Origin of the sequence: Citrobacter sp. CK199 (genome assembly GCF_030333285.1) — a bacterium.
Taxonomy (GTDB): Bacteria; Pseudomonadota; Gammaproteobacteria; order Enterobacterales; family Enterobacteriaceae; genus Citrobacter_B; species Citrobacter_B koseri.
In genome coordinates this window covers 1-57,671 of record NZ_JAOWGF010000025.1, presented here as the reverse complement: position 1 = coordinate 57,671, position 57,671 = coordinate 1, and the positions used below count along the sequence as shown (strand labels likewise).

The 57,671-nt window shown below is 53.1% G+C and carries 44 protein-coding genes (1 of these 44 running past the window's edge); 16 read left to right on the top strand and 28 right to left on the bottom strand.

What is annotated here, in order from left to right:
- Both OGX75_RS09090 and rlmKL read right to left on the bottom strand, forming a co-directional pair.
- Positions 1–1,069: the 5' portion of an ABC transporter ATP-binding protein gene (locus OGX75_RS09090; protein ID WP_130029225.1), read on the bottom strand. 839 nt of this gene lie to the left of the window's left edge; 1,069 of the gene's 1,908 nt are visible here — the first part of the coding sequence; its start codon is at positions 1,067–1,069; its stop codon lies off the left edge, out of view.
- A gap of 12 nt (positions 1,070–1,081) precedes the next feature.
- Positions 1,082–3,190, bottom strand: a complete 2,109-nt coding sequence (gene rlmKL / locus OGX75_RS09085; protein ID WP_047457726.1) for a bifunctional 23S rRNA (guanine(2069)-N(7))-methyltransferase RlmK/23S rRNA (guanine(2445)-N(2))-methyltransferase RlmL — start codon at positions 3,188–3,190, stop codon at positions 1,082–1,084.
- A gap of 153 nt (positions 3,191–3,343) precedes the next feature.
- On the opposite strand from rlmKL, the gene OGX75_RS09080 reads away from it, so the two are divergent.
- Positions 3,344–4,453 carry a YcbX family protein gene (locus tag OGX75_RS09080; RefSeq protein WP_130029227.1) on the top strand — a complete coding sequence of 370 codons (1,110 nt, stop codon included), beginning with the start codon at positions 3,344–3,346 and terminating at the stop codon, positions 4,451–4,453.
- Here OGX75_RS09080 and zapC read toward each other — a convergent pair.
- Positions 4,450–4,992, bottom strand: coding sequence for a cell division protein ZapC (gene zapC / locus OGX75_RS09075; protein ID WP_024130474.1), 543 nt, complete (start codon positions 4,990–4,992; stop codon positions 4,450–4,452). The genes OGX75_RS09080 and zapC overlap by 4 nt on opposite strands.
- 170 nt (positions 4,993–5,162) lie before the next feature.
- Positions 5,163–6,173: a quinone-dependent dihydroorotate dehydrogenase gene (gene pyrD / locus OGX75_RS09070; protein ID WP_049009865.1), complete on the bottom strand. Its 1,011-nt coding sequence runs from the start codon at positions 6,171–6,173 to the stop codon at positions 5,163–5,165.
- Between the two features lie 243 nt (positions 6,174–6,416).
- On the opposite strand from pyrD, the gene ssuE reads away from it, so the two are divergent.
- The 5 genes from ssuE to ssuB are packed head-to-tail and all read left to right on the top strand — an operon-like array spanning position 6,417 to position 10,668.
- Complete coding sequence (gene ssuE, locus OGX75_RS09065; RefSeq protein WP_012132980.1) at positions 6,417–6,992, top strand: NADPH-dependent FMN reductase; 576 nt, start codon at positions 6,417–6,419, stop codon at positions 6,990–6,992.
- Positions 6,985–7,959 carry a sulfonate ABC transporter substrate-binding protein gene (locus OGX75_RS09060; RefSeq protein ID WP_012132981.1) on the top strand — a complete coding sequence of 325 codons (975 nt, stop codon included), beginning with the start codon at positions 6,985–6,987 and terminating at the stop codon, positions 7,957–7,959. The genes ssuE and OGX75_RS09060 overlap by 8 nt, the downstream gene beginning before the upstream one ends.
- Positions 7,956–9,101: an FMNH2-dependent alkanesulfonate monooxygenase gene (gene ssuD / locus OGX75_RS09055; protein ID WP_012132982.1), complete on the top strand. Its 1,146-nt coding sequence runs from the start codon at positions 7,956–7,958 to the stop codon at positions 9,099–9,101. Before OGX75_RS09060 ends, ssuD begins: the two co-directional genes overlap by 4 nt.
- A gap of 11 nt (positions 9,102–9,112) precedes the next feature.
- Positions 9,113–9,904, top strand: coding sequence for an aliphatic sulfonate ABC transporter permease SsuC (ssuC, locus tag OGX75_RS09050; protein ID WP_012132983.1), 792 nt, complete (start codon positions 9,113–9,115; stop codon positions 9,902–9,904).
- Complete coding sequence (gene ssuB, locus OGX75_RS09045) at positions 9,901–10,668, top strand: aliphatic sulfonates ABC transporter ATP-binding protein (RefSeq protein WP_012132984.1); 768 nt, start codon at positions 9,901–9,903, stop codon at positions 10,666–10,668. Before ssuC ends, ssuB begins: the two co-directional genes overlap by 4 nt.
- Positions 10,669–10,740: 72 nt before the next feature.
- Here the strand turns inward: ssuB and pepN are convergent, their stop codons facing one another.
- Both pepN and OGX75_RS09035 read right to left on the bottom strand, forming a co-directional pair.
- Complete coding sequence (pepN, locus tag OGX75_RS09040; protein WP_058668969.1) at positions 10,741–13,353, bottom strand: aminopeptidase N; 2,613 nt, start codon at positions 13,351–13,353, stop codon at positions 10,741–10,743.
- 214 nt (positions 13,354–13,567) lie between these two features.
- A complete protein-coding gene (locus OGX75_RS09035) occupies positions 13,568–14,575 on the bottom strand; it encodes a stealth family protein (RefSeq protein WP_012132987.1) in 1,008 nt (335 codons plus the stop codon).
- Between the two features lie 685 nt (positions 14,576–15,260).
- On the opposite strand from OGX75_RS09035, the gene pncB reads away from it, so the two are divergent.
- The 4 genes from pncB to aspC all read left to right on the top strand — a co-directional run bounded on the left by pncB (position 15,261) and on the right by aspC (position 21,168).
- Positions 15,261–16,463: a nicotinate phosphoribosyltransferase gene (gene pncB / locus OGX75_RS09030; RefSeq protein WP_047457743.1), complete on the top strand. Its 1,203-nt coding sequence runs from the start codon at positions 15,261–15,263 to the stop codon at positions 16,461–16,463.
- Between the two features lie 215 nt (positions 16,464–16,678).
- On the top strand, positions 16,679–18,079 hold the full coding sequence (gene asnS / locus OGX75_RS09025) for an asparagine--tRNA ligase (protein ID WP_114848414.1): 1,401 nt from the start codon (positions 16,679–16,681) through the stop codon (positions 18,077–18,079).
- A gap of 595 nt (positions 18,080–18,674) precedes the next feature.
- Positions 18,675–19,793 carry a porin OmpF gene (ompF, locus tag OGX75_RS09020; RefSeq protein WP_286451643.1) on the top strand — a complete coding sequence of 373 codons (1,119 nt, stop codon included), beginning with the start codon at positions 18,675–18,677 and terminating at the stop codon, positions 19,791–19,793.
- A gap of 184 nt (positions 19,794–19,977) precedes the next feature.
- Positions 19,978–21,168, top strand: coding sequence for an aspartate transaminase (gene aspC / locus OGX75_RS09015; protein WP_049009177.1), 1,191 nt, complete (start codon positions 19,978–19,980; stop codon positions 21,166–21,168).
- Positions 21,169–21,241: 73 nt separating this feature from the next.
- Here the strand turns inward: aspC and OGX75_RS09010 are convergent, their stop codons facing one another.
- The 7 genes from OGX75_RS09010 to cmoM form a co-directional block, all read right to left on the bottom strand.
- Complete coding sequence (locus OGX75_RS09010) at positions 21,242–21,889, bottom strand: MBL fold metallo-hydrolase (protein ID WP_012132997.1); 648 nt, start codon at positions 21,887–21,889, stop codon at positions 21,242–21,244.
- A gap of 28 nt (positions 21,890–21,917) precedes the next feature.
- Complete coding sequence (gene mepK, locus OGX75_RS09005; RefSeq protein WP_012132998.1) at positions 21,918–22,466, bottom strand: peptidoglycan L,D-endopeptidase MepK; 549 nt, start codon at positions 22,464–22,466, stop codon at positions 21,918–21,920.
- Positions 22,467–22,646: 180 nt separating this feature from the next.
- A complete protein-coding gene (ldtD, locus tag OGX75_RS09000; RefSeq protein ID WP_047457756.1) occupies positions 22,647–24,509 on the bottom strand; it encodes a L,D-transpeptidase in 1,863 nt (620 codons plus the stop codon).
- A gap of 272 nt (positions 24,510–24,781) precedes the next feature.
- Positions 24,782–29,251, bottom strand: coding sequence for a chromosome partition protein MukB (mukB, locus tag OGX75_RS08995; protein WP_058668968.1), 4,470 nt, complete (start codon positions 29,249–29,251; stop codon positions 24,782–24,784).
- A complete protein-coding gene (mukE, locus tag OGX75_RS08990) occupies positions 29,251–29,955 on the bottom strand; it encodes a chromosome partition protein MukE (RefSeq protein WP_024130476.1) in 705 nt (234 codons plus the stop codon). The genes mukB and mukE overlap by 1 nt, the downstream gene beginning before the upstream one ends.
- Positions 29,936–31,258 (bottom strand): chromosome partition protein MukF, encoded by a 1,323-nt coding sequence (mukF, locus tag OGX75_RS08985; protein ID WP_058668967.1) that lies wholly within the window; start codon positions 31,256–31,258, stop codon positions 29,936–29,938. The genes mukE and mukF overlap by 20 nt, the downstream gene beginning before the upstream one ends.
- Before the next feature lie 3 nt (positions 31,259–31,261).
- Entirely contained in the window at positions 31,262–32,041 is a 780-nt protein-coding gene (gene cmoM, locus OGX75_RS08980) for a tRNA uridine 5-oxyacetic acid(34) methyltransferase CmoM (protein WP_200024348.1), read from the bottom strand.
- A gap of 135 nt (positions 32,042–32,176) precedes the next feature.
- Between cmoM and elyC the strand changes: the two genes are divergently transcribed.
- A complete protein-coding gene (elyC, locus tag OGX75_RS08975) occupies positions 32,177–32,956 on the top strand; it encodes an envelope biogenesis factor ElyC (RefSeq protein WP_200024349.1) in 780 nt (259 codons plus the stop codon).
- On the opposite strand, the gene OGX75_RS08970 is transcribed toward elyC, so the two are convergent.
- The 12 genes from OGX75_RS08970 to serC all read right to left on the bottom strand — a co-directional run bounded on the left by OGX75_RS08970 (position 32,933) and on the right by serC (position 47,188).
- Positions 32,933–33,826 carry a YcbJ family phosphotransferase gene (locus OGX75_RS08970; RefSeq protein WP_012133006.1) on the bottom strand — a complete coding sequence of 298 codons (894 nt, stop codon included), beginning with the start codon at positions 33,824–33,826 and terminating at the stop codon, positions 32,933–32,935. The two genes, elyC and OGX75_RS08970, sit on opposite strands and share 24 nt — an antisense overlap.
- Before the next feature lie 154 nt (positions 33,827–33,980).
- Entirely contained in the window at positions 33,981–34,727 is a 747-nt protein-coding gene (kdsB, locus tag OGX75_RS08965) for a 3-deoxy-manno-octulosonate cytidylyltransferase (RefSeq protein ID WP_012133008.1), read from the bottom strand.
- Positions 34,724–34,906 carry a protein YcaR gene (gene ycaR / locus OGX75_RS08960; RefSeq protein WP_012133009.1) on the bottom strand — a complete coding sequence of 61 codons (183 nt, stop codon included), beginning with the start codon at positions 34,904–34,906 and terminating at the stop codon, positions 34,724–34,726. Before ycaR ends, kdsB begins: the two co-directional genes overlap by 4 nt.
- Before the next feature lie 51 nt (positions 34,907–34,957).
- Positions 34,958–36,190: a winged helix-turn-helix domain-containing protein gene (locus tag OGX75_RS08955; protein WP_115626553.1), complete on the bottom strand. Its 1,233-nt coding sequence runs from the start codon at positions 36,188–36,190 to the stop codon at positions 34,958–34,960.
- Between the two features lie 43 nt (positions 36,191–36,233).
- Positions 36,234–37,211, bottom strand: coding sequence for a tetraacyldisaccharide 4'-kinase (lpxK, locus tag OGX75_RS08950; protein ID WP_012133011.1), 978 nt, complete (start codon positions 37,209–37,211; stop codon positions 36,234–36,236).
- Complete coding sequence (msbA, locus tag OGX75_RS08945) at positions 37,208–38,956, bottom strand: lipid A ABC transporter ATP-binding protein/permease MsbA (protein ID WP_012133012.1); 1,749 nt, start codon at positions 38,954–38,956, stop codon at positions 37,208–37,210. Before msbA ends, lpxK begins: the two co-directional genes overlap by 4 nt.
- Before the next feature lie 36 nt (positions 38,957–38,992).
- A complete protein-coding gene (locus OGX75_RS08940) occupies positions 38,993–41,257 on the bottom strand; it encodes a ComEC family protein (protein ID WP_286451646.1) in 2,265 nt (754 codons plus the stop codon).
- Between the two features lie 394 nt (positions 41,258–41,651).
- Positions 41,652–41,936, bottom strand: coding sequence for an integration host factor subunit beta (ihfB, locus tag OGX75_RS08935; RefSeq protein WP_000167332.1), 285 nt, complete (start codon positions 41,934–41,936; stop codon positions 41,652–41,654).
- A gap of 157 nt (positions 41,937–42,093) precedes the next feature.
- On the bottom strand, positions 42,094–43,767 hold the full coding sequence (gene rpsA, locus OGX75_RS08930; RefSeq protein WP_012133016.1) for a 30S ribosomal protein S1: 1,674 nt from the start codon (positions 43,765–43,767) through the stop codon (positions 42,094–42,096).
- A gap of 113 nt (positions 43,768–43,880) precedes the next feature.
- Positions 43,881–44,564 carry a (d)CMP kinase gene (gene cmk, locus OGX75_RS08925; protein ID WP_012133018.1) on the bottom strand — a complete coding sequence of 228 codons (684 nt, stop codon included), beginning with the start codon at positions 44,562–44,564 and terminating at the stop codon, positions 43,881–43,883.
- Between the two features lie 181 nt (positions 44,565–44,745).
- Positions 44,746–46,029, bottom strand: coding sequence for a 3-phosphoshikimate 1-carboxyvinyltransferase (aroA, locus tag OGX75_RS08920; protein ID WP_199971425.1), 1,284 nt, complete (start codon positions 46,027–46,029; stop codon positions 44,746–44,748).
- A 70-nt stretch (positions 46,030–46,099) separates the two neighbouring features.
- Entirely contained in the window at positions 46,100–47,188 is a 1,089-nt protein-coding gene (gene serC, locus OGX75_RS08915) for a 3-phosphoserine/phosphohydroxythreonine transaminase (RefSeq protein ID WP_012133020.1), read from the bottom strand.
- A gap of 409 nt (positions 47,189–47,597) precedes the next feature.
- Between serC and ycaO the strand changes: the two genes are divergently transcribed.
- From ycaO to pflA, 4 genes are all read left to right on the top strand, one after another.
- Positions 47,598–49,358, top strand: a complete 1,761-nt coding sequence (gene ycaO / locus OGX75_RS08910; RefSeq protein ID WP_024130477.1) for a 30S ribosomal protein S12 methylthiotransferase accessory factor YcaO — start codon at positions 47,598–47,600, stop codon at positions 49,356–49,358.
- Positions 49,359–49,763: 405 nt separating this feature from the next.
- Positions 49,764–50,624, top strand: coding sequence for a formate transporter FocA (gene focA / locus OGX75_RS08905; protein ID WP_024130478.1), 861 nt, complete (start codon positions 49,764–49,766; stop codon positions 50,622–50,624).
- 51 nt (positions 50,625–50,675) lie between these two features.
- A complete protein-coding gene (gene pflB, locus OGX75_RS08900; RefSeq protein WP_012133023.1) occupies positions 50,676–52,958 on the top strand; it encodes a formate C-acetyltransferase in 2,283 nt (760 codons plus the stop codon).
- Positions 52,959–53,149: 191 nt separating this feature from the next.
- Complete coding sequence (pflA, locus tag OGX75_RS08895) at positions 53,150–53,890, top strand: pyruvate formate lyase 1-activating protein (RefSeq protein ID WP_024130479.1); 741 nt, start codon at positions 53,150–53,152, stop codon at positions 53,888–53,890.
- Positions 53,891–53,968: 78 nt separating this feature from the next.
- Here pflA and OGX75_RS08890 read toward each other — a convergent pair whose 3' ends face one another.
- Positions 53,969–55,117 (bottom strand): MFS transporter, encoded by a 1,149-nt coding sequence (locus OGX75_RS08890; RefSeq protein ID WP_012133025.1) that lies wholly within the window; start codon positions 55,115–55,117, stop codon positions 53,969–53,971.
- Positions 55,118–55,430: 313 nt separating this feature from the next.
- Between OGX75_RS08890 and ycaC the strand changes: the two genes are divergently transcribed.
- A complete protein-coding gene (ycaC, locus tag OGX75_RS08885; protein WP_012133028.1) occupies positions 55,431–56,057 on the top strand; it encodes an isochorismate family cysteine hydrolase YcaC in 627 nt (208 codons plus the stop codon).
- Positions 56,058–56,154: 97 nt separating this feature from the next.
- Here the strand turns inward: ycaC and OGX75_RS08880 are convergent, their stop codons facing one another.
- Both OGX75_RS08880 and dmsB read right to left on the bottom strand, forming a co-directional pair.
- A complete protein-coding gene (locus OGX75_RS08880) occupies positions 56,155–57,018 on the bottom strand; it encodes a dimethyl sulfoxide reductase anchor subunit family protein (RefSeq protein WP_286451647.1) in 864 nt (287 codons plus the stop codon).
- 1 nt (position 57,019) lies between these two features.
- Positions 57,020–57,637: a dimethylsulfoxide reductase iron-sulfur subunit DmsB gene (gene dmsB, locus OGX75_RS08875; RefSeq protein WP_012132456.1), complete on the bottom strand. Its 618-nt coding sequence runs from the start codon at positions 57,635–57,637 to the stop codon at positions 57,020–57,022.
- Positions 57,638–57,671: the final 34 nt, after the last annotated feature.

Genomic DNA, 57,671 nt, shown 5'->3' with positions numbered 1-57,671 from the left:
CACAGCCGTTAGGGCCAATTAAAGCAATCTTGTCGGCACGCTGCACCTGCGCGGAGAAATCGTTTACCAGCTGCTTGCCATCAACCTGATAGCTGACATTTTCCATTTCGAAAACAATCTTGCCGGAGCGGGCCGCTTCTTCGACCTGCATCTTCGCCGTCCCCATCACTTCACGGCGTTCGCTACGCTCGCGGCGCATCGCTTTCAGAGCACGTACGCGACCTTCATTGCGGGTACGGCGCGCTTTAATACCCTGGCGGATCCAGACTTCTTCCTGCGCCAGTTTGCGATCGAACTCGGCATTCTGTAACTCTTCCACACGCAGGGCTTCTTCTTTCTCCAGCAGATACTGATCGTAATCTCCCGGATAAGAAACCAGTTTGCCGCGATCGAGATCGACAATGCGGGTAGCCATATTGCGAATAAATGAACGGTCGTGAGAAATGAAAATAATCGTCCCGTTGAAAGATTTCAGGAACGTTTCCAGCCAGTCGATCGTTTCAATATCCAGGTGGTTGGTCGGCTCATCCAGCAGCAATACGCGAGGGTTGCTGACCAACGCCCTGCCCAGCGCAGCTTTACGCAGCCAGCCGCCGGAAAGCGAAGAGAGCGCCGCGTTAGGATCGAGCCCAAGCTGCGCCAGCACTTCATTAATACGGTTTTCCAGTTGCCACAGGTTGTGGTGGTCGAGCTGTTCCTGCACTCGCGCCATCTCATTGAGATTTTTATCGCTGGGGTCGGTCATCACCAGGCGGGAAATATCGTGGTAACGTTTCAGGTATTCAGCCTGCTCCTCGATCCCTTCCGCAACGAAATCATAAACGCTGCCTTCGACATTACGCGGCGGATCCTGTTGCAGACGCGCGACGATCAGATCCTGCTCGTAAATGATGCGTCCGTCATCCAGTCCCTGTTCGCGGTTGAGGATCTTCATCAGCGTTGACTTCCCGGCGCCATTACGGCCCACCAGGCACACGCATTCGTTATCCTCGATATGCAGCTCTGCGTTATCGAGAAGCGGCGCGTCGCTAAACGACAGCCATGCGCCATGCATACTGATTAATGACATTTACTTTTCCTTTCAGGCTGCGGTAATCAGCCAGCAGTTGTGGATCTGACGATTACGGGCAAAGTCCTGAGAAAGCGTTTTTTGCGTAATTTCTTGTGCTTTCAGTCCCAGCGCCGCCAGGCCATCCAGATCCATACGGAATCCGCGTTTGTTGTTGGAGAACATGATCGTGCCGCCTTTGCGCAGCAGACGTTTCAGATCTTTCATTAACACCAGGTGATCGCGCTGCACATCAAACGACTCGTCCATCCGTTTTGAGTTGGAGAACGTCGGCGGATCGATAAAAATCAGATCGAACTGTTCATTCGCCTCACGCAGCCAGCCCAGGCAATCGGCCTGAATCAGGCGGTGCGCACGGCCGCTCAGCCCGTTCAGACGCAGGTTGCGTTCAGCCCACTCCAGATAGGTACGCGACATGTCCACCGTAGTGGTGCTGCGTGCGCCGCCCAGCCCCGCATGTACGCTGGCGCTGCCGGTATAGGAGAACAGGTTAAGGAAATCTTTGCCTTTGCTCATCTGACCCAGCATCCGGCGCGCAATACGGTGATCGAGGAACAGACCGGTATCAAGATAGTCGGTCAGGTTAACCCATAAACGCGCGTTATATTCGCTGACTTCAATGAACTCACCTTTCTCGTTCATCTTTTGATACTGGCTTTTGCCTTTCTGGCGCTCACGGGTTTTTAACACCAGTTTATTCGGCGCAATCTCCAGTACCAACAGCGTGGCGGCGATGATGTCGAACAGACGCTGACGCGCTTTCTGCGCATCAACCGTTTTCGGCGGCGCATATTCCTGAATCACCACCCACTCGCCGTAGCGATCGACCGCCACATTGTATTCCGGCAGATCGGCATCATACAGGCGATAGCATTCGATCCCTTCCTGGCGCGCCCATTTCTCCAGCTTCTTAATATTTTTGCGCAGGCGGTTGGCGTAATCTTCCGCCACCGTCGCAGGCTTGCTGTCTGGCGTTTTTTCCGCCAGATGATAGTTTTTCTGCACGCAGTCCAGCGGGCCGTTTTTGGCTTTGAATTGCTTATCCGCGCGCAGTTGCAGGCAGTTCAGCAGATCCGGCGAGGCGCTGAACAGCGACAGGCTCCAGCCGCCGAACTGATTTTTCATGGTGCGCCCCAGCAGGCTGTGCAGCGCAATCAGCGCCGGTTCGCTGTCCAGACGCTCACCATACGGCGGGTTGCTGATTACCGTACCGTACGGCCCTTTCGGCAGCGGGTTGCTCAGTTGGGCGACATCTCTTACCTCGAAGGTAATCAACTCACCGATGCCTGCGCGACGGGCGTTGCTGCGCGCACGTTCAATCACGCGGGCATCGCTGTCAGAACCATAAAAATGCGAGCTATATTCCGCAAGCCCTTTACGGGCGCGGGTTTGCGCTTCTGCTTTGACTTCCTGCCAGATAGCCTCATCATGCTGCGCCCAGCCGCTAAAGCCCCAGTGACCACGATGCAGACCCGGCGCGCGATCGGTCGCCCACATTGCGGCCTCGATCAGCAGCGTACCGGAACCACACATCGGGTCGAGCAGCGGCGTTCCCGGCTGCCAGCCGGAACGCATCACGATGGCCGCCGCCAGCGTCTCTTTAATGGGCGCCAGACCGGTACGATCGCGATAGCCGCGCAGGTGCAGGCCATCGCCGCTCAGATCGAGGGCAATGCTGGCAGTGTCTTTGTTCAGCCAGACGTTAACGCGAATATCTGGAGATTCACGATCGACATTAGGACGCGGCAGGTTTTTACGCGTGAACGCATCAACAATCGCATCCTTTACTTTCATTGCACCATACTGGCTGTTGCGAATGGTGTCGTTCAGCCCACTAAAATGCACGGCAAAGGTGGCGTCTGGATTAAAAATCTCTGTCCAGTTGATTGCCTGCACGCCGAGGTACAGGTCTAAATCGCTGTAGACCTTGCACTCTCCCATCGGCAGCATAATGCGCGAGGCCAGGCGGCTCCACATTAAACTCTGGTACACAAGCCGCGTGTCGCCCTGAAAATGGACACCACCCTGAACCACCTGGCAATCCGCAGCGCCCAGGTTTTCAAGTTCAGTTTTTAACAGCTCTTCCAGCCCGCGGGCCGTACTGGCAAACAGAGAATTCATATTGTCACTTTTACTCTAAGAAAATTGCTGCGCATTATACACAAAATCTTTCGCGTTGCCTCGCAGCGACAAGCGTGAAGGATGGGGCTTATATAGCTAATCTGGCGCTCATGTCATAAGATTGAAAGCTTATTTTCGTTCGAGGGCTGTACAGTGGTGACGTTAACCCGGCTTTTTATTCATCCGGTCAAATCGATGCGCGGCATCGGCCTGACGCATGCGCTGGCAGACATCAGTGGCCTGGCTTTCGATCGTATCTTTATGGTTACTGAACCTGATGGCACCTTTATTACCGCCCGCCAGTTTCCGCAAATGGTGCGCTTTACGCCTTCTCCGCTACACGACGGATTACATCTTAGCGCCCCGGATGGCAGCAGCGTGGTGGTGCGCTTTGCTGATTTCGCCGCGCAGGATGCGCCAACCGAAGTCTGGGGAAACCATTTTACTGCCCGTATCGCCCCGGACGCGATAAATCAGTGGTTAAGCGGATTCTTTTCCCGTGACGTGCAATTACGCTGGGTCGGCCCCCAACTTACGCGTAGAGTCAAACGCCGCGACGACGTGCCGTTGTCATTTGCCGATGGTTATCCCTTTCTGCTGGCCAACGAAGCCTCACTGCGCGACTTACAGCAGCGTTGCCCGGCTGGCGTGAAAATAGAACAGTTTCGTCCCAATCTGGTCGTTTCCGGCGCGGCGCCCTGGGAGGAAGACACCTGGAAGGTCATTCGTATCGGCGACGTCGTCTTTGATGTCGCAAAACCGTGCAGCCGTTGTATTTTCACCACCGTCAGCCCTGAGAAAGGGCAAAAGCACCCAACGGGTGAGCCGCTGGCAACCTTGCAAACCTTTCGCACGGCGCAGGACAACGGCGATGTTGATTTCGGGCAGAACCTGATTGCGCGTAACAGCGGCGTCATTCGCGTAGGCGATGAGGTTGACATTCTCGCAACCGCCCCCGCCAAACCTTATGGCGCCGCAAATTCTGATGATGCGGTGGCGCCGGAAAAACAGCCTGATACGACAGTCACTATCGACTGGCAGGGGCAAACCTTTCGTGGGAATAACCAACAGGTGCTGCTTGAACAACTGGAGAATCAGGGTATCCGCATCCCTTATTCATGTCGGGCCGGAATCTGCGGCAGTTGCCGGATAACGCTGCTGGAAGGCGAAGTGAGTCCGTTGAAAAAATCAGCGATTAACGATGACGGAACGATTCTTAGCTGTAGCTGCGTGCCAAAAACCGCGCTCAGGCTGGGAAATTAAACCGCTTGTTCAAGGCTGAAGCTGGCGAGTCGCTGTTGCGGCTTCAGTCTGTCGTTCATGATCTTAATCGCATCGCCAAGCTGCATAGTGCGTCCAGCCACGACGACACCGGGCTGGGCCAGCAGGCACAGCGCCGCGTTTTCACCCGGCTCAACCACCAGTAAATTCACCTGCTCTTCGGTATCGCTAAGCCACACGCAGGCGGCATCACCCACCGTTGGCGTCCAGATCTCGCCGTGTGCGACAAAATGCCAGCTTTTTGGCATCTGTGGTTTCAGATAACGGATCGCCACCAGCGCATTGAGCACCAGTTCCGCTTTTTGTTCTTTCGATAATTCGAGATCGCGACATTTTTCTTCAAAAGAGAAATAGAGCGCGGCGTCATCGACACAAAAACCAGACGGCGAAAATGCATCCGGCGTGAGCATTTTGCGAGCAAAGCGCGAGCGAAATAACATGCCATTGGCTAAATCGAGCATCATTCGGTCATGCTCTTCATCATAATACCAGCGCCAGTTATCGTCAGGTTTAATTCGCATTGTACTCTCTCCCGTTTCCATCACCCTGTTGCAAAAATGTCCTTTTTCACCGCTTCGTTTATTACCTTAATAAGCAAAGCCTAAAATGTTTAAATAAGCAACAATGAAGGAATATAAAACAACCAGGGCCGGAAATAAAGCCCTGGTTGTCTGATAATGAGAGAAAAGAATCAAATATGGGTAACGATTTCTTTAATCAGTTGCGGGCCTTTAAAAATAAAGCCGGAATAAATTTGTACCAGCGTAGCGCCAGCAGCCATCTTCTCACGCGCCGCGATGACAGAATCTATCCCGCCGACGCCAATAATCGGTAACTGTCCTTTCAATTCCTGGGACAGTCGGCGAATAATTTCTGTACTTTTTAACTGTAATGGTCGACCGCTTAAACCACCCGTTTCATCGCAATTTTTCATTCCCTGAACCAGAGAACGATCGAGTGTCGTATTTGTCGCAATCACACCATCAATATTATGGCGAACTAAACTGTCCGCCACCTGGATCAATTCGTCCTCAGAAAGATCCGGGGCGATCTTTACCGCGATCGGAACATATTTATGGTGGATCGTCTGGAGATCATTTTGCTTATTTTTAATTGCCGTCAGCAAATCATCCAGCGCCTCGCCATATTGTAGCGTACGTAACCCTGGGGTATTTGGCGAAGAGATATTAATGGCGATATAACCGGCATATGCATAGATTTTTTCCATACAAATCAGATAGTCATCTTTGCCATTCTCTACCGGCGTATCTTTATTTTTGCCGATATTAATTCCGAGGATACCGTCGAAATGCGCTTTTTTGACATTCTCTACCAGGTTATCAACGCCCAAATTATTAAAGCCCATCCGGTTGATCAACCCTTCGGCATCAACCAGGCGGAAAAGGCGCGGCTTATCGTTACCAGGCTGAGGGCGCGGCGTCACGGTTCCGATCTCAATCGATCCGAATCCCATTGCGCCCAGAGCGTCGATGCACTCTCCGTCCTTATCCAGACCCGCAGCAAGGCCGAGCGGATTCTTAAATGTCAGCCCCATGCAGCTTACTGGCTTCGCAGGGACTTTCTGTCGGACAAGCGCTTCCAGCGGCGTGCCTGTTACACGGCGTAATTGCTGAAACGTAAATTCATGAGCGCGCTCTGGATCGAGCTGAAAAAGGGCTTTACGAACGAAGGGGTAGTACATGAACTCTCCTGGATTCCCGGTGTGCAGACCGGGGGCGTATTATGTGCGATATCCAGCGAAAAGGGAATTGACTTGCGGCAATAAATAGCAATCGTTTTCCTTGTTGTCCTCTTTTTATTCAATTTCCAACTTTTCTATCCCGCATAAATCATTTCGGTAAACAAAATCTCTCTGTCAGACTGCACAAATTGTTATCAATGTTAATGAAAATCGAATAATTAGTTATAAGGGGAGATTGAGATTATGCGCGTCATCACTCTGGCGGGAAGCCCACGCTTTCCCTCTCGTTCCAGTGCGTTACTGGAATATTCACGGGAAAAACTGAACAGTCTGGACGTCGAAGTCAGCCACTGGAATTTGCATAACTTTGACCCCGAAGACTTGCTATATGCGCGTTTCGACAGCCCGGCGTTAAAAACATTTATTGAACAATTACAGGATGCAGACGGACTGATCGTCGCAACGCCGGTTTATAAAGCCGCCTATTCCGGGGCGTTAAAAACGTTGCTCGACCTGCTTCCTGAACGAGCGCTGGAAGGCAAAGCCGTATTGCCGCTGGCAACCGGCGGTACTGTCGCCCATTTACTGGCCGTTGACTACGCGCTCAAGCCGGTGCTGAGCGCGCTGAAAGCACAAGAGATCCTGCACGGCGTATTTGCCGACGATTCCCAGGTAATTGATTACCAGCATAAACCGCAGTTCACCCCTAATTTACAACATCGCCTTGACAGCGCGCTTGAAACATTCTGGCAAGCGTTGCACCGCCGCGATGTGCCGGTTCCCGTCATTCATTCACCACGAGGCGTTGCCCATGTTTAAATTTTTCAGACATCGTCCTCAATGGCTGGCGCTGGCCGGATTGCTCTCGCTTTCGGCCTGGTCACACGCGGCAGAGTCAGCGCCTGACGCACTGCGCATCGGCTATCAGAAAGGCAGCATCAGTATGGTGCTGGCGAAAAGCCACCAACTGCTGGAGAAGCGTTACCCGCAAACCAAAATCTCCTGGGTTGAGTTCCCGGCAGGCCCGCAAATGCTGGAGGCATTGAATGTCGGCAGTATCGATCTCGGCAGTACCGGCGATATCCCCCCTATTTTTGCGCAGGCTGCCGGGGCGGACCTGGTTTATGTTGGCGTTGAGCCTCCCAAACCAAAAGCCGAGGTCATTCTCGTCCCTGAAAACAGTCCGATAAAAACCGTCGCGGATCTGAAAGGACACAAAGTCGCCTTCCAGAAAGGTTCCAGTTCGCACAATCTGCTGTTGCGCGCACTGCAACAGGCCGGACTTAAATTTACCGATATCCAGGCCACATACCTGACGCCAGCAGACGCCCGCGCCGCGTTCCAGCAGGGGAATGTCGATGCGTGGGCAATCTGGGACCCTTACTATTCCGCTGCGCTGTTGCAGGGTGGCGTTCGCGTCCTGAAAGACGGGACCGACCTGAAACAAACCGGTTCGTTCTATCTGGCGGCGCGCCCTTATGCCGAAAAGAACGGCAGCTTCATTCAGGGCGTTCTGGACACCTTCAGTCAGGCCGATGCGTTAACGATAAGCCAGCGTGAACAAAGTATCACCCTGCTGGCAAAAACGATGGGATTGCCTGAACCGGTGATTGCCACCTATCTGGATCATCGCCCGCCAACCACCATTACGCCGGTGAGCGCCTCTGTCGCTACCTTGCAGCAGCAAACCGCCGATCTGTTTTACGACAACCGTCTGGTGCCGAAAAAAATTGATATTCGCCAGCGTATCTGGCAGCCCACTCAACAAGAAGGAGCAAAATTATGAGCCTGAATATGTTCTGGTTTTTACCTACCCACGGTGACGGGCATTATCTGGGAACCGAAGCAGGCTCGCGCCCGGTCGATCACGGTTACCTGCAACAAATCGCGCAAACGGCGGACCGCCTGGGCTTTACGGGCGTATTGATCCCAACCGGGCGTTCCTGCGAAGACGCCTGGCTGGTTGCCGCCTCAATGATTCCGGTCACACAGCGACTGAAATTCCTGGTCGCCCTGCGCCCAAGCGTCACGTCGCCAACGGTTGCCGCCCGTCAGGCTGCAACGCTGGACAGACTCTCCAATGGCCGCGCGCTGTTTAATCTGGTTACCGGTAGCGATCCGCAGGAGCTGGCCGGTGACGGCGTCTTCCTTGACCACACCGAACGCTATGAAGCCTCATCCGAGTTTACGCAGGTATGGCGACGCCTGCTGCAAGGCGAGACGGTGGACTTCAACGGTAAACATATTCATGTTCGTGGCGCAAAATTGTTCTTCCCTGCCATTCAGCAACCGTATCCACCGCTCTATTTTGGCGGTTCATCGGATGTCGCACAGGATCTCGCCGCTGAGCAGGTCGATCTCTATCTCACCTGGGGCGAACCGCCTGCGCAGGTAAAAGAGAAAATTGAACAGGTACGCGCCAAAGCAGCGGCTCGCGGGCGTAAAATCCGTTTCGGCATCCGCCTGCACGTTATTGTGCGTGAAACCAATGAAGAGGCCTGGCGTGCGGCCGATCGCCTGATTGCTCACCTGGATGACGATACGATCGCCAAAGCACAAGCCGCATTCGCCAGAACGGATTCTGTCGGTCAGCACCGGATGGCCGCGCTGCATAACGGTAAGCGTGATCAACTGGAGATCAGCCCTAACTTGTGGGCAGGCGTCGGGCTGGTGCGCGGCGGCGCGGGAACCGCTCTGGTGGGTGATGGCCCGACCGTCGCCGCACGTATTAATGAGTACGCGGCGCTGGGTATCGACAGTTTTGTGCTCTCCGGTTATCCGCATCTGGAAGAGGCCTACAACGTGGGCGAACTGCTGTTCCCGCATCTGGACGTCGCCATCCCGGAAATTCCGCAACCGCAGCCTCTGCATCAGCAAGGCGAAGCTGTTGCCAATGAATTTATCCCCCGTAAAGCCGCGCAGAGTTAAGGAGTACGCCAATGGCAACGCCCACAAACAAATGGTTATTGCGCGTTGCCCCCTGGTTTTTACCGGTGGGCATCGTGGCGGTCTGGCAAATAGCCTCTTCGATGGGCTGGTTGTCAACCCGCATACTACCCTCTCCTGAAGGGGTGATCGCGGCATTCTGGACACTCTCCGCCAGCGGCGAACTCTGGCAGCATCTGGCCATTAGTTCGTGGCGCGCTTTCATCGGCTTTTCAATTGGCGGTTCTATCGGTCTGACGCTGGGGCTGATCAGCGGTTTGTCGCGGTGGGGAGAACGTCTGCTGGATACTTCAGTACAAATGCTGCGTAACGTACCGCACCTGGCGCTGATCCCGCTGGTGATTTTATGGTTCGGGATTGATGAAAGCGCGAAGATTTTTCTCGTGGCGCTGGGAACGCTGTTTCCGATTTATATCAATACCTGGCATGGGATTCGTAATATCGATCGGGGTCTGGTGGAGATGGCTCGCAGCTATGGCTTATCCGGCTTCCCGCTGTTTGTGCATGTGATCCTCCCCGGCGCCCTGCCCTCTATTATGGTTGGCGTCCGTTTTGCGCTCGGGTTGATGTGGCTGACGCTGATTGTGGCGGAAACCATTTCGGCGAACGCCGGGATCGGCTATCTGGCGATGAACGCCAGGGAATTCCTGCAAACGGACATCGTCGTGGTCGCGATTATTTTGTATGCCCTGCTCGGTAAACTCGCCGACGTCAGCGCGCAGCTGTTAGAGCGCGTCTGGCTGCGCTGGAATCCTGCTTATTACACGAAAGAGGCAACCGTATGAATACCGCTCGTCTTAATCAGGGAACGCCGCTACTGCTCAATGCGGTAACCAAACAATATGCTGACAACACGGTGCTGAACCAGTTGGATCTGCATATTCCCGCCGGGCAATTTGTGGCGGTGGTTGGACGCAGCGGTGGCGGGAAAAGTACGCTGCTGCGTCTGCTGGCCGGTCTGGAATCCCCTACGGCTGGCGAATTGCTTGCCGGAACAACGCCGCTGGCCGAGATCCAGGACGACACGCGTATGATGTTCCAGGATGCGCGCCTGCTGCCGTGGAAGTCGGTGATCGATAATGTTGGATTGGGTCTGAAAGGCGGCTGGCGGGATGCGGCGCGTCAGGCGCTGGCGGCGGTCGGTCTCGAAAACCGGGCGACGGAGTGGCCTGCGGCGCTGTCCGGCGGGCAGAAACAGCGTGTCGCGCTGGCCCGCGCGCTGATCCACCGGCCGGGATTATTGCTGCTGGATGAACCTCTCGGCGCGCTGGATGCCCTGACCCGGTTGGAAATGCAGGATTTGATCGTCTCGTTATGGCAAGAACACGGTTTTACAGTGCTGCTGGTCACGCATGACGTCAGCGAGGCCGTGGCAATGGCCGATCGGGTTCTGTTGATCGAGGACGGGAAAATTGGTCTGGACTTGACGGTGGATATCGCGAGGCCGCGCCGTCTGGGGACGGTACGTTTAGCGGAACTGGAAGCGGAAGTGTTGGGTCGGGTGATGCAACGTGGCGAAAATGAGGCTCCGCTACGCAAGCACGGTTAAAAAATGCCGGATGGCGCTGTTGCTTATCCGGCCTACACGTAAATGGTAGGCCGGACGCATCCGGCAATATTATCAGGCTAACGCTTTGGTAATCTTCTCGAACAGATCGCCAGAGAGGTTTTCCAGCCCTTTCAGTTGCTCCAGCGCGGCGCGCATTTTTTCCTGGCGCTTCGCATCGTAACGTTTCAGACGAATCAGCGGTTCAATCAGGCGTGATGCCACCTGTGGGTTACGGCTGTTGAGGTCCGTCAGCATTTCGACCAGGAACTGATAGCCGCTGCCGTCTTCAGCATGAAACGCCGCCGGATTGCTCCCGGCAAATGCGCCAATCAACGAACGAATACGGTTCGGGTTGCTCATACTGAAAGAACGATGCTTCAGGAGGCCACGCACCGTTTCCAGCACGTTATCCGCCGGGCTGGTGGATTGCAGGATAAACCATTTATCCATGACCAGTCCGTCCTGATGCCACTTATCATCATACTCCTGCATCAACGCGTCACGGCACGGCAATTGCGCCGCGACCGCCGCCGACAGCGCCGCCAGCGCATCGGTCATATTATTGGCTTCATGGTACTGCTTGCTCACCAGCGTATCCGCCAGGTGGGTTTCACCAAAGGCCAGGAAGCGCAGACAGGCATTGCGTAGCGTACGCTTGCCAATGTCGGCGTGTTCAACGCGGTACTCATCAAGATGATTCGCGTTATAGATTGCCAGGAATTCGTCTGCCAGTTCCGCCGCCAGCGTGCGGGTCAACGCTTCGCGGACTTCGGCAATCGCCAGCGGATCGATGATCTCGAACAGTTCCGCGATCTCATTCACCGAAGGCAACGTCAGAATTTCCGCCGCCAGCGCCGGATCGATTTTCTCATCCAGCAGAACCGCCCGGAAGGCATCCGCCACATGTACCGGCAGCGACAGCGGCTGCCCCTGCTGGTGGCGCGCAACGTTCAGCTTAATATACGTCGCCAACAGGCTTTGCGCCGCGTCCCAACGTGAGAAGTCATTGCGCGAATGACGCATCAGGAACGTCAGTTGTTGATCGCTCCATTTGTACTCCAGTTTCACCGGCGCGGAGAATTCGCACAGCAGTGCTGGCACCGGCTGGAAATACACATTGTCAAAGACAAAGGTTTGCTCCGCCTGGGTTACATTCAACACGGAATTGACCGGATGACCGCCCTTCTGCAACGGAATAACGTTGCCTTCGTTGTCGTACAGCTCAATCGCGAACGGAATATGCAGCGCTTGCTTTTCTGCCTGATCCGCCGTCGCAGGCGTACGCTGACTAATGGTCAACGTGTACTGTTCCGTTTCCGGGTTATAGTCGTCCCGTACGCTGACAACCGGCGTGCCGGACTGGCTGTACCAGCGGCGGAAGTGAGACAAATCGACATTCGACGCATCCTCCATTGCTTGCACAAAGTCATCACAGGTAGCGGCGCTGCCGTCATGACGCTCAAAATAAAGCTGCATCCCTTTCTGGAAATTCGTTTCGCCCAGCAGCGTGTGGATCATACGAATCACTTCCGCGCCCTTCTCGTAGACGGTCAGGGTGTAGAAGTTGTTCATCTCAATGACCTTATCCGGGCGGATAGGATGCGCCATTGGGCTCGCGTCCTCAGCAAATTGCAGACCACGCATGGTGCGCACGTTGCTGATGCGGTTCACCGCGCGGGAGCCGAGATCGGAACTGAATTCCTGGTCGCGGAAAACGGTCAGGCCTTCTTTCAGACTCAACTGGAACCAGTCGCGACAGGTAACGCGGTTACCCGTCCAGTTGTGGAAATATTCGTGACCAATAACGCGCTCAATGTCGAGATAATCTTTGTCGGTCGCCGTATCGGTGCGGGCCAGCACATATTTGGAGTTAAAGACGTTCAAACCTTTATTCTCCATCGCGCCCATATTGAAGAAGTCCACCGCCACGATCATGTAGATGTCGAGGTCATACTCCAGGCCGAAACGCTCTTCATCCCATTTCATGGAATTTTTCAGCGAGGTCATCGCCCACGGCGCACGGTCCAGATTGCCGCGATCAACGTACAGTTCCAGCGCCACCTCCCGGCCAGAACGCGTGATGAAGGTATCGCGCAGTACATCGAAATCGCCCGCCACCAGCGCAAACAGGTAGCAGGGTTTCGGGAACGGGTCCTGCCACTGCACCCAGTGACGGCCATTATCCAGTTCACCCTGCGCAATACGGTTGCCGTTGGAAAGCAGGAACGGATATCTGGATTTATCGGCAATGATTTTGGTGGTAAACCGCGCCAGCACATCCGGGCGGTCAAGATACCAGGTTATATGGCGGAAACCTTCCGCTTCACACTGCGTACACAGCGCGTCGCCTGACTGGTACAGGCCTTCCAGCGCCGTGTTCGCCGCCGGGCTGATCTCATTCACAATGCGCAGAGTAAAGCGCTCGGGCAGACTGCCGATCACCAGCTCGCCCTCTTCTTCTTTGTAGTCAGTCCACGGCGCATCGTTTACATGGAGGGATACCAGTCGCAGATCTTCACCGCTCAGGCGAAGGGGCGCGTCAGATGCGCCATGACGGACAGCCTGACTCAGTGCTGTAACGACGGTTTTCTCAGCATCCAGGTCAAAGGTCAAATCAATGTCAGTAATCTGGTAATCCGGGGCACGGTAGTCGTGACGGTATTTGGCTTGTGGCTGTTGTGTCATAAAAAACCTTTAGCATCTTTTGTAGAGTCCCGACTCCAGTCTATTCCTGTTGTCGAAATCGCGCTATGCAGAATGTTCATCTTTTCAGACACAAACACTCTTTTTGCTACATTTTTATAACATAAAGGCGTCACGTTTAAAATCACGGAGGCCGTTCAGGCCCCCACCAGCCAAATGAAAACGTCACATCACCAGTACAATGAGAACCACAGGCTTAAATCTCAAAACTTGATTTATGACCAAGCCTCATTTCAAAGGCATTTCTTAGCGTAGTCGTTACCTTTTCAAAATCGTGTAACTTTTCAGTGTCATTAAAACAGGCCTGCGCGGTGCCATTTGACAGCGTCTTGATGGCCTCGTTTATGTTACTGGACGACAAATTGAAATATACTCCACGCCCTTCCGGGTTCTTAGGATTAAAGTTACCGTGGGCCAGTTGCCAGTACCTGAATAAATACTGCGTTAAACATAATGGCTCTCTGAACCTTTTGCTTGATGATTTTTTCAACAACTCCTCTTCGGCCTGCCATATCTCAGTGAATGTACTTTTCAGGAATGGCTGCGGAAGATGCTTACCGTAGAAGCCTTCAAAATAACTTGCACGACGGTTCATAAAATTTTTCAACAGACCTTTTTTATAACGTAAGCTATAGTATTTACGTCTGTTTTCTTTGATTATTGTCTTTTTATTAATATGCGTATTTAAAACACTGACATTAAGAAATTCTGACGACCTCATTATGATCTCATCTTTATTTTTAGGTGATTGTTTTTTTATGATGAGGAAGTCATTAGGATAGCCATTATCAAAATAAAAATCTTCCCGCAAAGGAGAGGTAATGAACGTATCGTCATTAAATAAAACAAATTTATTACTGAGATCTTTTATCCGATGAAGATTTAACTCTATCGTATTAGAGTTGAACGTTGGTAAATATTCCGACGGAATAAACTCATCATGAAAGACAATATTTAATTTTTCATGTTCTACATTGATCCATGACGGAATTTGTCCACAGGTAACCAAATGTACTTTTCTTACCCATGGCGCATATTTTTCGACACATCTGAACCAATATTTAAAGATACCCATATCCCTGAACCGCGCAGGGTGGACGGCTCTCTCACCGTGGCTACCTTTTCCTTTGAACTCAGTAAACTTTTCTTGCCAGGCTACATCGGTTGAATCAACCCATAAAACAACAAAATCAATATCACTCATCGTTTTTATCTCAAATAATCATTGCGCTCATAAAATATAACAAGTCCGAAAGGCTATTTTTAACCCCATCAAGGCAAAGGCAAACAAGATGAGCACGGTTAAATTGCCTGACGATGAACCCGCCGGAGCGGTGAGTCGCGCATAAATAATCAGGTAATAAAAGCATCAGCCGGGCACGTTTTCATACCCTTTAAGCCTTTGAGAATAAAGATTCAATATTGATAAGCCCAGGTAATAGAGGGTTTTCCTGGGTTCGAACAGGCTCTGCGATACTTTATCGCGAAAATGATACATGACGGATTCAGATGAAATCAAGGACAGAAGTCATAGAATCGCCCTGTTATCCGGTAATGCAGAATGATTTTTGAAGAAAAAACAAACGATGAGATGATTCTTACGCGTCGATATTTCACGATCTGATCAATTTGATTATTGGGGGCGGGATGAACATTGTCTCCACCAGCCCCTCAGGGCGCGGCATCGGGGGCTAACAGTGATTAAATTCAAAGAGTTAATAGCATACGTTCTACATTTTCATAACACGCGGCACGAAATGCACTCGACCGCAAAGACAGCTTATGTTGTGATCGGGGTTCAATAAATCGCTAAACAAGGTATACTCCAGCGGTTTTCTTAGTTGTTTATTGTACTAAACGCTCCCGTGAGAGGATGCTACTGCGCACCTATGACACAATTCGCTTCTCCTGTTCTGCACTCGTTGCTGGATACAGACGCTTATAAGTTGCATATGCAGCAAGCCGTTTTTCACCACTACTATGATGTGCATGTAGCGGCTGAATTTCGTTGCCGTGGTGACGACCTGCTCGGTATTTACGCCGACGCTATTCGCGAGCAGGTGAATGCAATGCAACACCTGCAACTTCAGGAGGACGAGTTCCAGTGGCTCTCCAGCCTGCCCTTCTTTAAAGCTGATTATCTCAACTGGTTACGTGACTTCCGCTATAACCCGGAACAGGTCTGCGTGACCAACGATAACGGGAAGCTAAACATCCGCTTAACCGGTCCGTGGCGCGAAGTCATCATGTGGGAAGTCCCGCTGTTGGCGGTGATCAGCGAACTGGTGCACCGTTACCGCTCGCCGGAAATGGGTGTGGCGCAGGCGCTTGATGCGCTGGAAAGTAAACTCGTCGATTTCTCTGCATTAACCGCCGATCTCGATATGTCCCGCTTCCATCTGATGGATTTCGGCACCCGTCGCCGTTTCTCTCGCGAAGTGCAGCAGGCCATCGTCAAACGCCTTCAGCAAGAACCGTGGTTTGTCGGCACCAGTAACTACGATCTCGCCCGTCGGCTATCGCTTACGCCTATGGGCACTCAGGCGCATGAATGGTTCCAGGCGCATCAGCAAATCAGCCCGGATCTGGCAACCAGTCAGCGCGCAGCTCTCGCCGCCTGGCTGAATGAATACCCTAACCAGCTCGGTATCGCGCTGACGGACTGCATCACGATGGACGCTTTCTTACGCGACTTCGGCACCGAATTTGCCACGCGTTATCAGGGCTTACGCCACGATTCTGGCGATCCGGTTGAATGGGGTGAAAAAGCCATCGCCCATTACCAGAAGCTGGGCATTGACCCGCTGAGTAAGACGCTGGTCTTCTCAGATAACCTCGATCTGAAGAAAGCAGTCGATCTCTATCGTCACTTCTCTTCACGCGTGCAGTTGAGCTTTGGTATTGGCACCCGTCTGACCTGCGATATCCCGCAGGTGAAGCCGCTCAATATTGTCATCAAGCTGGTGGAATGTAACGGCAAACCGGTCGCCAAATTGTCAGACAGCCCGGGGAAAACAATCTGTCATGACAAAGCTTTTGTGCGTGCATTACGTAAAGCTTTTGACCTTCCTCATATAAAGAAAGCCAGTTAATCATTGTTGGCCGGATAACGCGCTTGCGCCGCTATCCGGTCGACAGAAAGCACGTCTTATCGCGACTTTGCTTCCCTTTTCATGTTTATTTCCGAAATCTTTCGTTCCAGCTGCGAATTCTGCTTGTCTGATTGCAGATGCCAGGTAACATAGGTATCCCCCCAAGCAGGGTGGACAAGTGTTTATTTTTTCCGACTATTAACAGAGAGAATATTATGAGCGTTGTGCCTGTAGCCGACGTACTCCAGGGCCGCGTAGCCGTTGACAGCGAAGTCACCGTGCGCGGATGGGTGCGTACCCGCCGAGATTCAAAAGCTGGCATCTCCTTCCTCGCCGTTTATGACGGTTCCTGCTTTGATCCTGTACAGGCTGTCATTAATAATTCTCTGCCCAATTACAATGAAGACGTATTGCGTCTGACAACCGGCTGCTCGGTTATCGTCACGGGTAAAGTCGTTGCGTCTCCAGGACAAGGGCAAAGTTTTGAAATTCAGGCCACCACGGTTGAAGTAACCGGTTGGGTTGAAGATCCTGATACCTATCCGATGGCGGCGAAACGCCACAGTATCGAATATCTGCGTGAAGTCGCGCACCTGCGTCCGCGCACCAATATGATTGGCGCAGTCGCGCGCGTGCGCCATACGCTGGCGCAAGCGCTGCACCGTTTCTTTGACGAGCAGGGTTTCTTCTGGGTTTCGACGCCGTTGATTACCGCCTCCGATACCGAAGGCGCGGGTGAAATGTTCCGTGTATCAACATTGGATCTGGAAAACCTGCCGCGTAACGACCAGGGCAAAGTCGATTTTGATAAAGACTTCTTTGGGAAAGAGTCCTTCCTGACCGTATCCGGCCAGTTGAACGGCGAAACCTATGCGTGCGCCCTGTCTAAAATCTATACCTTTGGCCCTACATTCCGTGCAGAAAACTCCAACACCAGCCGCCACCTGGCTGAATTCTGGATGCTGGAGCCGGAAGTCGCCTTTGCCAACCTGAATGACGTAGCTGGCCTTGCCGAAGCGATGCTGAAATATGTCTTCAAAGCCGTACTGGCTGAACGCGCGGATGATATGAAATTCTTCGCCGAGCGTGTCGATAAAGATGCGATTTCTCGTCTGGAACATTTTATTGATGCAGACTTCGCCCAGGTTGATTACACCGATGCGGTCACAATTCTGGAAAACTGCGGTAGGAAATTCGAAAACCCGGTTTACTGGGGTGTGGATCTCTCCTCTGAGCACGAACGCTATCTGGCAGAAGAGCACTTTAAAGCGCCAGTGGTAGTGAAAAACTACCCGAAAGACATTAAAGCGTTTTATATGCGCCTTAACGAAGACGGTAAAACCGTGGCGGCAATGGATGTTCTGGCGCCGGGCATTGGTGAAATCATTGGGGGTTCCCAGCGTGAAGAGCGTCTGGACGTACTGGATGCCCGTATGGCGGAAATGGGCCTGAATAAAGAAGATTACTGGTGGTATCGCGATCTGCGCCGCTACGGTACTGTTCCGCATTCAGGTTTCGGTCTCGGCTTCGAGCGTCTGATCGCTTATGTCACCGGCGTGCAAAACGTTCGTGATGTGATTCCGTTCCCGCGTACTCCACGTAACGCCAGTTTCTGATTTTAAAAGGCCAGCTTTGCTGGCCTTTTTCTCTCTCAGAATGTCAAGTTTTATGGATAAGAAGTAAACAAATCTAAAAACAAGCCCCTCAGCTCCCCCTTCCTGTTACCTGATATTTCATTGCAACATCTCAGTACAAAAAATAATCCCTCCGATCATTGCGGATTAGTTTTTCCTCACCTGATAGCATAATTTTTAATCAATCGCACGGCATTCCAGACGTCTGAAAAAAGTTATCAATCACACCCTCGTTCAATCACATTTGCAGTAAGTGCTATGTTTAGAAAAATTAAACATAAGGAAATCATATAAATAGAAATAAAAATGGGAAATGGTGGCTGAAATTGGCCCGAAATTTGAAGTCGTTCACAAAGCGCCAAAAATAAAACATTTAGTTACACATTTTTTCTTTTTGAAACTAATTCTTTATCTTTGTAGCACTTTCACGGTAGCGAAACGGTGGTTTGAATGGAAAGATGCTTGTCAGACACATAAAGACACCAAACTCTCATCAATAGTTCCGTAAATTTTTATTGACAGAATTTATTGGCGGCAGTGGCAGGTGTCATATAAAAACCAATGAGGGTAATAAATAATGATGAAGCGTAATATCCTGGCAGTGGTAATCCCTGCCCTGCTGGCAGCTGGCGCCGCAAACGCAGCCGAAGTGTATAACAAAGATGGCAATAAACTGGACCTCTACGGTAAAGCGGTAGGTCTGCACTACTTCTCTAAAGACAACGGCAAAAACAGCTACGGCGGTGATGGCGACCAGACCTATGCACGTCTGGGTTTTAAAGGTGAAACCCAGATCAACGATCAACTGACCGGTTACGGCCAGTGGGAATACCAGTTCAGCGGTAACAGATCCGAAGGTGGTTCTGACTCTCAGAAAGGCAACAAAACCCGTCTGGCATTCGCGGGTCTGAAACTCGGCGATGCGGGTTCTCTGGACTACGGTCGTAACTACGGTATCGTTTACGATGCACTGGGCTACACCGATATGCTGCCAGAATTTGGTGGTGACACCGCATACAGCGATAACTTCTTTGTTGGCCGTGTTGGCGGTGTGGCAACCTACCGTAACTCCAACTTCTTCGGCCTGGTTGACGGCCTGAACTTCGGTGTTCAGTATCTGGGCAAAAACGAGCGCGCAAGCAACTACGTTGTTAACGCAGACGATTCCAGTAACTTCAGCGACGTACAGCGCTCTAACGGCGACGGCTGGGGTGCATCTCTGAGCTATGAATTCGAAGGCTTTGGTATCGTTGGTGCTTACGGTGCCGCTGACCGCACCAACGCTCAGCAAGATTCTCGCCTTGCTGGTCGTGGTAAAACCGCTGAGCAGTGGGCTACTGGTCTGAAATACGACGCCAACAATATCTACCTGGCAGCCAACTACGGTGAAACCCGTAACGCCACGGCTATCGACGGCGGCTTCGCCAACAAAACTCAGGACATCCTGTTAGTTGCTCAGTATCAGTTCGACTTCGGTCTGCGTCCGTCCATCGCTTACACCAAGTCCAAAGCCAAAAACGTTGAAGGCGTGGGTAGCGAAGATCTGGTCAACTACATCGAAGTTGGCGCGACTTACTACTTCAACAAAAACATGTCCACCTATGTTGACTACATCATCAACCAGATTGATTCTGACAACAAACTGGGCGTAGGCTCTGACGACACGGTTGCTGTAGGTATCGTTTACCAGTTCTAATCAGCAGACCTCTTTGTTAAATGCCTAAAAAACAGGACTTCGGTCCTGTTTTTTTATGTCTGCCAGCAAAATCTGGCGTCTTAAAAAAACACTCAGGCTTTTTGTCACTAACAGTTGGCATTTTGTAAATCTGCCGTTAACCTGATTACGGATTTCCCTTCTGTAACCACAATGGAACCTCGTCATGTTTGAGAACATTACCGCCGCCCCTGCCGACCCTATTCTGGGCCTGGCCGATCTGTTTCGTGTCGATGACCGTCCCGGAAAAATTAACCTTGGTATCGGTGTCTATAAAGATGAGACAGGCAAAACGCCGGTGTTAACCAGCGTTAAAAAAGCCGAGCAGTATTTACTGGAAAATGAAACCACCAAAAACTATCTCGGTATTGATGGTATTCCAGAATTCGGCCGTTGCACGCAGGAATTACTGTTTGGCAAAGGTAGCGCGCTGATCAATGACAAACGCGCTCGCACCGCGCAAACGCCAGGCGGTACTGGCGCGCTCCGTGTTGCCGCGGACTTCCTGGCAAAAAATACGGCGGTAAAACGCGTGTGGGTAAGTAATCCAAGCTGGCCAAACCATAAGGGCGTGTTTAATTCCGCCGGTCTGGAAGTGTGCGAATACGCTTATTACGATGCAGAAAACCACGCGCTTGATTTCGATGCCTTGCTGGCAAGCCTCAATAACGCGCAGGCTGGTGACGTCGTTCTGTTCCATGGCTGCTGCCATAACCCAACCGGTATCGATCCGACGCTGGAACAGTGGCAAACGCTGGCTCAGCTTTCTGTCGAAAAAGGCTGGCTGCCGCTGTTTGACTTCGCCTATCAGGGTTTTGCTCGCGGTCTGGAAGAAGACGCGGAAGGTCTGCGTGCGTTCGCAGCGCTGCATAAAGAGCTGATCGTCGCCAGTTCCTACTCTAAAAACTTTGGCCTGTATAACGAGCGTGTCGGTGCCTGTACGCTGGTTGCCACAGATGCGGAAACCGTTGACCGCGCATTCAGTCAGATGAAATCCGCCATTCGCGCCAACTACTCTAACCCTCCGGCACACGGCGCATCCGTTGTAGCGACTATCCTGAGCAATGATGCCCTGCGTGCTATCTGGGAACAAGAACTGACCGATATGCGCCAGCGTATTCAGCGCATGCGTCTGTTGTTCGTCAATACGTTGCAGGAAAAAGGCGCAGATCGCGATTTCAGCTTTATCACCAAACAGAATGGCATGTTCTCATTCAGCGGCCTGACGAAAGAGCAGGTACTGCGTCTGCGTGAAGAGTTTGGCGTATATGCGGTGGCTTCTGGTCGCGTCAACGTGGCTGGAATGACGCCGGATAACATGGCTCCGCTGTGCGAAGCCATTGTCGCCGTACTGTAAGTATCATAGCGCCAGGTAGTGCCTGGCGCTTACCCGGCCTACAGTGGTTTCCCATTGCAGACCGGACAAGAATTTACCAGACCGGCATTTCATCTTGCAGGAACGGGTTATGCAGTCGCTCATGACCAAGCGTCGACATCGGCCCATGACCCGAAATAAACGTCACATCATCGCCCAACGGCAATAATTTACGCTTGATCGAATCAATCAGCTGAGCGTGATCGCCACGCGGGAAATCGCTGCGCCCAACGCCGCCTTTGAAGATCACGTCACCGGAAATCAGTAGCCGTGAAGACTCATCAAAGAAGACGATATGGCCCGGCGTATGCCCAGGACAATGCAACACCTGTAAAGTCACATTCCCTACGCTAATACGGTCTCCTTCATTCAGCCAACGGTCAGGCGTCAGCGGCTGACACTCTTCCAGACCAAACATGCGACTTTGCGCCGGTAAACCCTGTAGCCAGAACTCATCTTCTTTTTCCGGGCCGATCACTGGCACGCCATAATGCTTCGCCAGTTCCGCCGCCGCGCCAACATGATCGAGATGACCGTGCGTAAGCAGGATCTGCATCAACGTCACGCCGCTGGCGTCCACTTCCTGTTTGATGGTCTGTGCGTCGCCGCCGGGATCGACCAGCGCGGCCAGACGGGTTTGCTCACACCAGATCAATGAACAGTTCTGGGAGAATGCGGTGACCGGAATAATACGATAGTTCATACTGCTCCTGTTTCGTTAAGTCTGCGGATCACCAGTGCCGTGCCGGCCCGGTGTCAATATGCACAAAGTTACTGCGTGGGTAGTATCCTACACCACCTGCGCGCATAGATAACGCAGCTTTGCGAATATTACTTAACGAAACGCCTTCAATATGGAAATCCATCGCCTGCCCTTTCGTGTGGTAGCTTTTTTTCGCCACTCCACGACTGTGCGCACGCAGTTCGTTATTGGTATCCAGTGAGCGGTAACCCGAGATGAGCTGTACGGGTTTACGGGTGCCTAAAAGGCCTTGCAGGCGGAAGAGCTGGTCGAACAATCCTGGGTCGATGGCTTTCACTTTATTCGCGCGAAAATCACGGAAAAAATGGTTTAGTTTTGCTAATTCATCCTGAATATAGGCTCTTCCGTCGAAAAACTCCGCTTTAATTGACTCTCCGGTATGGAGGTTGTTCAGTGTCAAAATACGCGGACGTGGGGTGGAGAGTGTGGCAAATGCTGGCGTAGGCAAGATGGCGGCGCCGAGAGCAACGCCACCAAACGCCAGCAACTTGCGGCGATTAGCGTCAAATTTGTCCATGATAATCAGGTCTACAGGTAAATGTTTTCGTTAATATGCACTTCTGGCGCACGAGGGGCACCTTAACTGGCAAAAAAGCCGACGTCAAGGTGGCCCATCCCCAGCAACGGCGGGGCTTGCAGCGAATCAGCCCTGCCGATGACCAATATTACGACAACAGATTTATCAGAACTTCTTCATTTACCTGATTAATTGTTCTGCTTTTGACACAATTTGTGCGCTGGATCGCGCAGTCAGATCATAATTGTAAATATCTGTACGATACTGAGTGCGTCCGTCTGCTCCCACAAACGCCGTCAGGTAATACAGATTCACCGGAATATTCTGGCGGATGTTGACGTACCGGGTATCACCTTGCTTCAGCGCATCCGAAATCCGCGTATCGTTCCAGCCAGCATCCTGAAGCAGCATATTTGCCAGCTCAGAGGCCTTATTCACACGCACGCAGCCGGAACTGAGCGCTCGCGTATCTTTCTGGAACAGATTGTGATTCGGCGTATCGTGCAGATAAATCGCGTCTGAACTTGGCATATTAAATTTGTAACGCCCCAGCGAGTTGTGCGCGCCCGGCGCCTGCTGGAAGCGGAACGGCAGGTTCGATGGCGTAATGGTCGACCAGTCCACCTGCCACGGGTTAATCGTCTCTTTGCTGTTCCAGCCGCGCATAACGGTATAACCGTGGCGTTCCAGATACCCCGGATCATTCCAGACTTTGGGCAGAATATCTTTTCGGGCCAGCGTTGGCGGCACATTCCAGGGCGGATTCACCACCACGTTATTAAGCGCGCTGCTCATCATTGGCGTTTTCCGATCGGGGCGGCCAACAATCACCCGGGAAGCCAACACCTGGTTGCCGTTCTGGTAATAAACCAGCGAATAGGCCGGAATATTGACCATAATGCCCGTTGATAATTCTCCTGGCAGTAAACGCAAACGCTGAATATTCAGCGCCAGCACCCCCGCACGTTGCGCAGGCGTCACATTCAGCCATTCGCGCGTCGCCGGGCCGACAGCGCCATCCGCCCCCAGCCCTTGCCAGGTCTGAAAACGTTTCACCGCATCAACAAGCTCACGATCATAAGCCGCACGGACTGCCGGAGCGGGTTGGCTGCGCTGAGTGGATTGCCGGGCGACAGGTTTCACGGCGGCAGGCTCCACTGCGACGGCGGAAGGGCTGACAACCACATCGGCCGCCACGTCATCCCCCGGGAGCGCTATCTTAGGCCCGCCTTCCAGCATACCGGTGCGCTGTAAAATCTCACGCAGCGCAGGCACATCATTGCTCCACTGACCAGGACGCAACGTCGCGGTACTGGTCAACTGCGGCCAGGGGCGAGCGTCGCTAACCAGCTTTTTCAGTGAATCATGCAGCGCGGCGTATTGCGGATGCTGTGGCGCAAGGCTGGCGACAAACGTCGTCAGTTGACCGTTGTCCAGCGCAACCTGCCACTGGTTGATCACCGAAAGCGGCGGTGTTGCCAGCGCATAAGGTTTGTCGCTGTACAGCCAGCGCGTCCCTTTTACGGGAATATTGGCGATGAAATGGAGATAGCCCATCATGGCGTCGGATAAAACAGCATCTCGCGCCAGACCGGTGACTGACGGGTCGGTCAGCAGCGCGACCCAGGTGGTGAATTGCGGCTGGAACCCGGCGATGGCCACTTCCGCCAGCTGCTGCTGAAACGCTTTCACCGCATCGCGATTTTCCCACATTGGTTGCATATCGCGGGCGGCATACAGCAGTTCCAGTTGATTCAGATAAACCGGCGTATAACCAGAAGGAAGTTGCGATTGTAATTCAGCCCGGGCTTTCTCCGCAGAGATCCCCTCCGGCAGCGGCTGAATCCCCGCCATTACCGCTGTCGCAGGCGATTGCGCTTGCGGCTGTGACAACGCGGTAGGCTGTTCGCTGACGGTCGCAGAGCTGTCGCCAGGAATCATTTCAGGCTCATCGGCCTGCACACTGAACAGTGGAGCAAATGTTACGGCCAGGCATAAACTGATTGCCGACAGCCGACGACTACAAATTTTGTTAAGCAACATCCCTTGCCCCCTGTTTCTTTATCATACTTTGAATAGCCAGGTTGCCCGCTCACATTGGGTAAAAACCTGAAAACGCCAATACCTTCTGAAGTATGACGAGCAAGCCTGCTTACTCGTCAGGCTTACCTTCAGTATATAAACATCAAAAAGGTTTTGCCTAACCTAATGTAAAGAAGTTTAAAGAAAAAGCACCTGGTGTAAGGTGCTTTTCAGACTTCTATTGATCGATTTTATGATGAAAAAAGACGGCGCGAAGGCCGTCTTCATCTTACTTACCCGGCGGCCTGCGACGAGGCATCTTCGGTACCGGTGCCAGGTAGCGTCTCCGGCAGTTGTGGAGCGAAGCCACGCAGTCCGACCACATGAACGTGTTCGGTATTGTGGAAAACCTTACGCACCAGCTTATAGGTGGTGCCTTTCTCAGGGCTGATGTTTTCCGGCGCTGCGATGATAAGCTGCATTTGCAGACGTTCGCACAGTTCGAACAGCGTCGCGATGGAACGCGCATCCAGACGTGCAGCCTCATCAAGGAACAGCAGGCGGCATGGGGAGATATCTTTTCCGCGCAAGCGGCGGCCTTCGTCTTCCCAGCTTTGTACTACCATCACCAGAATGGACATCCCGGTACCAATCGCTTCACCGGTAGACAGCGCGCCGGACTCCGCACGCAGCCAGCCGTCTGAACCACGGTTGACCTCGACTTCCATCTCCAGATAGTTACGGTAATCCAGCAGCTCCTCGCCAATGGTCTGCGGCGTACGCTGCCCCATATCAATCTGCGGATTCAGGCGCTGATACAGCTTCGCCAGCGCTTCAGAGAAGGTCAGGCGGTTGCTGTTAAACAGATCCTGATGCTGCTCATGCTGTTCGGAAAGAACATCCAACAAGGTCGCATGCGTTTCCCGCACGTTAACGTTGAGACGCACGCTGTTCACCTGACCGAACGAGACGTTTTGCAGCCCCTGGTTCAGCATACGAATACGGTTTTGTTCGCGCTGAATCGTCTTACGAATAATGTTCGCCACGCTGCGCGAGCTGATCGCCAGCTTCTGTTCGCGGGAGGTCAGCTCTTCCGTCAGGCGACTCAACTCAATTTCCATCTGTTCGATGGCCTCAACCGGGTCATCGGTACGGATGATATCCTGGCGAATACGCTCCCGAAGATGCTGGTAAACCGCCACGAAGAACTGGATCTTACGTTCCGGTCGTTTTGGATCTTCCGACATACGTAATACATCACGCAGGTGTTCGTTATCCGCCACCGCCAGACGCAACGCACCCAACGCCTTATCCGACATGGAGCGAAGTTCATCTGCCGACAGATAAGCCAACTCGCGACGATGCAGACGGCGCTCTACCCCGTTATCTTTCACCATCCGCATCACCGCGCACCACCCGGCTTTCGCGGTGACCACCTGCTCGCGCATTTCATGATAATCGCGTTCCAGCTTGCGCAGTCTGCGGGTCAGGTTATCCATTTCTGCTTCACAGAAGGTCAGCGCTTTTTCCAGCTGGTTACGACGTGAGCGGTTATTGCTCAGTTGCGTATGCAGTTCGTCACGGCGGATACGCGCGCGCTCTTCCGAACCGCTGTCGGCGCGCACGCCGATATCCTGTAATTCACGTTGCAGGTCGCCCAGCAGCTCTTTCTTGGTGTCATACGAGCTTTTCAGTGAGGCCAGAACCTGATTGTACTGGCTGAGTTGCGCGGCATGACCGCGTAACGCTTCACGGGCACGGGTACGCTCGGCTTCCGCCTGTTCCAGACGCTGGCGCAGTTTTTCGTTCAGATCGCTGTTGCCGCTCAGCATTTCGGCCGAGTCGGAATAGCTGAAGTGCGCCCGACGCTGTACGACCTCGGTCAGCGCAAAAGCCTGCTGACGCGCATCCCGCTGCATTTGCTGGGAGTATGCGTAATCTTCTTTCAGTTGCTCAAACTGTTCGGGATCGTTTTGCAGAACCGAGACGATCGGCTCCAGTTTGGCTAACTGATTACCGTGTTGCTGTATAAAACGCGCCGCTTCCTGCGCATCATCCAGACGTTCCTGAATTTCATCCACGCGGTCAGCCAGCGTGTCGTCCGCCAGCAGGTTCAGGCGCGGCAGTAAGCGGTTCAGAGCGGAGACGCCCTCTTTCGCCTGTTCAAACTGAATACGCTGCTGCTGGTTGTCGTTTTCATGCGTAGCCAGCGCGCGTTCCAGTTCAACGCGACGGCCATTCAATTGGCGAATTTCCGCTTCCGGGTCGGCCTCAAACGCGACCGCCAGATGGCTGCCGATAAAACGACTGAACGCCTGATGCAGACGCTGAGTTTTCTGCACGTCGAAGGACAACGTCGCAAAGCGTTCAGACAGCCCTTCGCGCTCAGCATGCAGACTTTCAATACGGTTTTCACGCGCGGCGCGACCAAAGATCGGCACCGTCGGGAAACGGGAATAACGCCACTGACGCTCGGCGGTTTTCACCACCACCGCGTTTTCCAGCTCATCAACGCTGAAGACGCTGTCATCGAACGACTGCGGGTCCCCTTCGATGAAATAGAGATCTTCCGGGCAATCCGTCAGCCCTTCAAGCTGTTCGGCGATCAGCGACAGATCCGGCACCACGATAGCATGACGGGACGGGCCGTACAGCGCGGAGAAGTACGGCGCGTCTTCGAAGCTGACGTCATCATAGATTTCCGACAGCAACACGCCGCCAAAACGCTCCGCCAGCGCGTTCAGACGCGAGTCTTCCGAGCCACCCGGCTGGCTTAAGCGTTCAATCTCTTCGTCAACCGCGTTCTTACGCGCGCCAACTTCGTCGCGCTCTACAATCGCTTCACGCTCGCGCTCCAGCAACTGTTGCAGATACTCGGTTACCTCCTGGCTGGAGGTAAACTCTTCGCCGCTCTGTTCGCACAGCTGATTCAGACTGTTTTGCGCCGCCAGCCAGATCGGGGCGCGCTGCATTAAGTGCTGAATGCGGGACTGGAGTTGCTCCTGCTCCTGACGCAGCGTCATACGCTGTTCATGGGCGTTAGAAACGCTATCCGACAGGGCAGCGATGCGGGCTTCCAGCTCCTGGTGCAACGCTTCCAGCTCATCAATGTCGAAATGTTTGCCCTGACGTTTACAGAATTCCGCCAGCAGGCGTTCAGCTTCCTGCTGTTCGCGCAGACGCTGTTCCAGTTCACTCAGACGCATACGCAGCGGCTGAACCTGCTCCGCCAGGTGACGCTGTTCCACGCCTTCGCGCAGCAGGTCACGCGCCACGCTCCAGGCTTCATTACGCGCCAGCGGGCCATTAATGGCGGCCACCAGCTGATATGCCTGTTCAAACTGACTGTGCGCGGTTTGCGCCACGCTCATTTTCTGTTCCAGCGAAAGCAGTTTTTCCGTTGCTTCCTGCTCTTTCGCCTGGAACGTCTCCAGCCATTCTGCGGCGCTGTCCGCCGTCAGGTCAGGCAGATGACAAAGCGCTTTGGCGCGGTCGAGCGCCTGGATCGCCTGGTTGTACTGAATCGCGCGCGTCTGCTGCACATCCAGCGCCTGCTGATAGTCCGCCAGTTGGCTTTTCAGTTCATCCACTTCCAGCTCGGCGGCTTCCGCACGGGCTTCGTTCTCTTCCTGCATGTCGGCGGCTTCAGCCACCACTTCATTTTGCTCTTCGAGACGAATTTGCAGCTCATCGAGATCCGCTTCGTAGCGCTCGATCTTCTCCTGCTGGCGCAGCGCGGTCTGCACCAGGTTCAGGTGGTCGCTGGCGGCCTGGTAATCCGCTTCCAGATCCCCTTCCGCACCGTTGTGCTCGCCCAGTTCACGCGCCATGTCGACGTGTTTGTACTGTTCCGCCGCCAGTTGCTTACGCGATGTGTACAGCTCGCGACGAAACTCCAGCGCTTTATCCAGATGAACCCGGCGTTCGTTGGCGTGGCGCATGTAGTCCGCCGCCACGTAGTTAGTGGCTTCGCTAATCAAATGCTTGAACAGGTCACGATCCGACTGGGTTACGCGGATCGCTTCCAGCGTCATACGGTTTTCACGCAGCGCGGCTTCCATATCCTGGAACGCTTTACGCACGCCGCTATTTTCCGGCAGCAGGTAGTCACGCAGGGAACGGGTAATCGCGCTGGAGATCCCGCCGTACAGCGAGGCTTCAATCAGACGATAGAACTTGCTGCGATCGGACGCAGAACGCAGACGGCGGGCAATGATGCCCAGATCGAACATCAGTGAGTGATAATCGGTGATCGAGTTAAACTGCTTAAACTGCACGCCTTCCATCGCATCGAGCTTCTCTTTCAGCTCCGCGAGGGTCAACACGCGCGCCTGGCGCTCGTTCAGCGTTTCGGTCACCAGCTGCGTCGGCTGCACCGACATCGGCAAGCCCTGAATGGCAAACGGTTTGATATCAACTTTGCGATCGCGTCCGGCGACCTGCTGCAAACGCACGCCCACCACAACACGCTGATGGCGGGAATTGAGGACGTCGAGCATGGAATAACAGACGCCCGCTTTCAGCTTACCGTGCAGGCCTTTATCGCGCGATCCGCTGGTGGCCCCGGCTTCCGTGGTGTTACGGAAATGCAGTAAGGTTAAGTCCGGGATCAGCGCCGTGACGAACGCCGCCATCGTGGTGGATTTACCGGCGCCGTTCCCGCCGGACAGCGTGGTGACCAGCTCATCGAGGTCAAAGGTGCGGGCAAAAAAGCCGTTCCAGTTAATCAGCGTTAGTGAGCGAAATTTACCGCGTTCAATCATTATTCTTCCTCTCCACTGTCCGGCTGATTCTCTTCGGTCTCATCGTTGAGTTGCAGGTGATTTTCAACCGGCATGGCTTCCCCATCGCGGATTAAGCGACGCTGCGCTTCACGCGGATCGTCACCGGTACGCACATCCGCGCCAAAGCGGAACACCGATTCCGTGATGCGGAATTTGCTGCTGTCATGGCCCATAAACCACACCATCCCTAAGCGACGCAGACGGTTTAACGACGAGCGCACCTTCTCCTGTAGTTTCTGACGATCCACGTCAGACCCCGTTGAGCGGTTGTTGACCAGTTTCAGCAATTTGGCTTCGTCTGTCAGGGCGAGCAGCTCATCGTACAGTTCCTGCTGGGTAAAAATCCCCTCATTCGCCAACCGCTCCGGGCTGAGATAGAGGTAACAGAGGATTTTACCCACCATCATGTCCAGTTCAGACAAGACGGAGCGCGGGATAATCGTCGTGGAACGCGGGCGCAGGTAGAAAAACCCCTCCGGCGCGCGAATCAGTTCGACGTTATAGCGACTGTAAAACTCTTCCAGATACTCCTGGAAATCCATCAGGAAGGCATGATTATCCAGCTCATCCAGACCGATATGTCTGCCGGAGCGTAATGCGCTATCCAGCGCCGGAAATAACGGGTTTGCCAGCGCCTGCGCCAGCTTAACCGGCATCACTTGTTCAATATTTGTCAATGACATGCGCCTGTACCTTGGCTCCGTAATCATTAATCGGCTGCCATTTGGCTGGCAGTCCGGTGAAGTCTGCTTGCGCTACGCCAAGACGTACCGCCTGATCGATAACAATACGCGCCACGTCGAAGTGACGCGCTCGTGGGTATTGCGCCAGATATTCGCGCACTACCAGGCCGAGATCCAGTGGGGCTTGTCTGGATTTATAGATAGCCAGCTGTTCTTCGATGATCGCCGCCAGTTGTTCGCGGATCTCGTTAAATTCTTCATATTCCAGGTCCGGCGGCAGTTCGCCGGTCACCTCTTCATCGCGCAGCGCCATCTCTTCATCGCGCATATCCAGCAGACGATCGGCATTGGCATAGGTCAGCGCCCACGGCTCATCAAAATAGCTCTGGATGGACTGGCGCAGTCGCTGGGCAAAGACGCGGTTTTTATCCATATCAATCGCAGTACGGATAAATTTGTGTACGTGTCGGTCATAGCCAATCCACAGGTCGATGGATTGCTGACCCCAGCTAATAATGCGGTCGAGTTTGCTTTGCAGATCGAACACCAGACGATCCACAAAATGCAGGTCGTCATGCGCCATCGTGGCGTCCTGGATGCGTAACAGATTGGCCTGCAATTTATCGCCAGCTGCTTCGAGCGTATCCTGCAACTCACGCAGCGTGCCGGATGTTTCAGAAAGCAGCAGTTCGCAACTCGAAATCGCCGCGCGCCAGTCTTTGTTCAGCAACTGCGCAATGTCGTCTTTTACCTGCTGCTGCTGCTCATCCATGATGCGCTGGGTCAGGTCGATGCTGTCGAAAATTTCCGCGACCGAATATTTCAGCGGCGCATAAACGTTGCGATGCCAGTGAAACTCGTCGCCGCCCTCATCTGCCGCATCCGCCGCCCGCTTCAGTTCACCCGCGACAATGGATAGCTGCATGGAAAGGCGCAACGTGGAAAACTCACGCTGGCGGATATAGTAATCGGTAATGCCAATCCCGAGCGGCGTCAGGCGATAAATAGCGTTGCCTTCCGCTTGCTCGCTGGTAAAGCGGTTCAGCAGACGTTGACGTACCATATCGTTGATCGCGTTGTTGGCGCGCACGCCGATGGTTTCGCTGGTTTGCTCAAACGCATCACTGACATGGCGGAACGCATCCACCAGTTCGCCTTCACTCATCTCCCCGTCCAGGCGCTCGCCGTTCAGCGTGGCTACCGCCAGCAGGAACGAAAGTCGGTCTACCGGCAGAGAGATGGAAAAGTCATTTTTTCTGGCCCAGGCAACCAGTTCGGGGACTGTCTGGGAAAATTCACTCATAAGTTATCCTTGCATCTGCGGTTTGCGCGCGGTGACATGAATGTAGCGGCCAAGGCTAATATACGGCTCCTGGCGGCAATAACGCGTTTCTAATTCAACTAACATCTCATAGCTGTCACGCTGTTGATGCTTCTCACGCAGATAATCATGAAATACGCGTACGCCGGTCTTACCGGTAATCTGCCAGCCAATATCTTCCAGCCACTGATAAACCTGCTCGGGTTTACGTGGATAGTCTGGCGAAAGCGTACGCTTTTTGCGTTTTGGCATCCCCACCTGCACATAGTCAAAGTTCCCTGCCACCATGTTATGCATCAACAGGCCGTTAGCATTGTAGAACATTAACGACAGTGCTCCGCCGGGGCGCAAAACTGACCAAAGCGTCTCTAACACGCCGACCGGTTCCGCCACCCACTCCAGCACAGCATGAAACAATATCAGATCAGCGGAGGTTTCCAAATGCGAAGCGACATCCTGAACGGCGCATTGTATAAAATGCATGTTTCCGCTCACACCTTTTGCTTCTGCCGCCTGCTGCGCACGCGCGATCATCTCGCCGGACAGATCGCACAATGTAACCTGGTGCCCACGCTCCGCCATTCTGATGGCCGTTTGCCCCTCTCCGCCGCCAGCATCCAGGATGTGCAGTTTTTGCTCGCCGAATTCCGCCAGCAACCGATCAAGATCCTGCCACAGAATCGCCTGTCGCAGCTGTCCTTTGGTGGTTCCGTAGATGTTACGGGAAAACTTTTCAGCAATGTCATCAAAATTGCGGTCCCGCATCGGACTCTCCACAGGCTGGCTCAGGTGTGCTTTTAAAAAGAAGCTATTTTGTCATAGTCGCGGCGATATTTAACCTGTCTGGTGTAATATCCCTGCTGATCCCCTGCTGTATGGTCAAAAAAGGAACCAAAAAGGATGCTTTTTACTCTGAAGAAAGTGACTGGCGGTCTGTTGCTGCCGCTTCCCTTTATGCTGCTCATCATGGGCGTGGGGCTGGCGCTGGTATGGTTTAGCCGCTTTCAGAAAACCGGGAAGGCGTTTATCAGCCTGGGATGGCTGGCAATATTTCTGTTAAGCCTGCAACCTGTTGCTGACCGTTTACTCAAACCGATTGAAGACAGTTACCCCACCTGGCAGGGAACGCAAAAAGTAGACTATATCGTGGTGCTGGGTGGCGGCTACACCTGGAACCCCCAGTGGGCGCCCAGTTCGAATCTGATCAATAACAGCCTCCCACGTCTGAACGAAGGCGTACGCCTCTGGCTGGCCAATCCGGGATCGAAACTGATCTTTACGGGCGCGGCGGCAAAAACCAATCGCGTGAGTACGGCAGAAGCGGGCGCAAGAGTGGCACAATCGCTGGGTGTGCCGCGCAGCGATATCATCACGCTGGATCAGCCAAAAGATACCGAAGAAGAGGCGGAAGCGGTGAAACAGGCCATCGGCGATGCCCCTTTCCTGCTGGTCACTTCCGCCTCCCACTTACCGCGCGCCATGATCTTCTTCCAGCATGTTGGGTTACATCCGCTGCCTGCGCCAGCCAATCAACTGGCGATAGATTCACCGTTAAATCCGTGGGAGCGAGCAATTCCCTCCCCGGTATGGTTGATGCATAGCGATCGCGTCGGTTATGAAACGCTGGGGCGCATCTGGCAGTGGCTGAAAGGCGCGTCAGGCGAGCCAGGGCAGCAGTGATTTTGTCGCGAGGTCAAAGTTGGAGCGGCTAAAACGCCCGGTATTGACCAGCTGCGCGACTTCGTCCCATAACACATAAAGCCAACGCCGCCAGATGAACGATTCCGCCACTGGCGCGTGTTGCAGATAATGCCAGAGCAACCCTTCCGCCAGCGCATTGTCCATCAGCCGAAACAGTTCATACTCTCGTGGCGCCCACAGCATAACGCCAGGCCCTACCATCGCCAGAAGCTGATCGCTGCGGGCATCTTTCAGCATACTGCGCAGGCTAAAATTGCCGTGGATGAGCACGCAATTATCATTAAATCCTTCAAACAGCGCAGGCAGGCACTCCCGGGTACGAAACAGAATGCGTTTATCCTGCATGGTTAACCCGGTGTTGTTGAACTGGTTTAACGTCGTCCATAGCACTTCAACACGCTGGCGATACCAGGACGGCCAGATATTTTCCTGCGTATGATCCACCGCGCCCACGCAACCCCGGCTGTCCTGTCGATGCCAGGCTAACAACCCTTCTACAATCTGATCCTTCAATTGCTCCCAGCGCTCAGGCGTGCGGGCGGGCGCTTCCACAGAGACGCCACGCAGACGCTCCAGCAGCAGGACATCAGGCCCGGGGTGTTCCTCATGCGTCATCACGCCATAGACAACCGGCATGCGTACCGTGCCGCTACGCGCCAGCATGGTCGTTTTCCATGCCAGTTGCTGCGCCACACCAGGGGTCGTAAAACTTCTCGCCATTAGCGGCATCGGGTTTCCCTGACTGTCGTACAGCGACCACAAGGCCGTATCCGCCTTTTCACTCACGCACTCTATACGGCTGAGTTTTTCGCCCAGCAGATGACTCAGTTCGGCTCGCAGCTGTTCCATTTCAGATTGCCCTCATAAACGCCACTGCTTTTATAATGAGCGCCGTATGGACAGATGTCACCCGGATGAGATCAATTGATGAAAAGAAAAATGAAGGGAAAATCGTAACGATACGACACTCCTCCCATTTGTGAGAGGAGTGCGATAGCGGATATCAGCGCATTTCGGCGCGAACGCGCTCAAGATCTTCGGCTGTATCAACGCCCGTTCCCGGGACTTCTTTGGCGACGGCAACATGGATTTTTTCGCCATACCACAGCACACGAAGCTGCTCCAGCATCTCAATATGCTCAAGCGGGCTGGGCTGCCAGTTCACGTAGCGGCGAATAAACCCGGCGCGATAGCCGTAAATTCCCAGATGGCGCAGGAACGTGTCGCCCACGGTCTCAAGGCTTTTCGCAAAACGATCGCGATCCCAAGGGATCGTCGCACGCGAGAAATAAAGCGCATAGCCTTCAGCGTCCAGCACAACTTTCACTGCATTAGGATTAAAAGCTTCTTCAGCACCGTGAATCGGCGCCGCCAGCGTCGCCATACCAACCTGGCGCTGCGCCAGGTTTTCCGCCACCTGACGAATAATCACCGCCGGGATCATCGGCTCATCGCCCTGCACGTTCACAATAACGGTATCGTCGCTAAAACCGCATTTTTCAACGACTTCCGCCAGACGCTCCGTCCCGGACTGATGGTCAGCGCGCGTCATGCAAACTTCTCCACCCGCCGCTTCTACCGCGCGAGCGACATCTTCATGGTCCGTCGCGACAATAATGCGTTCAGCGCCAGATTCGCGCGCGCGTTCCAGAACATGCACGATCATCGGTTTGCCGTTGATATCCAGTAAAGGCTTACCGGGCAGACGCGTGGACGAAAAACGAGCGGGAATAATGACCACAAAACTCATGATTTACTCTCATCTGCAGTAATGGAACGCGCTTCCGTTTCCAGCAATACCGGAATGCCATCGCGCAATGGGAAAGCCAGGTTATCCAGTTTGCAAATCAGTTCTTGTTTTTCCTGGTTATACCAGAGTTTGCCGTTGCATACCGGGCAGGCAATGATTTCAAGTAGACGATGATCCATAGTTCCTCCAGATGGACCGGATTGTGAATTCATCAATATTAACATAATCGTTTATGAGACCGCGTCTATTTCCCAGCCATGACGATTTTCTGCAAACAAGCCGGATGGGCAGCTCCCTAGCGTGACGCGGCTGGCCTGTTGCCAGCGAGCGAACGCATTAATCGCCTGCAACAGCCCTTTTTGCAGCGTCGGGCCCGGTTTAACCCCCTCCTGCAACCAGAGCGAGATGACTTCCAGAACGCCCGTTTTGCGATGCATTTTGGCATCCATGCGCCCAACCAACTGCCCCCGATGCAGCAGCGGCAAAACAAAATAGCCGTACTGGCGTTTAGGCGCCGGAGTATAGCATTCCAGGCGGTAGCTAAAATCGAACAACTGCTCTGCCCGTTTCCGGTCCCAGACGACGGGATCAAAAGGGGATAAAACCGCGCTATGCGTAGCGGTGAGCTTATTGTTCAGCGCCTGCTCCAGTAGCGGCAACAGATCGGCGTGTAGCCACATTGCCCCCAGCCTGTCGGCCTGAACGGGAACCAGTTGCCCTTGTTCAACGCGGATATCACGCCACGTTTTCACTTCAGGTCGCCGCAGGCGATAGTAATCCGCCAGCCACTGCTCGCGAAAAATCCCCAGACTGCGCGCGCTATTATCCAGCATGGCGATTTCTGCTTCTGCCTGCGACAGTAAATCGCGTTTATCGTCCCAGTGCGGCATCACGCGTTGCGTCAGGTCATACACGCGCTGAAAGTTGCGCCGTTCTACAACCATGACTTTCCCGGCAGTGAACAATCCTTCAAGATGGCGCTTATGCGGCTTCCATTCCCACCATCCACTGGCGCCTTTGCGCGGATGCGCAAAATCCGCTGAGCGCACAGGGCCGTTATGGTGAATATGCTGGATCAACTGCGCGATCTCATCGGCATGTTCCTGCATCCACGATGCTTTGTACTTCCAGCCCATCTTCTCAGGCGCCAGCATACGGTGACGAATTAGCGTAAAGTCGCTACGCGGTAAGAAACAGGCCTCATGCGCCCAGTATTCCATGAGTTCGCCACGCGACAACGAGTCGTCCAGCCACTGTTGCGGGTAGTGGCCCAGACGGCTAAACAGCACCAGATAGGGGCTGCGCGCCACAACGTTGATCGTATCGATTTGCAATAAAGACATGCGCGAAATCGTTGCGAGAATATCCGCAGGCAATGCCTGACGGCGGGGCTTTTTCAGCAAACCTTGCGCAGCAAGATGGAGATGACGAACATCCGTAAGAGAGAGATGCGGCAACGACATGTATAACTCCGGGAATCGTTCGCTGCCGCCACATCAATTTGTGCTAGCGAGCCAGCGAGATGAGTTGTTCAAGCAGTGCGTCAGGTTGTTCACCCGACAAACGCGCGTCTACAGGTAAATACCACCAGTTGTCCTCGGCAAATCCCCGGCATTTAACGGCATCTTTTTCCGTCATGACCAGCGTTTGCCCGTCGGTTACTAACGCCTTCACATCGTTAAAGGCGAGAGACTGATGATCGGCCAACGGAACGCATTTCTGTAGCGACGCCCCACACGCTTCGAGCGTAGCAAAGAAACGTGGAGGATGGCCAATCCCCGCCATCGCGACAATGTTGCTTAACTCCGCGACATGACGGCGCTCACCGGTGCATAAATTGACCGCCAGCCCTGGCGCCAGCTGCATCGGAATTTCTCCTGGTCTGGCAACGCCGCCGTTGACGATCACCGCATCTACCGATTTAAGCCGGCTGGCGCGCTCACGCATCGGCCCTGCGGGCAACCACCAGCCATTGCCAAACCGACGCACGCCGTCGATGACAACGATTTCAATATCGCGCGCCAGACGATAATGCTGTAGCCCGTCATCCGTTACGATAATTTGTACATCGTGACGCGCGAGAATCGCTTTTACTGCGTCTGAGCGAACCGGCGAGACAGCAACAGGCGCGCCGGTTCGTTGATAGATCAGTACCGGCTCATCGCCCGCTTCCGCAGAGGACGTTTGTGGAGTAAGCAACAGCGGATAAGACGCCGCTTTACCGCCATACCCCCGCGAAACAACCCCCACGCGAATGCCGCGCTGTTGCAGTTGCTCGACCAGCCAGATAACGACCGGCGTTTTTCCGTTGCCTCCCGCCGTAAGGTTTCCGACGACAACGACCGGCACCGGCGCACGCCAGGCGCGTTTAATTCCCAGCCGGTAGCACAGGCGAATCCCCCCACTCACCAGGCCATACAGCCAGGAGAGTGGGAGCAACAGACGCCACAGGGGCGATTCACCAGACCAGATGCGGGCGATCATTGGCCAAATTGCATTTTATGCAGTTGCGAATACACACCGCGCTGCTCCAGCAATTCGCGATGGGTTCCACGCTCAACAATAATCCCGTCTTCCACCACGACAATTTCATCAGCTTGTTCAATCGTTGAGAGGCGGTGCGCGATAACCAGCGAAGTACGGTTTTTCTGCAACTCATCCAGCGCGGACTGAATCGCGCGTTCGGATTCGGTGTCCAGCGCAGAGGTGGCTTCATCCAGAATCAGGATTGGGCTGTCACGCAGCAACGCACGGGCAATCGCGATACGCTGACGCTGACCACCGGAAAGCAGTACGCCGTTCTCGCCGATAACCGTATCCAGACCGTCATCCATCTTGCTGATAAAGTCCATGGCATACGCCATACGCGCCGCTTCTTCAATTTGCTCGCGGCTGTACTCTTCAGTACGCGCATAGGCGATGTTGTTCGCAACCGTATCGTTAAACAGGTGCACATTCTGCGAAACCAGCGCGACCTGATTACGCAATGAAGACAGGGTATATTCACGCAGATCGTGTCCATCCATCAGGATGTTCCCTTCATTGATGTCGTAGAAGCGCGTGATCAGACTGGCAATGGTTGATTTACCTGAACCGGAACGCCCGACCAGTGCAACCGTCTTACCCGCCGGAATGTGCAGATTGATATTGCGCAGCGCAGGCGTTTCACGCCCCGGATAGGTAAAGGTCACATTGCGGAATTCCAGATCGCCCGTCGAACGTTCAATTACGCGTTTGCCTTCGTCTTTCTCTTGCTCGCTATCCAGAATAGCAAACAGCGTCTGGCATGCCGCCATACCACGCTGGAACTGCGCATTGACGTTGGTCAGCGATTTCAGAGGACGCATCAGGGCAATCATTGATGAGAATACGACGGTAATCGTACCCGCAGTCAGGCTGTCCATTACGCTCGGGAAGCTAGCCGCATAGAGAACAAAGGCCAGCGCCAGAGACGCGATCAGCTGAATGATCGGATCAGAGATGGATGATGCAGACACCATTTTCATCCCTTGCAGACGCATTTTATTGCTGACTTTGTCAAAACGCTTCGTTTCAACTTCCTGACCGCCAAAGATAAGCACTTCTTTGTGGCCTTTCAGCATCTGCTCTGCACTGGTGGTCACCTGCCCCATCGTGTTCTGCATGTTTTTACTGATGCTACGAAAACGCTTCGATACCACGCGAATCGCAATAGACACAACAGGCGCCAAAATGACCAGAATGATCGACAGTTGCCAGCTGTTATAGAACATCATGATAAACAAAGCGATGATCGATGCACCTTCACGCACGACCGTAATCAACGCCCCGGAAGACGATGATGCAACCTGTTCTGAGTCATAGGTAATACGAGAAAGCAGTGTCCCCGTTGATTGTTTATCAAAGAATGCAACAGGCATCCCCATCATATGACCAAACAGACGACGGCGCATGGTCATCACCACTTTGCCCGATACCCATGAAATACAGTAGCTGGAAATATAGCTGGTGATACCACGTAATATCATCAGGCCAATAACCACCAGCGGCATCCAAAGCAGCACTGATCGATCTGTTTTACCAAAACCATCGTCCAGCAATGGTTTGAGGAGCGATAACATAAAAGCATCGCTGGCCGCATTGAGGATCAACGCGACACCCGCCACGATCAGCCCAGTTTTGAAAGGCGCAATGGTAGGCCACAGTCGGCGGAACGTCTGCCACGTAGAGAGATCTTTATCGTTATGCATTCAAAAAACCAGCATTTGTTGAAATAGCCGCATATTCTACCCGTTATCCTCTGACACGCCAAACCACTGATGATACCAACGAGGTAAAATTTGCTCCCGTAAACCTCGTATGCGCCAGCCTTGCGGGGAAAAATCCACCGAAATTTGCCCCTGATGCGGGGTATCCAGCCACTGATAACCTTGTTGTTGATAGCGCTGTTTTACCTTCCAGGAAGGCAGACGCCAGGCGTTGTAGCGCGATGCTGACGCCAGCGCGGCCAGGCCCTCAACCCGTTGAATTAACGCTAATGACGACGATGTATTACTGCCATGATGCGGAACCTGAATGATTGTCGCCTGCAAATGCCGCCAATAACGACTTAGCATTTTTTGTTCAGCCGGAGATTCAATATCGCCCGTCAGCAAAATACTCTGCTTTCCGTCATCCACTTTAACCACGCAGGAATGGTTGTTGCCCTTTTCCCTGTTTCCTTTAATCGGCCAGTGTGCGCTGAAGGATAGCCCCTGCCACGTCCACTGCTCCGCACGAAAGCACGGCAGATGGCCCTTCCAGCCTAATGGGCTTCGTATCCAGAGCGAAGGCCACGTCTTCTGTAATGATGACAGGCCACCCCGATGATCCAAATGTTCATGGCTCAGGATAATCCCCTCAGGTTCCAGATTGTGCCAGCGTAGCCAGGGAATGATGAGCTGCTGTGCGCTATCGCCATCCGGCCAGGCGCGTCCCGTATCATAAAGTATCGCTTTCCCGTTATGTGCGATAACCATCGCCAGCCCCTGTCCGACATCCAGCATATGAACCTGCCACGCCTCCGTGCGCGGCGTACGCCATAACGGCCAGCTCAACAGCAACACGCCAGACAAACAGATCACCGGGTAAGTTCGCCAGGCATTCAATCGCCATGCCATAAGCGTTAACCAGGGAGCCAAAGACAGGTATTGCCAGCGATAATCAATATTAATCCACCCTTCCGGCAGACTTTTCAGCGCCCGGAACAACACGTCCAGAGAGGCGTCAGCCAGCACCCAGAGGCCTTCTTCAGCCATCAGCGGCCCGGTCAAATGGCCGATCATTCCCGCCAGTATCAGTGGTACAGAGATAAATGTAACCAAAGGAACAGCAAACAGATTCGCCAGAAAAGAGGTCACACTTACGCCATGAAAAAGCGCTATTTGCACAGGTAAGAGCAGAAGCGTAATGCCCAACTGTAAGTGAACGAGATCCAACGCGACTTTCCCTGCCCGAGGCAACGCCCAGGCTGGTACAGGAAACCACTGATACCAGAAAATAAGCGCAGCGACGGCAAAGGCCGAAAGCCACAGACTTTGCGACAGAACGGCAATCGGATCGGCAATCACTATTGCCGCCAGACAGCAGAACCAGACTTCCCAACCGCTCCATTGCCGACCGCTCAGCTTCAGTAATCCCCACGCTGCCAGCGCCACAACCGTACGCAACGCGGGGGGTTGTAACCCCGTGAGCCAGGCGTAAAACGTCGCGCACACAATCCCTCCCACTAACGGCGTTTGCCAGTGAATCCACCGGGCGGGAAGTAAAAATTGCGCGCCACGAATCAATCCTCCGGCCAGCAGTGCGGCAAAGGCGATATGCAACCCTGAAATGGCCATCAGGTGCGCCGTACCAGTATCGCGCATAATATTTTTGACCTCTTGCGATACTGATAAACGCTCGCCCATGCCTAATGCCAGGATAACCTGCTGCCAGGAGTAGTGCGCCAGCGTGGTATTGAGGGAAGCAAGATAACGCGCGCGTAAACTACATGACGATTCGATGACCGTCGCATGCAGAAACCGGCCGCTCAGAGGCTGATGTTGCGTGAGCGCATAACGCTGGCTATCAAATCCCCCCTCATTAAGCTGACCATGCACGGCACGGACTTTTAGTTTCATCGCCCAACGTTGACCTGCACACACCTCGCCGGGCAAATATTGTCCATAAAGAACAACGCCCACCGAGGGAAACAGGCGTTTCCCCTGTACATGGGTAATTTGCCCGTAATGTGTGGTGGCATGATCGGTCGCCGTAATTTGCACCACGGCTGCTTGTGTTGCGCCAGGCAAGGTATTACCCGGCCAGACAGCTTGCTTTGCAGCAAGTATTCCCCAGAGAAAAAACAGCAGGGTCAAGCTGGCGTACTGCGTATATTTATATGGAACAAAGGACAGCGCGCAGGCAAAACAAAATATGCCAATGAGACACAACGAACCGGGAAGTACAGGTAAGAATATTAGCGGAAGAATTCCGCATAATGCACACACGCTGACCGTTGTTATTTTCATAGACACCTCCCTGTTACAAGAAGTGTGCAGATTTAGCTAACGTTTGTCTGGCGACAATTTGTGGTTATTCGGCGCAAATTCCGTGGTTTTCACGTTAGGAATGCAAGATGCACATAAAAATGAGAGAGGCTTTCCAGTTACGCCTACGAGCACGTATCTGTAGATCTGATGAATGTAGCGCCATCAGGCGCTGCTTTGTGCCGGATGGCGACGCGAAGCGTCTTATCCGGCCTACGGAGTCACGGGAGCATACCTGTAGTCCTGATAAGCGTAGCGCCATCAGGCGTAGGTTTATGCCAGATGGTGGCGTTAAAGTCTCTTTTCCTGTCGGAATACAGAAATGAAAAAAGCACCGTTCAGGTGCTTTTTTCTGGATCAAGTTTTTCGTTAAAACTTAACCGTAAATATTGGCGCGATCGCGCAGTTCTTTACCCGGCTTAAAGTGCGGAACATACTTTCCTTCCAGTTCTACTTTATCGCCAGTCTTCGGGTTACGTCCGGTACGAGGTGCGCGGTAGTGCAAAGAAAAGCTGCCGAAACCGCGGATTTCAATACGCTCGCCCTGCGCAAGAGTCGAGGCCATATGTTCCAGCATCTCTTTTACTGCATCTTCAACCGCTTTCGCGGGAATGTGAGATTGCTGGGTTGCAAGTCTTTCAATCAATTCTGACTTGGTCATGATTCCTCCGGTTCCTGTAAGCAAATTGGCTGCTGCTGTTATTGCATTGATTAAGGGCGGCCGTAGCCGCCCTTAGTGCTTGATTACAGGACGAATCTTGTAATCTGTCAAGTAAACTCATCAAACTTCGGGATAAAACACCCGAAGTTTCAGAGAATTACTCGCCTTTAGCTGCTTTGAAAGCTTCAGCCATTGCGTTGTTGGAGAAGTTTGCATCTTCCTGTTTGTTAACAGTTGCGATTGCATCTTTCTCGTCAGCTTCGTCTTTCGCACGAACAGACAGGCTGATTGCGCGGTTTTTACGATCAACGCCGGTGAATTTAGCTTCAACTTCGTCGCCAACGCTCAGAACCAGAGTCGCATCTTCAACGCGGTCACGGGATGCTTCAGAAGCACGCAGGTAACCTTCAACGCCGTCAGCCAGTTCTACGGTTGCGCCTTTAGCGTCAACAGCAGTGACTTTACCGGTTACGATAGCGCCTTTCTTGTTCAGAGCAACCCAGTTGTTGAACGGATCTTCTGCGAGCTGTTTAACGCCCAAGGAGATACGCTCACGCTCTGCGTCAACTTGCAGAACAACTGCTGCGATTTCGTCGCCTTTTTTGTATTCACGAACTGCTTCTTCGCCTGCAACGTTCCAGGAGATGTCAGACAGGTGAACCAGGCCGTCGATGCCGCCGTCCAGGCCGATGAAGATACCGAAGTCAGTGATAGACTTGATTTTACCTTCAACACGGTCGCCCTTGTTGTGGGTTTCCGCAAACTGCTGCCACGGGTTGGATTTGCACTGTTTCAGACCCAGGGAGATACGACGACGTTCTTCGTCGATATCCAGAACCATAACTTCCACTACATCGCCAACGTTAACAACTTTGGACGGGTGGATGTTTTTGTTGGTCCAATCCATTTCGGAAACGTGAACCAGGCCTTCAACGCCTTCTTCGATTTCAACGAAGCAGCCGTAGTCGGTCAGGTTGGTCACGCGACCAGTCAGTTTGGTACCTTCTGGATAACGCTTAGCGATAGCTACCCACGGATCTTCGCCCAGCTGTTTCAGGCCCAGAGATACACGAGTACGCTCGCGGTCGAACTTCAGCACTTTAACAGTGATTTCGTCGCCAACGTTTACGATTTCGCTCGGATGCTTAACGCGTTTCCATGCCATGTCGGTGATGTGCAGCAGGCCGTCAACGCCACCCAGATCAACGAATGCACCGTAGTCAGTGAGGTTCTTAACGATACCTTTAACTTCCATGCCTTCTTGCAGGTTTTCCAGCAGCTGATCGCGTTCTGCGCTGTTTTCGGATTCGATAACGGCACGACGGGAAACAACAACGTTGTTGCGCTTCTGATCCAGCTTGATGACTTTGAATTCAAGCTCTTTGCCTTCCAGGTGCAGCGTGTCGCGCACCGGACGAACGTCTACCAGGGAACCTGGCAGGAACGCACGAATACCGTTCAGCTCAACAGTGAAGCCGCCCTTAACTTTGCCGTTGATAACACCGGTAACAGTTTCAGCATCTTCGTAAGCTTTTTCCAGCGTGATCCAGGCTTCGTGACGTTTCGCTTTTTCACGGGACAGCAGGGTTTCGCCGAAGCCGTCTTCTACTGCATCCAGAGCAACGTCAACTTCGTCGCCAACCTGGATTTCCAGTTCGCCCTGGGCGTTTTTGAACTGCTCAGCCGGAATGGCGGATTCAGATTTCAGACCAGCGTCAACCAGTACGATATCTTTATCAATAGCAACAACAACGCCGCGAACGATGGAACCCGGGCGGGTTTCGATTTCTTTTAAGGACTCTTCAAAGAGTTGAGCAAAAGATTCAGTCATGTTTAATCTTCAGGTTTCATATTTAACGTCCACCTGGCTCCATGCCGGATGGGGTTGTTTCACATACCCACTGTCAATCCATTGCAGCGGGGGTACTACAAATTCGGTCGCACTTAAGCGAGTGCCAGTTTTTGGCGCGCGTATTGTAACGCTTTTTCAATCACTTGCTCAATGCTTAATCGGGTAGAATCCAGAACTAAAGCATCGGCAGCAGGAACCAGCGGCGCGACAGCGCGATTACGATCGCGGTCGTCACGTTCCTTTATCTCGGCCAAAAGGCGTTCAAAGTTAACACTAAAGCCCTTCTCCTGCAACTGTAGCATACGGCGGTGAGCGCGTTCTTCAGAAGACGCATCCAGGAAAATTTTTACTGGCGCATCAGGGAATACCACCGTTCCCATGTCGCGGCCATCGGCAATCAACCCTGGCGCATCGCGAAACGCACGCTGGCGGCGCAAAAGCGCTTCGCGCACGCGCGGGAACGCAGCGACCTGAGATGCCGCGTTCGCGACTTCTTGCGTGCGGATTTCCCCGCTCACATCTTCCCCTTCCAGAATGACTTCCAGATTGCCATTGGTTGAGACAAAACGAACATCCAGATGAGACGCAAGCGGTACAAGAGCGTCTTCAGAGGTGACATCAACATGATGATGTAAGGCCGCCAGCGCCAGTACACGATAAATCGCGCCCGAGTCCAGCAGATGCCATTGCAATGCTTCCGCCATTGCCTTGCACAAGGTGCCTTTGCCTGCACCGCTTGGGCCATCAATGGTAATTACCGGGGCAATTGCCGTCATCTTTTTCTCCTTAAACAGGCATACCGTTAACGTGAACGCCGCGCATTATACGCGCCAACGCTCACAATCGTTATCTTTGTATGCAAAAACCCATTTTGTCTGTCATCAGATGAGGAAGATTTGCGCAATTATAGCGGGCTGGCGAAGAGCCAGCCCAAAAGATGACAATGTTTTACTTTTATCAGGCAGGCGTACTAATACGCGCCAGTTGCTCGAAGTAATCCGGGAAGGTTTTAGCGGTACATTTCGGATCGAGAATCGTCACCGGCGTATCCGACAACGCGACCAGCGAGAAACACATCGCCATACGGTGATCGTTATAGGTGCCGATTTCGGCGAACTGCAACTGAGCCGGTGGCGTGATACGAATGAAATCATGCCCCTCTTCCACTTCAGCGCCGACTTTACGCAGTTCCGTCGCCATCGCAAACAGGCGGTCAGTCTCTTTCACACGCCAGTTATAGATATTACGCAGCGTGGTGGTGCCTTTAGCAAACAACGCCGCCGTGGCGATGGTCATCGCCGCATCCGGGATATGGTTCATGTCCATATCCACAGCGTTCAGTTCACCGCGCGTACAGGCAATGAAGTCATCGCCCCAGGTGATGGTGGCGCCCATCTTCTCCAGTACGTCGGCAAAGCGGATATCGCCCTGCATACTGTTGCGGCCAATCCCCGTCACTTTTACCGTTCCGCCTTTAATGGCGCCAGCGGCAAGGAAATAAGAAGCGGATGACGCGTCGCCTTCCACCAGATATTGACCCGGTGAACGATACTGCTGCTCCCCTTTCACCACAAAACGCTGGTAATTATGGTTCTCAACCTCAACGCCGAATGTTTTCATCAGGTTCAGCGTGATGTCGATATACGGTTTGGACACCAGATCGCCTTTAATTGCGATCGTCGTATCCTGCGGCGCAAGCGGCGCGGTCATCAGCAGCGCGGTGAGGAACTGACTGGAGACGCTGCCATCAACCTCAACGTGACCGCCGCTAAAACCGCCGCGCAGACGCAGAGGCGGATAGTTTTCCTGCTCCAGATAATCAATCTTCGCACCGCCCTGACGCAGCGCATCGACCAGATGACCGATCGGGCGCTCTTTCATGCGAGGCTCACCGGTCAGCACGATATCATTTGCCCCCAGGCACAGCGCGGCGGCAAGCGGACGCATCGCCGTTCCCGCATTGCCCAAGAACAGTTCCAGCGCGCCTTCGGCATGTAATACGCCGCCCTGCCCGGTAATTTCACAGCGGGTACGGTCGGCGGAAAGGGTATAACTGACCCCCAACGCACTCAGCGCGTTCAGCATATGGCGAACATCATCGCTGTCCAGCAGGTTTGTCAGAACAGTGGTGCCGCTTGCTAATGCCGCCAGTAACAAAGCGCGATTCGAAACACTCTTGGAGCCAGGCAGATTGATGGTGCCATCGACCCGCGCGATGGGTTGTAACGTCAGGGATTCCATGAAACTCAACTCTCAAAAACAGAAATAAAAACCCCACAGGCTGGCTGTGGGGATGAAAAAAGAAAACGAATTAGCCGTGGCGACGCTCGAAATCGACCATGAAATCCGTCAACGCCTTCACGCCTTCAAGCGGCATTGCGTTATAGATAGAGGCGCGCATTCCGCCCACCACGCGATGACCTTTCAGCGCATGCAGACCCGCAGCGAAAGACTCCTCCAGGAAGACTTTATCAAGCGCGCTGTCCGCTAGCTGGAAAGGCACGTTCATACGTGAACGATTCGATTTCGCCACATCGTTACGGTAGAAATCACTGTTATCAATCACGCCATACAGCAGTTCCGCTTTTTGCTGATTGATTTTGTTCATCGCCGCAACGCCACCCTGCGCTTTCAGCCATTTGAACACCAGACCAGAAAGATACCAGGCAAAGGTCGGCGGGGTATTGAACATCGAGTCGTTGTCGTTCAGCACGGTGTAATCAAGGATAGACGGGCAAGCGATGTTCGCTTTACCTAACAGATCTTCACGCACGATCACAATTGTCAGCCCCGCCGGGCCGATGTTTTTCTGCGCCCCGGCGTAGATCACGCCATAACGCGACACATCCAGCGGCGCGGAAAGAATTGTGGATGAGAAATCCGCAGCCACAACGACATCCGAACCAAAATTCGGCGTTTCATCAATTGCGATACCGTCGATAGTCTCGTTCGGACAATAATGAACGTAAGCGGCGTTATCAGAAAGCTGCCACTCGCTCATCGGTTTGACCGCACGCAGACCGTCAACCGTGACTTTGGCGTCAATCACGTTTGGCGAACAGTATTTTTTCGCTTCTTTGATGGCGCTGGCCGCCCAGTAACCGGCATCAACGTAATCCGCCGACGTTTTATCGCCCAGAATATTTAACGGAATTGCCGCAAACTGCCCACGGCCGCCGCCGTGGCAGAACAATACTTTGTAGTTGGAGGGGATGCTGAGGAGATCGCGAAAATCCTGTTCCGCTTCCTCTGCGACCTGGATAAATTCTTTGCCGCGGTGGCTAATTTCCATTACTGACGTGCCAAGACCGTGCCAGTCACGCAGATCCTGTTGAGCCAGTTTAAGCACTTCCGCCGGTAGCATTGCCGGACCTGAACTAAAATTGAAGACCTGAGCCATTTCCCCTCACCACGTTGCGTTATTATCGCCTCAACACCCGAACGTCTGCGCAAGGCAGGACGACGGATATTGGGTATAAGTTATTCCTGTGGATATCGGTTTTATCATTCAGTGACACGCGCCGCAATGGGTAAAACTCATCAGGCCAAAAATGCGCGCTACGTCACACAACAGAATCTATCGGATTGACGACATAAAACCGATAGATTCGCTGTCAGGTAGCCCGTTTTACCCGGCTGGCCTTCGACCATTCTGGATTTGCGCCTCGCGGGCGTCATTGACGATCCCCGGCATTCACAGGAACGACGCTACTACGCACTTTTATTTACGCTGCCGGGGCGGCGGCGATAGCGCCGTCAACATAAAACCCGTATCATTGCGCGCTTTCCGTACGACAAAAGTGATTTTCATGACGCAAACATTTATCCCCGGCAAAGACGCCGCCCTGGAAGATTCCATCGCTCGCTTCCAGCAAAAACTGCTCGACCTCGGTTTTCATATTGAAGAGGCCTCCTGGCTGAATCCGGTGCCTAACGTCTGGTCGGTGCATATTCGCGACAAAGAGTGCGCGTTGTGCTTTACCAACGGCAAAGGCGCAACCAAAAAAGCCGCGCTGGCTTCCGCGCTGGGTGAATATTTTGAGCGTCTGTCCACCAACTATTTCTTCGCCGATTTCTGGCTGGGTGAAACCATCGCCAATGGCCCGTTCGTGCATTATCCGAATGAAAAATGGTTCCCGCTAACCGATGACGACGCCCTGCCGGAAGGGTTACTGGATGACCGTCTGCGCGCGTTCTACGACCCGGAAAACGAGCTGGCCGGAAGCATGCTTATCGATCTGCAATCCGGTAACGAAGATCGCGGTATCTGCGGCCTGCCGTTTACCCGCCAGTCTGATAATCACACCGTGTATATTCCGATGAACATTATCGGCAACCTGTACGTTTCCAACGGGATGTCGGCCGGTAACACCCGCAACGAAGCGCGCGTGCAGGGTTTGTCTGAAGTGTTCGAACGTCATGTTAAAAACCGCATCATCGCCGAAAGCATTAGCCTGCCGGAAATTCCAGCCGATGTGCTGGCACGCTACCCGGCAGTGGTAGAGGCCATCGCTAAGCTGGAGGCAGAAGGTTTCCCAATCTTCGCTTATGACGGCTCGCTGGGCGGTCAGTATCCGGTTATCTGCGTCGTCCTGTTCAACCCGGCCAACGGCACCTGCTTCGCCTCCTTCGGCGCGCATCCTGATTTCGGCGTTGCGCTGGAGCGCACCGTCACCGAGCTGTTGCAGGGCCGTGGACTGAAAGATCTTGATGTCTTTACCCCGCCAACGTTCGACGACGAAGAAGTGGCTGAACACACCAACCTTGAGACGCACTTCATTGACTCCAGCGGTTTGATCTCCTGGGATCTGTTCAAGCAGGATGCCGACTACCCGTTTGCTGACTGGAGTTTCTCCGGCACTACGGAAGAAGAGTTCGCCACGCTGATGGCAATCTTCAATGCGGAAGATAAAGAGGTCTATATTGCCGACTATGAGCACCTCGGCGTTTATGCCTGCCGCATTATTGTGCCGGGCATGTCTGATATTTATCCGGCAGAAGATCTGTGGCTCGCCAACAACAGCATGGGCAGCCATCTGCGCGAAACCCTCCTTGCCCTGCCGGGCAGCGCATGGGAGAAAGAGGCTTACCTCAATCTGATTGAACAATTAGATGAAGAAGGCTTTGATGACTTTACCCGCGTGCGCGAGTTACTTGGCCTGGCGACAGGCCCGGATAATGGCTGGTATACCCTGCGCATCGGTGAGCTTAAAGCCATGCTGGCGCTGGCTGGCGGCGATCTGGAGCAGGCGCTGATCTGGACAGAGTGGACGATGGAATTCAACGCCTCCATCTTTAGCGCTGAACGTGCGAACTACTACCGCTGTCTGCAAACGCTGCTGCTTCTGGCGCAGGAAGAAGACCGCGAACCGCTGCAATACCTGAATGCTTTCGTTCGGATGTATGGCGCCGAAGCTGTTGAAGCGGCCAGCGCGGCACTGAGCGGCGAAGCGGCATTTTATGGGCTGCAAGCGGTTGATAGCGATCTGCATGCTTTCGCATCACATCAGTCTCTGCTGAAAGCCTATGAGAAATTGCAGCGCGCAAAGGCCGCTCACTGGTCAAAATAGAAGCGAATAACCTACTGTAGGTAGGTTTAAACAATCGACTGAGCTATATTACGGGGCGCTTTATGCGCCCTGTTTTTTTATTTTTTTGGCAAACGAAAATAAATGTAATAACAAGGTTAAATATTGGTAGTTGATATTACAGATATTAATGTGCTGGTGTTACTTTATTTGCCAATTACTCCATTTTAATTAACTGCCATCGGGGAGGCTCAGCGAAAAAATTCAACTCACTTTATAATTTTTAAAATTTATTTTTATTTGGATAATCAAATATTTACACCGCAATCGCGTAAAAACCACGCATCTTGCGGGCCTATAAGCCAGGCGAGATATGATCTATATCAAATTCTCATCTATAATGCTTTGTTAGTATCTCGTCGCCGACTTAATAAAGAGAGAGTTAGTGTGAAAGCTGACAACCCTTTTGATCTATTACTCCCTGCTGCAATGGCCAAAGTGGCCGAAGAGGCAGGTGTCTATAAAGCAACGAAACATCCGCTGAAGACTTTCTATCTGGCGATTACCGCGGGTGTGTTCATTTCCATTGCCTTTGTTTTCTATATCACCGCCACAACCGGTACAGGCACAATGCCTTTTGGTATGGCGAAACTGGTTGGAGGCATCTGCTTCTCGCTGGGGCTGATTCTCTGTGTTATCTGCGGCGCAGATCTTTTCACATCAACAGTGCTGATTGTTGTCGCGAAAGCGAGCGGCCGAATCACATGGGGCCAACTGGCAAAAAACTGGCTCAACGTTTATTTTGGTAACCTGATCGGTTGTCTGCTCTTTGTGTTGTTGATGTGGCTTTCCGGCGAGTATATGACCGCCAACGGCGGATGGGGGCTTAATGTCCTGCAAACCGCCGACCACAAGATGCATCATACTTTTATTGAAGCTGTCTGCTTGGGTATCCTGGCTAACCTGATGGTTTGCCTGGCCGTGTGGATGAGCTACTCGGGTCGTAGCCTGATGGACAAAGCGTTTATCATGGTATTGCCCGTCGCCATGTTTGTTGCCAGCGGTTTTGAGCACAGCATCGCAAACATGTTTATGATTCCGATGGGGATTGTAATCCGTGACTTCGCCACACCGGAATTCTGGGCCGCAGTGGGCTCCAGTCCGGAAAGTTTTTCTCACCTGACCGTGATGAATTTCATCACCGATAACCTGATTCCGGTCACAATCGGTAACATTATCGGCGGCGGTTTATTGGTCGGGTTGACATACTGGGTCATTTACCTGCGTGGCGACGATCATCATTGCTGATGAGCGTTATACGCAGTAAATAAAAAATCCACTTAAGAAGGTAGGTGTTACATGTCCGAGCTTAATGAAAAGTTAGCCACAGCCTGGGAAGGTTTTACCAAAGGTGACTGGCAGAATGAAGTAAACGTCCGTGACTTCATTCAGAAAAACTACACTCCGTACGAGGGTGATGAGTCCTTCCTGGCTGGCGCGACGAATGCGACCACTGCACTGTGGGACAGCGTAATGGAAGGCGTTAAACAGGAAAACCGCACTCACGCGCCTGTTGACTTTGACACCTCCGTTGCTTCTACCATCACTTCTCACGACGCTGGCTACATCAATAAAGCGCTTGAGAAAATCGTTGGTCTGCAAACTGAAGCTCCGCTGAAACGTGCGATCATCCCGTTCGGTGGTATCAAAATGGTTGAAGGTTCCTGCAAAGCGTACAATCGCGAGCTGGACCCGATGCTGAAAAAAATCTTCACCGAATACCGCAAAACCCACAACCAGGGCGTATTCGATGTTTATACCAAAGACATTCTGAACTGCCGTAAATCCGGTGTTCTGACTGGTCTGCCGGATGCGTATGGCCGTGGCCGTATCATCGGTGACTACCGTCGCGTTGCGCTGTACGGTATCGACTTCCTGATGAAAGACAAATACGCCCAGTTCGTCTCTTTGCAGTCTGACCTGGAAAACGGCGTAAACCTGGAAGCGACTATCCGTCTGCGTGAAGAAATTGCTGAACAGCACCGCGCGCTGGGTCAGATCAAAGAGATGGCGGCTAAATACGGCTGCGATATCTCTGGTCCGGCTACCAATGCTCAGGAAGCTATCCAGTGGACCTACTTCGGCTACCTGGCCGCTGTTAAGTCTCAGAACGGCGCAGCAATGTCCTTCGGTCGCGTATCCACCTTCCTGGATGCGTACATCGAACGTGATATCAAAGCAGGCAAAATCACCGAACAAGACGCACAGGAAATGATTGACCACCTGGTCATGAAACTGCGTATGGTTCGCTTCCTGCGTACGCCGGAATACGATGAACTGTTCTCTGGCGACCCGATTTGGGCAACTGAATCTATCGGCGGTATGGGCGTTGACGGCCGTACTCTGGTTACCAAAAACAGCTTCCGCTTCCTGAACACCCTGTACACCATGGGTCCGTCTCCTGAGCCGAACATCACTGTTCTGTGGTCTGAAAAACTGCCGCTGAACTTCAAGAAATTCGCCGCTAAAGTGTCCATCGACACCTCTTCTCTGCAATACGAGAACGATGACCTGATGCGTCCAGACTTCAACAACGATGACTACGCTATCGCTTGCTGCGTAAGCCCGATGGTTGTTGGTAAACAAATGCAGTTCTTCGGTGCGCGTGCAAACCTGGCGAAAACCATGCTGTACGCAATCAACGGCGGCGTTGATGAAAAACTGAAAATGCAGGTTGGTCCTAAATCTGAACCGATCAAAGGCGACGTTCTGAACTTCGACGAAGTGATGGACCGCATGGATCACTTCATGGACTGGCTGGCTAAACAGTATGTCACCGCGCTGAACGTGATCCACTACATGCACGACAAGTACAGCTACGAAGCCTCTCTGATGGCGTTGCACGACCGTGACGTTATCCGCACCATGGCGTGTGGTATCGCAGGTCTGTCCGTTGCTGCTGACTCCCTGTCTGCAATCAAATATGCGAAAGTTAAACCGATTCGTGACGAAGACGGCCTGGCTGTAGACTTCGAAATCGAAGGCGAATACCCGCAGTTTGGTAACAACGACTCTCGCGTTGATGACATGGCAGTTGACCTGGTAGAACGTTTCATGAAGAAAATTCAGAAACTGACCACTTACCGTGGCGCTATCCCGACTCAGTCTGTTCTGACCATCACTTCTAACGTTGTGTATGGTAAGAAAACCGGTAACACCCCAGACGGTCGTCGTGCTGGCGCGCCGTTCGGACCGGGTGCTAACCCAATGCACGGCCGTGACCAGAAAGGTGCTGTTGCCTCTCTGACCTCCGTTGCAAAACTGCCGTTTGCTTACGCTAAAGATGGTATCTCTTACACCTTCTCTATCGTTCCGAACGCACTGGGTAAAGACGACGAAGTACGTAAAACCAACCTGGCGGGTCTGATGGATGGTTACTTCCACCACGAAGCGTCCATCGAAGGTGGTCAGCACCTGAACGTGAACGTGATGAACCGTGAAATGCTGCTGGACGCGATGGAACACCCGGAAAAATATCCGCAGCTGACCATCCGTGTATCAGGTTACGCAGTACGTTTTAACTCCCTGACTAAAGAACAACAGCAGGACGTTATTACTCGTACCTTCACTCAGACCATGTAATTGGGTTTTGACTGAAATCGTACTGTAAAAAGCGTACAATAAAGGCTCCACGTAAGTGGGGCCTTTTTAACAACTAAGTCTCTTTCGCCAGCTATCTATACTCAATGGATGACTGCCAAAACAGACTCGACACAGTTAATAACTGTGCACTAACACGGCCCCGGATGGGCCACATCTGGAGAAACACCGCAATGTCAGTTATTGGTCGCATTCACTCCTTTGAATCCTGTGGCACCGTTGACGGCCCGGGCATCCGCTTTATTACGTTCTTCCAGGGCTGTCTGATGCGCTGCCTGTATTGCCATAACCGCGACACCTGGGATACGCATGGCGGCAAAGAAGTTACCGTTGAAGATCTGATGAAAGAGGTCGTCACCTACCGCCACTTTATGAACGCATCCGGCGGCGGCGTAACGGCTTCCGGCGGCGAAGCGATCTTACAGGCAGAGTTTGTTCGCGACTGGTTCCGCGCCTGTAAGAAAGAAAGCATCCATACCTGTCTTGATACCAACGGCTTTGTTCGCCGCTACGATCCGGTCATCGATGAACTGCTGGAAGTCACCGACCTGGTGATGCTTGACCTGAAGCAGATGAATGACGAGATTCATCAGAATCTGGTTGGCGTATCCAACCATCGCACGCTGGAGTTCGCCAAATACATCTCCGCAAAGGGCATTAAGACCTGGATTCGCTACGTTGTGGTGCCGGGCTGGTCTGACGATGACGACTCAGCACACCGTCTGGGCGAATTCACCCGCGATATGGGCAACGTTGAAAAAATCGAACTGCTGCCCTATCACGAGTTAGGCAAACACAAATGGGTCGCAATGGGCGAAGAATACAAGCTTGATGGCGTTAAACCGCCGAAGAAAGAAACCATGGAGCGCGTAAAAGGTATTCTTGAGCAGTACGGTCATAAAGTGATGTACTGAGTTATTTTGTCGGTATCGCCGGATGGCGACGCGAAAGCGTCTTATCCGGCCTACAGACTTCATACCTGATCACATAAATTAAACGTGCGCCACAGGGGTCGGTGTATGTCCTGCGTTGCGCAGCAGCATAAGCAAATAAACAAACGAGACGCTGGCAATCATAATAAACAACAGATTATCAGAGTAATTCTGCATCAGCATCGCGGTAAATGACGGCCCCAGCAGGCTGCCTACGGTATAGCTGAGCAGCAACGCCTGGTTCATCGCCACAAGCTGATGACGTTCTACCTTTTCACAAGCCCAGGCCATCGCGACGGGATAGAGCGTAAAGCCTGCCGCCCCCAGAATGAATAAGGCGGGCGCCATTGCAGCCTGAGTCAGCATGGCAATACTGCCGAGGATCACCACAAAGACCTGTACACGCAGCACCAGAAGACGACCAAACTTATCGGCCAGACGACCAATCGGCCATTGGCCTAAAATACCGGCGCTCACCAGCACGGCCATCCAGAAACCGATGCTCGCATTGCTAATCCCCTGATGATTAAGGTACAGCGGCATCAGGCCATACAGCGATCCCAGTACAATCCCGGAAATAATGCACCCATTTACACCTAACCGCGCCTGACGCAGTCTCAGCATTGACGTAATCGGCGTCGTATCGTGTTCTTCCGACTGCTGGTTCAGGATACGGGTAAAGAGCAGCGGCAAAATGCCCGCCAGAATCATGCCGGTTACCCACGGCAGAACGCTCATTAATTCTGTCGGAACTTTACTGACCAACAGTTGCCCCAAAAACGTTCCCACGTAATAGACCATCATGTACGCAGCCAGTAACCGCCCACGATTACGGGATGTTCCGCTGCACATCAAAGCGCTTTCCACCACGACCCAAATCATGGCGCAGCCCACGCCGGCAACAAAGCGCCAGGCCAGCCAGCTCCAGAAACCAATCATCATGCCCAGCCCTACGCAACCCGCCGCAAAAATAAGCGAGGCAATATAGTAACTGCGGTTAAAGCCCAGGCGCTTGATTAAATACCCGGTAAGCAACGTCCCAACCAGATTCCCGGTAAAGTAGGACGAACTGACCATACCGACCTGCCAGGTTGCCAGGCTTTCCTGGGCAAGCCACAAGGGGACGAGCGTGTTTAATACTGCGATCGCCAGGGTCAACAAAAGCAGGCCGCACAGCAAAAGCATGACGGGCCGGGTATAGATGGACATGGATAAAAACCGTGAGGAAGTTCAAATTTCATGCGCATCATGCCACCAACAGAAACATTGTCAATCTACCCGAATCGCGGCATTACGCGCTTTCCCGCCCTTCGATTTGAAATACTGATTCATGGCATGAAAGAGCAGCATCCGATAAACATCATGTTATTGTTTTAATTGACCTAAAACAAAACTGCCGCGTTTCGTTCAGTCGAAAAATTTCATGGTTCCTGCAACATCATTTTTCCGGTCTATGCTTTTGGGGAAGACAACACACCGGAATGGCTTTTGATGTAACGCTAACTCTCATCAGGAGAAGATAATGACTAAGCCTTACGTTCGTCTCGATAAAAATGATGCCGCGGTTCTTTTAGTTGATCACCAGGCGGGGCTGCTGTCTCTTGTACGAGACATCGATCCTGACAAATTCAAAAATAACGTTCTCGCACTTGGCGATTTAGCCAAATACTTCAACCTCCCCACCATCCTTACCACCAGTTTCGAAACGGGGCCAAACGGGCCGCTGGTGCCGGAATTGAAAGCACAGTTCCCCGATGCCCCCTACATTGCACGCCCCGGAAACATCAACGCGTGGGACAATGAAGATTTCGTGAAAGCCGTTAAGGCGACAGGTAAGAAGCAGCTCATCATTGCGGGGGTTGTCACGGAAGTGTGCGTGGCCTTCCCCGCCCTCTCTGCGATTGAAGAAGGGTTCGATGTGTTTGTCGTGACCGATGCGTCAGGCACCTTTAATGAAATTACCCGTCACTCCGCCTGGGATCGCATGTCGCAGGCTGGCGCGCAATTAATGACATGGTTTGGCGTGGCGTGCGAGTTACACCGCGACTGGCGTAATGATATCGAAGGTCTGGCAACGCTGTTCTCTAATCACATTCCTGATTATCGCAATCTGATGACCAGCTACGACACGTTAACTAAGCAGAAGTAAAAGACCAAGGACATATTGCCTGATGGCGCTTCGCTTATCAGACCTACACGATCCGTAGGTCTGATAAGGCGCGAGCCGCCATCCGGCATATTATGGATTAACTCGCCACCGCCATTCCCACGGTCATATGGAGCCCGTAGAATATGCCGCGACCAATCAGTTCCCCCACCAGCAGCAGGATAAACGCCACCGACAGCAGCGGAACCGCAGGTTGATAACCTTTCAACTGCGGCACAATCCAGCAGCACAGCGCCACGACCAGCACCACAATACGCCAGGCCATCAGCGAACCATAATCCGGTACGAGCGCAGAAGCCTGCTGGATGGAGCTATGAATTGTCGCCAGCTCCGCTCCCTGCATCACTGACATAATGGCGCTGACCACCAGTGCGAGAACAGAAATTACGGGCAGCAGACGCATCGCCCAGCCATCGACGCCCGCAATACGCAGCAGCAGATAACCCAGCAGCGGCCCCCCCATAAACAGCGTCAGGAAGAAGCCCAGCGGCGTCCAGATGCTGTACCAGGTCGGTACGGTATCAATGCTGTTATACACGCGCACCATCATCCAGACAAAGATAACGCCCAGCACGATCGTCACAACCAGCCAGAGATTACGCAGCGCCGGAGAGAGCTTTTTCAGCACCGCCAGTAACCAGCCGATCCCGCCGACGGCAAAAAAGAGCGAGCCGCTGGCAATTTCATTACTCAATGCCGACGAGCCCACGCGGTTCAGCGAATTGAAGGCGCGCATTGGCGACCCCAGATGCAGCATAGACGCGATGAAGCCAATTCCCATTAGCACCCACAGAGCAAACATGCCGGTCAGCACACGCTGTTGAGATTCGGTACGCAACTCGCCTTTCATCAGTGCCAGAGCCAGAACGATAAAACCGCCGACCACGCACTGGCCAAAAACCGTGAAGATCATCAGCGGCCATTCATGCCATCCACTTCCCATCTTACACCTCCTTCGGATTTGCCAGATAACCCGTGGTATCCCCGGTCGGGCGGCTGTTGGCGTTGGGTTTAATCACAATGTTCGGTCTGGTGAAGTGCGCGCCCGGCAGCGGCGCAACGGCCGCCAGCGTGCCATGTTTCTTCCGCAGCTCTTCTATCGGGCCAAAGTCCAGCGCGCGCAGCGGGCAGGACTCGACGCAGATCGGCTTTTTGCCGTCGGCAACGCGGTCATGACAGCCGTCGCATTTGGTCATGTGGCCTTTGGCGGCGTTGTACTGCGGCGCACCGTACGGGCAGGCCATATGGCAGTAGCGACAGCCGATGCAGACATCCTCATCCACCACCACAAAACCGTCCTCGCGTTTGTGCATCGCGCCGCTCGGACACACTTTCGTGCAGGCCGGGTCTTCGCAGTGGTTGCAGGAGATGGAAAGATAGTAGGCAAAGACATTCTGGTGCCAGACGCCGTTATCCTCCTGCCAGTCGCCGCCCGCATATTCATAGATGCGGCGGAAGCTGACGTCCGGGGTTAAATCTTTGTAGTCTTTGCAGGCCAGTTCGCAGGTTTTGCAACCGGTGCAACGACTGGAGTCAATAAAAAATCCATATTGGGTTGTCATCGGTTACTCCTTATACCTTCTCAACCTGAACGAG

Bases quoted from the DNA above. Each gene is read 5' to 3' on its own strand.
- rlmKL (WP_047457726.1), bottom strand. From the start codon at position 3,190: ATGAATTCTCTGTTTGCCAGTACGGCCCGCGGGCTGGAAGAGCTGTTA.
- zapC (WP_024130474.1), bottom strand. From the start codon at position 4,992: ATGCGAATTAAACCTGACGATAACTGGCGCTGGTATTATGATGAAGAG.
- pyrD (WP_049009865.1), bottom strand. From the start codon at position 6,173: ATGTACTACCCCTTCGTTCGTAAAGCCCTTTTTCAGCTCGATCCAGAG.
- ssuE (WP_012132980.1), top strand. From the start codon at position 6,417: ATGCGCGTCATCACTCTGGCGGGAAGCCCACGCTTTCCCTCTCGTTCC.
- OGX75_RS09060 (WP_012132981.1), top strand. From the start codon at position 6,985: ATGTTTAAATTTTTCAGACATCGTCCTCAATGGCTGGCGCTGGCCGGA.
- ssuD (WP_012132982.1), top strand. From the start codon at position 7,956: ATGAGCCTGAATATGTTCTGGTTTTTACCTACCCACGGTGACGGGCAT.
- ssuC (WP_012132983.1), top strand. From the start codon at position 9,113: ATGGCAACGCCCACAAACAAATGGTTATTGCGCGTTGCCCCCTGGTTT.
- ssuB (WP_012132984.1), top strand. From the start codon at position 9,901: ATGAATACCGCTCGTCTTAATCAGGGAACGCCGCTACTGCTCAATGCG.
- pepN (WP_058668969.1), bottom strand. From the start codon at position 13,353: ATGACACAACAGCCACAAGCCAAATACCGTCACGACTACCGTGCCCCG.
- OGX75_RS09035 (WP_012132987.1), bottom strand. From the start codon at position 14,575: ATGAGTGATATTGATTTTGTTGTTTTATGGGTTGATTCAACCGATGTA.
- pncB (WP_047457743.1), top strand. From the start codon at position 15,261: ATGACACAATTCGCTTCTCCTGTTCTGCACTCGTTGCTGGATACAGAC.
- asnS (WP_114848414.1), top strand. From the start codon at position 16,679: ATGAGCGTTGTGCCTGTAGCCGACGTACTCCAGGGCCGCGTAGCCGTT.
- ompF (WP_286451643.1), top strand. From the start codon at position 18,675: ATGATGAAGCGTAATATCCTGGCAGTGGTAATCCCTGCCCTGCTGGCA.
- aspC (WP_049009177.1), top strand. From the start codon at position 19,978: ATGTTTGAGAACATTACCGCCGCCCCTGCCGACCCTATTCTGGGCCTG.
- OGX75_RS09010 (WP_012132997.1), bottom strand. From the start codon at position 21,889: ATGAACTATCGTATTATTCCGGTCACCGCATTCTCCCAGAACTGTTCA.
- mepK (WP_012132998.1), bottom strand. From the start codon at position 22,466: ATGGACAAATTTGACGCTAATCGCCGCAAGTTGCTGGCGTTTGGTGGC.
- ldtD (WP_047457756.1), bottom strand. From the start codon at position 24,509: ATGTTGCTTAACAAAATTTGTAGTCGTCGGCTGTCGGCAATCAGTTTA.
- mukB (WP_058668968.1), bottom strand. From the start codon at position 29,251: ATGATTGAACGCGGTAAATTTCGCTCACTAACGCTGATTAACTGGAAC.
- mukE (WP_024130476.1), bottom strand. From the start codon at position 29,955: ATGTCATTGACAAATATTGAACAAGTGATGCCGGTTAAGCTGGCGCAG.
- mukF (WP_058668967.1), bottom strand. From the start codon at position 31,258: ATGAGTGAATTTTCCCAGACAGTCCCCGAACTGGTTGCCTGGGCCAGA.
- cmoM (WP_200024348.1), bottom strand. From the start codon at position 32,041: ATGCGGGACCGCAATTTTGATGACATTGCTGAAAAGTTTTCCCGTAAC.
- elyC (WP_200024349.1), top strand. From the start codon at position 32,177: ATGCTTTTTACTCTGAAGAAAGTGACTGGCGGTCTGTTGCTGCCGCTT.
- OGX75_RS08970 (WP_012133006.1), bottom strand. From the start codon at position 33,826: ATGGAACAGCTGCGAGCCGAACTGAGTCATCTGCTGGGCGAAAAACTC.
- kdsB (WP_012133008.1), bottom strand. From the start codon at position 34,727: ATGAGTTTTGTGGTCATTATTCCCGCTCGTTTTTCGTCCACGCGTCTG.
- ycaR (WP_012133009.1), bottom strand. From the start codon at position 34,906: ATGGATCATCGTCTACTTGAAATCATTGCCTGCCCGGTATGCAACGGC.
- OGX75_RS08955 (WP_115626553.1), bottom strand. From the start codon at position 36,190: ATGTCGTTGCCGCATCTCTCTCTTACGGATGTTCGTCATCTCCATCTT.
- lpxK (WP_012133011.1), bottom strand. From the start codon at position 37,211: ATGATCGCCCGCATCTGGTCTGGTGAATCGCCCCTGTGGCGTCTGTTG.
- msbA (WP_012133012.1), bottom strand. From the start codon at position 38,956: ATGCATAACGATAAAGATCTCTCTACGTGGCAGACGTTCCGCCGACTG.
- OGX75_RS08940 (WP_286451646.1), bottom strand. From the start codon at position 41,257: ATGAAAATAACAACGGTCAGCGTGTGTGCATTATGCGGAATTCTTCCG.
- ihfB (WP_000167332.1), bottom strand. From the start codon at position 41,936: ATGACCAAGTCAGAATTGATTGAAAGACTTGCAACCCAGCAATCTCAC.
- rpsA (WP_012133016.1), bottom strand. From the start codon at position 43,767: ATGACTGAATCTTTTGCTCAACTCTTTGAAGAGTCCTTAAAAGAAATC.
- cmk (WP_012133018.1), bottom strand. From the start codon at position 44,564: ATGACGGCAATTGCCCCGGTAATTACCATTGATGGCCCAAGCGGTGCA.
- aroA (WP_199971425.1), bottom strand. From the start codon at position 46,029: ATGGAATCCCTGACGTTACAACCCATCGCGCGGGTCGATGGCACCATC.
- serC (WP_012133020.1), bottom strand. From the start codon at position 47,188: ATGGCTCAGGTCTTCAATTTTAGTTCAGGTCCGGCAATGCTACCGGCG.
- ycaO (WP_024130477.1), top strand. From the start codon at position 47,598: ATGACGCAAACATTTATCCCCGGCAAAGACGCCGCCCTGGAAGATTCC.
- pflB (WP_012133023.1), top strand. From the start codon at position 50,676: ATGTCCGAGCTTAATGAAAAGTTAGCCACAGCCTGGGAAGGTTTTACC.
- pflA (WP_024130479.1), top strand. From the start codon at position 53,150: ATGTCAGTTATTGGTCGCATTCACTCCTTTGAATCCTGTGGCACCGTT.
- OGX75_RS08890 (WP_012133025.1), bottom strand. From the start codon at position 55,117: ATGTCCATCTATACCCGGCCCGTCATGCTTTTGCTGTGCGGCCTGCTT.
- ycaC (WP_012133028.1), top strand. From the start codon at position 55,431: ATGACTAAGCCTTACGTTCGTCTCGATAAAAATGATGCCGCGGTTCTT.
- OGX75_RS08880 (WP_286451647.1), bottom strand. From the start codon at position 57,018: ATGGGAAGTGGATGGCATGAATGGCCGCTGATGATCTTCACGGTTTTT.
- dmsB (WP_012132456.1), bottom strand. From the start codon at position 57,637: ATGACAACCCAATATGGATTTTTTATTGACTCCAGTCGTTGCACCGGT.